Raw genomic sequence first — 57,671 nt, forward strand, 5'->3', positions numbered from 1 at the left:
CATTCCAACTTTGCAGAAACAGGACATTCCAACTTTGCGGCTACATCCGAGCATCAGATAAGATAGATTATGGAACAGAAGGCGACGACGGAAACGAGCGTCTAGAGATCCAGTTCGACCTCATAGGTCATGCCATCGAATGCCGGCTCCACATGCGCAGGCGTTTCGGCCATTACCGTGTCGTAGTCCAGCGGAATGTGCATATGCGTCAGCACGGCACGTTTGGGCTTGAACTGCTCGATCCAGTTCAGTGACTGCTCAAGCGACAGATGGCTCGGGTGGAACCGGTACTGCAGCGTGTCGATAATCAGCAGATCGAGGCCCTGGAGCTTCGGGATGGTCTCAGCCGGAAAATCGCTGACGTCGCTGCAATAAGCCACGTCCCCGATCCTGAAGCCGAGCGAATGAATCTCGCCATGCACCTGGTCATGCGGCAGGAATTCGATCGAGCCGCCGGGCCCATCCACCGTGATCGTCGCATCCATGTCCTCGATGAGAAACGGCCGCGCGATTGGCGGATAGTTGCCGCCGGGCGGCGTCTCGAGGCAATAGCCGAAGCCCTGGCGGATTCGCTCCATGGTCACCGGATCGGCATAAACCGGGATCCGATGGCGCTGCAGGATGAAATAGGTCCGCAGGTCATCGATGCCGTGCAGGTGGTCCGCATGGGCATGGGTGTAAAGTACTGCGTCGACGCGCCGGACATTGTTGGCGACCATCTGCTGCCGAAAATCCGGTCCCGTATCGACGATGACCACCGTGCTTTCGCCATCCGGGCCGATCTGCTCGACCATGAATGCCGCGCGCGTTCGCTGGTTCTTCGGGTTTTGCGGGTCGCAGGCACCCCAGTCACCGTTGGGGCGCGGAACGCCGGGTGACGACGCGCATCCAAGGATCGTGAATCGCCGCAGGTACCGCGCCACGGTTCAGAGCCTCGGCATCTTGGAAAAGCAGCGGAACGCGTTTTCGGTGGTGATTTCCGCCATCTCAGAGTAGCTCAAGCCCTTGCACTCCGCCAGAACCTCCGCCGTATTTACCACATAGGACGGTTCGTTGCGCTTACCGCGCCAGCGTTTCGGCGCAAGATATGGCGCATCCGTTTCCACCAGCAGCCGATCCAGCGGCACGTTTTTGGCGATCTCGCGAAGCTCTTGCGACTTCGGAAATGTCAGGATGCCGGAGAAGGAGATGTAGCCGCCCAGTTCCACGCCAACTCGGGCCAGTTCTGCACCTGAGGAGAAGCAGTGCAGGATGAAAGGGAAGGCCCCCTTCCCGCTTTCCGTCTGCAGGATCTCGATCATGTCCTCGTCGGCGCTGCGGCTGTGGATCACAAGCGGCAGCTTGGTTTCACGCGCTGCGGCAATGTGGCGGATCAGCCCCGTCTTCTGGTCGTCAGGCTTCTGGGTGTCATAGAAGTAGTCCAGCCCCGCCTCGCCGATCGCCACGATTTTCTCATGCGCATTCGCCAGCCGGACAAGATCCTCGGCCTGGATGTCGAGTTCGTCGCCGGCATTGTTGGGATGCGTGCCAACCGAGCAAAAGACCGACGGATAACGCTCCGTGATCGCGAGCAGGCCCTCGATCTTGCGAACCCGTGTCGAGATGGTCACCATCTGTTTGACGCCGGCCTCATGAGCGCGCGCGATGATATCGTCGCGCTCCTCGTCGAAGTCGCCAAAGTCGAGGTGGCAATGGGTGTCGATCAACATGACGAAGCCTTACGCTTCCGGAGCCACGTAGCGTGGGAACACGGGGGTCGGCGCCTCCAGCACGATGCCCGGCTTCAGCCGACCGGCTTCGCCGAGCGCCGTGAAGTCGCGCGCATCGGCCGGAGCCTTGACGAGATCCAGCAGCTTGGCCGACGACTGCGGCATGAACGGCTGCAGCAGGATGGCGATTTGCCGAACCACTTCCGCCGTCACGTAAAGCACGGTGCCCATGCGAGCCGGATCCGTCTTTTTCAGCACCCATGGCGCCTGCGCGGCAAAATATCGGTCGGTTTCAGAGACCACGGCGATCACTGCAGCGAGTGCCTTATGGATCGCCTGGCGGTCCATTTCCTCGCGGCAGGTTGCCAGCATCGTGTCGGCCTGTGCCAGTAGTGCCTTATCTTCCTCGGTCAGTTCGCCCGGCTGGGGGACAACGCCGTCGCAGTTCTTGACGATCATCGACAGCGAGCGGCTGGCTAGGTTGCCGATGCCGTTGGCGAGGTCGGCATTCACGCGCGTCGCGATCAGCTGCTCATTGCAGTTGCCGTCCTGGCCGAAGGAGATCTCGCGGCACAGGTAGTAGCGCACGTAGTCCAGCCCAAACGTCTCGATGATATCGAAGGGATCGACCACGTTGCCGAGAGACTTCGACATCTTCTCGCCGTTGTTGAGCACGAAGCCATGCGCGAAAACGCGCTTCGGGAGCGGCAGGCCTGCCGACATCAGGAAGGCCGGCCAGTAGACCGCGTGGAAGCGGATGATGTCCTTGCCGATAATGTGCACATCCGCGGGCCAGTATTTGGCGCGAGGTCCGTTCTGGTCGCTGAGGTATCCTGTCGCGGTGATGTAGTTGGTCAGCGCGTCTACCCAGACATACATCACGTGATCCGGATCATCCGGCACCTTGATACCCCAGTCGAAGGTCGTGCGGGAAACCGACAGGTCGCGCAGGCCCGACTTCACGAAGGAGATGACTTCGTTGCGGCGCTCATTCGGCCCGATGAAGTCCGGATTTTCCTCGTAGTGTTTCAGCAGTTTGTCGCCATAGGCCGAGAGCTTGAAGAAGTAGCTGGACTCCTCCACCCACTCGACCGGCGTGCCCTGGGGTCCGTAGCGAACGCCGTCGCGGACCTGCGTCTCGTCTTCGGCATAATACGCTTCGTCGCGAACCGAGTACCAACCGGCGTAGCTGTCCTTGTAGATGTCGCCATTGGCCTCCATCCGCTTCCAGATGGCCTGCGAGGCCTCATGATGCCGCTGCTCGGTGGTGCGGATAAAATCGTCGTTGGAGGCGTTGAGCAGCTTGCCCATCGCCAGGAACTCGCCGGAGTTGCGCTCCGCCAGCGCTTCCGGCTTGATGCCTTCGGCGCGCGCCGTCTGCTGCATCTTCTGTCCGTGCTCGTCCGTGCCGGTCAGGAAGAATACGTCCTTCCCGTCGAGGCGCTGGAAGCGCGCCATGGCGTCCGTCGCAATCAGTTCGTAGGCATGGCCGATATGCGGCTTGCCGTTCGGATAGGAGATTGCGGTCGTGATGTAATATGGCGTCTTGTTGGACATGTCGCACTCGGTACTTGCAGGGAGGTCTTCCGCACAGAAATGTGCTGTGCGCTCTTAGCGCATGTTTGGAAGATGCGAAACCCAAACTTCCTCGTGATGTTCCCATGGCACCCGCGCGACGACCAAAGTCAGGCGCGCGCAGCTTCCAGGATCGACAGGATCGTCTGCTTGCGGTCGAGGTTATAGGCCTGGGAAACCGTGATCTTCTCGTTGATGTCTGTGACGAGCTTTGCCTGCCGGTCGGCCGTTGCGATATCACCTGCCAAGGCTGCCGCCCTCGCCCGCGCCACCAGATGGTCGCTCAGGTGTTGCATGAAGAACCCGAAGATCACCTCACTATCCTTGCCGGACAGCACGTCGGCCAGCCGATGCATGGCCTTGCGCGCCTTTGGTCCTTCGGAGGACAGGATCTCGTCAAACGCGGCGATGATCTCGGTGCCGCCGTAGTTCAACAGCTTCAGCGCCTGCGCCACACTGCCCTTCGACATCGACAGGACCATCTCCTCGGTCTTGCCGCCGTCGAGCGCGAGCCCGAGTGCTCCCAGCGCTTGTGTAAGGTCCCTGTCATTGAGCGGTGACAGGCGCAGCGGCTGGCAGCGAGAGCGGATCGTCGGCAGCAGCTTTCCCGGCGCATGCGACAACACGAGGAACATCGCCTGTTTCGGCGGCTCCTCCAATATCTTCAGGATCGCATTGGCGGCGTTGCGGTTGAGGTCGTCAGCCGGATCGATGATGACGATACGCCAGCTTCCCGTGCCGGAGGTTTGTGAGAAGAAATGCCCGGCGCGCCGCACCTCATCCACCGTAATGGCGCTTTTCACCCTGCCCGTCTTGTCATCGACCGGGCGCGAAAGGTGCAGCAGGTTATGGGAGGCACCCGAGGCGATTTGCCGGCTCACCGCCGAATCTGGATCCGGTTCCGTCAGGTATGGCGGTGCCGCAGCAGGATCGGGATGCGACAAGACATGGTTGGCGAAGCGGAACGCGAGCGTTGCCTTGCCGATACCCTCAGGACCTTCGATCAGGATCGCATGATGCGCCTTGCCGGAACGGTAGGCGCGAGCCAGGAATTCTTCGGCAGCCTGATGCCCGAACAGGTTCGTATTGCGTGCTGGCGGCTGTGCGCCGTCGAGCAGGCCTGCGACGTCTTCGCTCATTCGGCATTTTCCGTCTCGGTCGGTTCCGGCGCGCCCGACCGATTGATCAGCGGTTCGATGATCGCATAGACCTCGTCTGCGATCTCGTCTTCGGCGCGTTCGGCATTGACCACGCGGCAGCGCTGCGGCTCTGCCTCGGCAATCTCCAGGTATGCTTCCCGACGCTTTTCATGCGTCTCGATCTCTTCGCGCTCGAACCGGTCCGGCGCAGCATCGGCTGCTCTCCGGCGCGCACGCCCGAGGCCCGTCTCCGCAGGCAGATCGAGGATCAGCGTACAGTCAGGCACGACGCGATCGATCGCCACGCGCTGCAGAGCCTCGATGAAATCCGTCTCCAGGTTGCCCGTCACGCCTTGGTAGACCCGCGAGGAATCGATAAACCGGTCGCAGAGCACGATCGCGCCACTTTCCAGTGCCGGGCGAATGACTTCCTCGACATGATCGTTGCGGGCGGCGGCAAACAACATGGCCTCCATGCGTACGCCAAATTCCTCGGCGGCTCCTGACAGCAGCACATGGCGCACTGCCTCTGCGCCCGGGGATCCGCCTGGCTCCCGCGTCACGAGAACATCATGGCCGGCCCGGCGCAATCGATCCGCAAGACGGCGAATCTGGGTGGATTTGCCTGCCCCCTCGCCCCCTTCGAATGTCACAAACAATCCGGGATGTTCTGCCACGCGTATTTCCGCACTTCCTGTTTTATCGGCTTATAGCGCAGATGGATGCGCTGCGAAACCGCGCATCAGAGCCAGAAGAACATCAGTTCCAGAAGTGCGTCGGTCGCCCGGCTTGCAAGCGTGCCGGTACCGATTGCCTGGTTCGCCACCAGCGGCACTTCCCGAATCACGCGATCCCCGGCGGAAATTCGTAGCACGCCAACATCCTGCCCTGCCGACACCGGTGCTCTGAGCGGCCAGCGATAGACGATACGGGCCGACAGGCGGTCGGGATTGTTGGTCGGCAGGTAGATGTCGACAGGCTCCTTGGCGACGAGATCCACATAACGCGACGTACCACCGTAGACGCTCGCCTGGCCGATCACCTCGTCCTGTTTGAACAAAACCTTGGTCTGGAAGGCAGAAAGCCCCCATTCAAGAACCTTGCGTGCTTCCTCCAGTCGCTCCTTGTCGCTGGCGAGACCGCCCATGGCGAGGAACAGCCGCGTGCCGTTGCGTTCGACGGACGCTGCAAGGGCAAAGCCCGCGCCTTCCGCATAACCGGCGCCTAGGCCATCGACGCCGAGGTTGAGCGACATCAGCGGGTTCTTGTTGCGCTGGAAGATCTTGTTCCACTCAAAATCCGGCTGCGAGTAGATCGGGTAATATTCCGGGTACTCGCGATGGATATGACGCGACAGCTCGACAAGATCGCGCACCGTCGTATGGCTTTCAGCACTCGGCAGGCCCGTGGCGTTACCGAATGTTGAACGACCGAGACCTAAGTCCTTTGCGCGTGCCGTCATGCGGGCGGCGAATTCGCTCTCCGAGCCCGATATACCTTCAGCGAGGATGATGCATGCGTCATTGCCGTTCTGGACGATCACGCCTTTGACCAAGTCCTCGACCCGAACCTGGGAATTCAGCGCCGCAAACATAGTCGTCGTGCCGGATGGCGCCCCACCGGTGCGCCAGGCATTCTGGGAGACAGTATAGGTCGTGTCAGAGGTGATCTCGCCGCGCTTCAGGGCGCTGAAAACGACCTCCATCGTCATCAGCTTGGCGAGCGACGCCGGTGGCAAATCCTGGTTCTCGTTGATTGCGAGAAGAACGGTTCCGGTCTTGGATTCGACCAGATATGCCTGCTTTGCCTTGGTGGCAAAGGGCGGTTGGGTTTCCTGTGCGTCCGCGGTTGAACATGATGCCGACGTTCCAAGGAACGTCAGCAAGAGTAGAAGCAAGACACGCCGCATCATCACCCTCGTGAGCCAGTCACGTCTGGCCTAGCAGTGGCCAGTTGCGCATGCAACCGCAAGTGCGCTTAACGCACGGGCTTTTGACCGGGCGCGGGGTTCTGGAGGATCATGTTGCCGAACATGACGATTGGTTCCTTCGCCCGCGGCTCACCGGCGTAAGCGGTCGCCGACGTCTGAGGCTGGCGCACCACCTGCTCTGCCGGGCGAGCATTGGAGGCGACCTGTACCGGCTGGGGCGCTGGAGCCTGCTTCACCTGTCGCTGCTGCTTTTCGGCTGGATTTGGTGCCACCTTAGCCGTCTGCCGAGCTTCGGCGACAAGCGGACGCGGTGCAGGAACGGCGCGAACTGCAACATCGACCGGAGCCGGCCGCGCTGCGGGCGCCGCCGAACGCTCAACAGGAGCGGCCGTACGACGTTCGGAAGAACCGTAACTCTGAAGTTGGTCGCCCAGCGACTGATTGGAGGCGACCATTACGCCAGTCGCAATCTGGCCTTCCGGCTGGATCGACGGCAGTCGGTCACCCTTGCGGGTATAGGACGCCATCAGCATCGGCATGTCGTTCCCGTCCATCTGGGCTCGGCCGACATATTGCACATTGACGCGGCCGGTGCCGGAGCGCTTGAAATCAAGAAGTTCCGCGGTCTTTTCCGACACATCGAGGATGCGGCCGGGATGGTAGGGGCCGCGATCGTTCACACGCACGATGACTGAGGAGCCGGTATCGACATTGGTCACCCGCGCATAACTCGGAAGCGGGAATGTCGGGTGGGCCGCAGACAGGTGGTCGCTGTCGTAGACTTCGCCATTCGCGGTCAGCCGGCCGTGGAACGCCGAGCCGTACCAGGACGCAAGCCCTGTCTTGTTATAGTTCGGGTCTTCCTTGGGAACGTAGGTCTTGCCTTTGACCTGATATGGCTGGCCGACCATGAACCGGCCGCCGCCCTTCGGCACGGCCTGCCCCTCGCCCACCACGCGCGGGCTTGCCTTCACGCCATACTCCTTCTCGGAGAAGTATTCCTTGCTCCGAGGCTTCGGCTTGCTCTTCGGTGTCTCGGTCGTTGCGCAGGACGCCATTCCCGCACAAATCAATGTGATCCCAATCCACTTCGCGCCGCGCGATAGCTTGCCGCCACTCAAACTCAACGTGTTCGTCCCATGCCGCCGCGGCAGAACAGGCAAGCGGCGACGCCGCAAGCTTGCACTGCCATTGAACCAGTTCGGCACATACCCCTATGCGCCGAATGTATAGCAGTGAACTTTTGCCGCCAAAGTGGCTAAAATGCGAACACAATTGGACCGATGCGGAGCGTTTTACTTTCTATGGTTAATGAATTGTTAACGCACTGGCGCGTGATCTGCTCGCCAATTACAGGCTTTTGCTTCATGGACCTGTCGGCGACGGATCGCCTGCGGACAATTGCTTGTCCGTCAGTTCCCGTTGCGCCTGGTGCCAATGGGCGTCATGAGATCCCTCCGGACGGCCCTGCTCTTCCCATATGGCGTAAGCCCGCTCCCGGATACTACCCTCGTCCGCGCCGCCTTGCGTTCCCGCCTCGATGCCCTCGCGAACCGGATCGCCGATCCGCGTTGCAGCTTCGACATTCTCTTTTATCGCCATGATGATCCTCCTTGGTCGTGAGGATCTAACCGGGGGGGCACAAGCAAGGTTCCGGTGGGGCTGGATTGGAAATCGCCAGCCGCTCGCGGGCGACGCGCAGGCGATCAACATCATCTATTTGTTAGAGAATGGCGGAAGAGGTGGGATTCGAACCCACGGTACGGTTTCCCGCACGCCGGTTTTCAAGACCGGTTCCTTAAACCACTCGGACACTCTTCCACGCGCATCGCTTTAGCGCCTTCAACTGGCAAACGTCAACCGCACGGACATGTCTCTTTTTGGCACATACGGCTGAACCATTTGCTGCTATTGGCGTTCCCTTCGCGACGAAGGGGTGGCGGGCACAAGGCTCAAGCTTTGCGCAAGCATCGCGCCCTAGCGTCGCCCTCACCCGGAATGAGTCCGGTCAAGCCTGGGGACAATGACATGTCGAACGAACACAGCAACTTCAACCAGCCGTCGGAACAGGCGATCGCACTCTTCCTGCAGGAAAACGACGGCGACAAGCTCACGGATATACTGGTCGAAGCGCTCTACGAAGCCTTCCGCATCATGGAAGATGACCTGAACCCGGGCACGCTGCACTAGGCAGTGCCATCATTTGCTCTGCGGCTCTCCATGGAATTGGCCGTAATAGCCGGCGAGCGCCGGCAAGGCCTCTGCAAGCTCTCTTGAAAGTACTCGTTGGGCGTTCACATCGCCCGCATATTTCGCCGTCAGGAACTGCTCGTGACGCTCGATCACCGCAGTATCCGGCTTCTGGCGAAGCACGGCAAACACCGGCGATTGTTCGGTCTTTCCCTTCACCGTGATCCGATCCAGCTCAAGTACCATGAATGATCCCAAGGCGGCGCGCGCCGTCGCCTCGCCAACCAGCAGCGAGACGTTGTAGGGCTTCGACGCCCCCTCCAGGCGCGCCGCGAGATTAACCGCGTCACCGAGCGCCGAATAATCGAACCGGCTGCTGGACCCCATATTGCCCACCACGCATTCGCCGGTATTGATGCCGACGCCGATCTTCAGCGGATAGTGGATGCGTCCGGACGCTTCCGCTTCTGCCTTGAGTTCGGCGTTCAGCCCGTCCATCGAATCAAGCATGTCGAGTGCCGCTGAAACGGCATGTCTGGCGTGGTTGGGATCATCCAGCGGCGCATTCCAGAAGGCCATCAGGCAATCGCCGATATACTTGTCGATCGTCCCGCCGTGTGACAGCACGATCTCCGAGAGCGGCGTCAGCAACCGGTTGATCAGGGTCGTCAGTTGTTGCGGGTCATTCTTCAACTGCTCGGAAATGGTGGTGAAACCGCGCACATCGCAGAACAGGATCGATAGTTCCCGCTTTTCGCCGCCAAGCTTCAGTTTGGACGGGTCGCGCGCGAGCTCCTCCACGAGGGCCGGCGCCAGATATTGAGAGAAGGCGCGGGTGATCTGGCGGCGGTTCTTGCGTTCCTGCGCATAATCAAGCCCTGCCTGCGCCACGGCAATGCCGATGAAAGCGAGAGACGGAGCCATGGGCGAGGCAAACACCCGGCCGAATCGCAGCGTCAGATAGCTTCCGGCCAAGAGCATGAAAAGCGCCGCTGCGCCAAGGACAACCGTCTTCCAGCCGGTGCCTCGCCAGACCAGCAAGGCTGCGAAGACAACGGCGACCAGAAGCACAACTTGGCGGATGGGCAGGTTCGCCTCTGTCACATATCGGCTAAGCCTCAGATTATCGAGGATCGTCGCCTGGATCTCTGCGCCGGCGGTGAGCTTTCCTGTATGGACAGTAGAGGAGGTGGCAAAGGCATCCGCGCCGCCGGTTTCGATCGACGGGGCATTCTGGAGGCTCAAACCCACGATCACCATGCGATCCTTGAACAACCCGGGCGGCAGGAAGTTTTCGGGATCCAGCGCCTGGTAATAGGAAACGGTCGGGTAGGTTCGCGGGCCACCAAAGGTCTGGATCAGGCTGCCTGGTGGCGGACCTCCTGCCGCCACCCCTGCTCCGGCAGCAATCATCGCGGCAAAACCGTCGCTGTAGACCGGCATCTCTCGTAATACGCCGTCCCGGTGAAGCCCGACCGAGGCAATCCCCGTCATGGCCATCTTCTCGGTGAAGATCTGCAGCGGCGTCACCCGAATGAACTGGTCGGCTTGTGCTGATGTCACCAGCGTCTCGTCGCCTGCGAGCACGACATCCGGGCCAAGGGACGCCGCCAGGGCTTCGTCTTCACCGGGCAGTGACGGTTCGGAAAAAATGATGTCGATGCCGATCACCTTGGTGCCCGCGGCACGCAAGGCAGAAATTAACCGAGCATGCAGGCTGCGCGGCCATGGCCACTGGACATTGATCTCAGCGAGCGACGGCTCGTCGATCGCCACGATGATCGGCCCGTCATCCGGTAACGGCTCCGCGCCGATTGTCGAAAGATAATCGAACGCGCGGTAGTCGATGAGCGGCCATGCCGGCAGGCGGGAGACGAGCGCGACTGCGGCAAAGATGAACAGGCTCAAGGTCAGGACCTGCACGCGCCGCGAAGCAAACGGCCGCCGCCTTGTAATGGAACTGAATGCCGGCCCGAACATCAGAAGCGGACTTTGAGCGTGCCCTTAAAGGACCGACCCCAGCCGGGCGTGCCGGTATCCACCTGGAAGTCTTCGTCGAGCAGGTTATAGGCCGCCAGGTTCAACTCCACCCGGTCGTCAAACGGCTCCCAGGTCAGCGTTGCGTCAAGGGTCCAGTAGTCACCCAGCCGCGTGCTGTCATCGCTAATCCGCTCGCCGACATAATTCGCCGCGAGCGTACCGCGGATGTTGGCCTCGTTCACCCATGTCAGAGCCACCTGCCCGGCCCATTCCGGGATGAACGGCAGGGGACCGTTGTAACGCGGAGAGGTCGGGTCCTCATCCTCCGAGTCGGTGTAAACGACTGTCGACGAAAGGCCAAAACCATGACCCAGAAGAAGGTTCGCGGTCAGGCTGCCACGGTCGATGCGGCCGCGACCGGTCGAAAATGGCGTGACCGAAAGCGCGATCGGGATCGTCGGGTCGTGGAGCTCCTGGTGCTGGAACTCTCCCGACGTGAAGAAGTCTGGCGTCCATTCCGCATCCCAGCGCAGCGCGTAGGTATCAACGTAACCTTCGGCGCCAACCGATATCTGGTTCGGCTGGAGGCCGACGATCCCCACGGGCGACAGGGTGGGCGTTGAGACGTCAATGCTGCTGCGCATGAAGCCGGCACGGAACAACTGCCCGTTCATCGGCGTCCAGGCCAAACCGACACGTGGTTCCAGACGTGATACGTCGCCGTTGTCGCTATCGACATAACTTCCAAACAGCGCGTACTCGGCTTTCAAGCTCGGAGAAATTTCATGAAGCAGATCGACATAGGCCCTGCCAACCGTGCTGGTGTCAGAGGTGGTAACATCGAACGATGGGCCAGACGGTAGGAGGTCGAAGAACGGCGCGAATAGAGTAATCGGCACCCGGTCTTCGTAGCTGATCCCCGTTTCCTCCCGGCTCCAACCACCTTCGATCCCATAACGCCAGGTCAGATCGCCTGAAGCGATCGTATGGTTCAAGGCGAGGATATAGGTCTCCTCATCCAGTGACGAGGAGGTTACGCCAACTGGAATCGGCAGGCCGAAAAAGTCGAACTCGAGGTAGGAGCGTGTACGCGATTCTGTCCTGCTGTAGAGGAACGCCGCGTTGACGTTGTTCTTGTAGCCAATCGTATGGCTCCACCCGAGGCCGCCGTTGACGGCCCTCGTGGATATGTCGCGTTCTCTCAGGAGAGGCACTTCGCCAACGACGGGGAAGGGAAAGAGTGCCGCCGGACTGTGTTCCGTTATCACGTCCTGCGAGAAATCAGCGCTGGCATCGTTGTAGTAGAGGATCAGCCGATCATAGGGGGTAACGTCTGCGCTCAAGAAAACGCTTCCGCCCACGACCTCACTCTCGCTATTGAGGTCGCTCAAGGCGCCGATATCCCGGCTATCCGGCGTCTGCTGCCATTGCAGCGTGCCACTGAAGCTGATCGGGATCGGCAGGTTGGTATACCCCTGCACGCTGGCTTCCGCTTCATACCCCACCTCGCCGCCGGCGGTATTGAAACCACCTTCCAATGATGTCTCGAAAAAGGGCGTGGTGAAGAGGTGGGTGCCGATCGATTGCGACGCGATCAGGTGCGGTTCAAGCAGCAGGCCCTGGAAGAGCGAAGAGAATGCCTGGCTGTTGCCGGTATTGTTGATGATATCCGTGCCGTAGGTGTAGCTGTTGGCGAACGGGTTCGCGCTGCCCCGGATCGCCTGGTCGATATAGGCCGTGCCGGCAAACGGATCGAACACGGCGTCGCTATAGTATTCGGCCCAGGAGTTCAGGCCCTGGAAACGGAAGGCAGAGTTCAGAGTCGAGCCTGCCTGCTGGTTGGCGCCGAGCGTGCTGTAGTCGCCGCCCCGCGCCAGTGACCGCTTCACATAATCCTGCGCGTGCCGGATCGCGCCTTCGGAATCATAGTCTTCAATGGCAAGCGCGGTGCGCGCGGCGGCGATGACCGGATCATTGTCATCAAGACGATCGGCGTTATCGAGCGCCTGTTCTGCCGCGACACGATCGCCCTTTTCCAGATGCGCTGCCGCCAGCACCGTCTGGCCCGCAGAATAGGCGGGGTTGGCAACCGTGCCCGCCAGCACATCCTCAAGCCCCTCGTCGACCTGCCCCGCCTGGATCTTGTAGCGGCCGCGGAAGATCAGGGCGAGATCAAAGCCTGGATCCAGTTCCAGGGCCTTGTCGATCAGCGCCCTCGCCTCTTCCACGCGGTTCTGGTCCATGTAGATGTTGGCGAGGTTGGCGTAGCCGAGTGGATCGAGCGGATCGAGGTCGATCGACTTCTTCAGCGCCGCTTCTGCCGCGCGTTCGTCACCGCGCTCATATTGCAGGTTTCCGAGGGCGTTCCAGATCGTGGTGGAGCCCGGTGCCACCTTCAGCGCGGCCTGCAGATCCGCAAGCGCGCCATCCAGGTCGCTCTTGAAGTCGGCGCGATAATTGGCGCGTGCTTCCAAGGCCGTCGGCTCGTTCGGGTCAAGCGCCAGCGACCGTGCAATCGCCTCCTCGATCTGCGGCCGGTCGTTGACCAGGATTGCCAGTTGGGCGCGTGCGGCGGGCAGCATCGGATCCTGCGGGAACTTGCGTTCCGCATCGCGTATGACTTCGATGGCCGCAGGAATGTCCTTGAGGAAGCCCGTGGCATAGGCTTTCAGGAGAGCGCTGTAAGCGCTGTTGACGGAGGATGGCGGCTGCACGACCCGGTTCGGATCGCCGAGCGAACGGGCGTAATAGCTGCCGTACTCCGCAACGTTGCGTCGTTTTGCATCAAGGCCGGGGGTTGCAAGCTTGAACAGCTTGACGGCCTCGTCGTAGCGCCTGTCGCTCGCCGCCGTGATGGCCTTGACGAGGTTCAGCCTGGCGCGCTGTGCCGGTGACAGCTTTCGCGCCTCCAGAAGCGCGAGTGTTTCCAGCATCGTCTGCCGGCCCTCAAGCGAAAGCTGGGTTTCCGCCAGGACCAGAAGGTCTTCCGTGCTGCGGCTGCCGGGCGGGATAGCGGAGATGCGATCGACCTCGCGGCGCATGTTGGCGACCGGCAGCGGCGAAGCGGCCATGAAGCCAAAGGCGTTGCGGGGCGCGAGGAAATACAGCATCTGCTCGCGGTCGTCGGAATCAACGATGACGATCTTGCGAGGCGCCTGGCCGATCGAAGCCACCGCCCCCTCGCCCTGGCGGACGTCAACGCTGCCCTGCGGATTGCTGAACTGCACCAGCCCTTCAAGCACGGTCAGCGAAGTCTGGCTGCCCTTCACGGTCATCGTCCAGTCCGTGCCGCGGATGGCGGCGGCAGCGGCCGGCGTCTGCACCTGCACGCCCGGACCACCGCGTTCTGCACGCGCCCAGATCGTTCCGGATTGCAGTTGCAGCACGGTGTCGGCATTGGTGCCGGCAGTAATCTGCTTCACGACAAGCGTCGAATTGCGCCCAAGCCGCACCTGGGTGCGGTCGGAGAACAGGATCGCCAACTGCCCCGTTTCATTGGTGCGCAGCACGTCGCCGGTCAGGAGATCCTGCTTCAGATCCACAAAACGCCAGTTCGAGACGTCAATGAAGCGGACTTCCTCGCCAGCCTTGCGCGCGATGACGGCACCGGCCGAAGGTCCGCTCCGCGCCACCGGCTCCGCGAATGCAGCCACGGAAAGCCCGGCGACGACCGCCGGCAACGCAACGGCCGCAAGTAATAATCGATTGAATGTCCCCAGCATGCGCAACCAGTGGCTACTTACTTGCGAACTGTCAAGATAGCCTGAACCGCCGCTACTTGCTTTCTAAGTAGACTGTATTAACAGAGCTACAGTGAGATAAAGGGGAATATTCACGTGAGTGACTTTGAAAATGCACCGACCGAAATGCTCGAAATGCCGATGGCGACGGGCGAAATCACCGAGGAATACATCAACCATATCCGTAAGATAAACGACGTCTATTACGATCAGATCAAGATATCTGACCAGAAGGCAGCCTACATCTTTACTTTTATGCTAGCCTTTCTGGTGTCGTCGTCGGAAGGTCGCGGCGTCTTTAGCTGGATCCGGTACACACAAGGTGAATGGCCGCAGATTTTCGTCTCGGCCGCGCTCGCGCTTGCTTCTGTCGCCTCGATCCTGTGCGCCATCCTGGTGGTCCTGCCGCGCCGCGTCGACAAGTCCACGTCGCTGTTCTGGGGCACCTGGCCGATGCACCGGCCACTGTTCGAACAGGCCGCGCGGCACAGCGACGTCAGCTATCTGTTCAACCAGTACCTCGACAATGCCGACGTGCTCTCGCTCATCGCGCGGCAGAAATACAAGTTCGTCTCCTATGCCTTCCGCGGCCTGATGTTGACGGTCATGGCCTATGTGCTGCTTTTGATTGTCACGCAGGGGCAGTGAGCGCTAGAGGATCACATCCTGCCCAGTCGGTTGGCGCAGGCATCACAGTCCCTGGGATTATCCGTCATGTCTTTGTCTTCCGTCCCCTTCGTCACGATTGGGCTCCTGATCCTGTCCAACGTCTTCATGACCTTTGCCTGGTATGGGCACCTGAAGTTCGAGAACAAGCCGCTCTACCTGGTGATCCTGGTTAGCTGGGGTATCGCGTTGTTTGAGTATTGTGCGCAGGTTCCGGCGAACCGGATCGGCTATGGCTATTTCAACGCCGCACAACTGAAGACCATCCAGGAAATCATCACCCTGTCGGTCTTCGTCATCTTCTCGGTCTTTTATCTCGGCGAAGCGATCAGCTGGAAGCAGATCATCGGGTTTGCGTTCATCGCGCTTGGGGCCTTCTTCATCTTCACAAAGTAGGCCGACGGAACTTCATCTGCTCCATCCTGTTCACCCGGCAATGGAGGTGCAGGATGAAGCAGCGTATCGGTGATGTCCGCATCGGGATCTCCGGCTGGACCTACAAGCCGTGGCGTGGTGTCTTTTATCCAAAGGGTCTGCCGCAAAGGCAGGAACTGAGCTTTGCGGCCAACAGCTTCCGCTCCATCGAGATCAACGGCACCTTCTACGGCCTGCAGCGTCCGGAGAGCTTCGCTGCCTGGCATGCCGCTACGCCGGATGATTTTATCTTCGCCATCAAAGGCCCGCGCTTCATCACCCATATGAAGCGCCTCATCGATGTGGAAACGCCGTTAGCGAATTTCCTCGCCTCCGGCGTTCTGCGCCTCGAACAGAAGCTTGGCCCCATCTTGTGGCAGTTTCCGCCGCAGATGAAGTTTGACCCGGCACGGTTTGAAACCTTTCTGCAGTTACTCCCGCGCGACACGGAGCAGGCACTGCAGTTGGCTTCTCAGCACGATGCTCGGCTGAACGGCCGCTCCCACCTCGAGATCGACAGGCAGCGTCCGATGCGTCACGCCTTCGAGATCCGCCATGACAGTTTCCGTTCGCAGGCGTTCATCGACCTTCTGCGCCAGTACCACGTCGGCCTGGTAGTGGCCGATACGGTCGACTGGCCGCTGCTCATGGATATCACCGCCGACTTCATCTACTGCCGACTGCACGGGTCCGAGCAACTGTATGTCAGCGGCTACGATGATGCCGCGCTCGATCACTGGGCGCAACTGATCGGCGAATGGCGGCGCGGCAAGGATCCACAGTCCGCGCCAAGGGTGGGACCGCCGTCGCCGCCGCAGATGCGCGGGCTGGATGTCTATGTGTACTTCGACAACGACGCGAAGGTGCGGGCACCGTTCGATGCAGCAGCCCTTGCCGCAAAGCTAGGCGAGATAGCCGAACCGCAGGTCGAACGAGCATAAGCCAGATGTGAACGCGCCCCGGCGGTTTTCATTGCACCCACCTTCATTTCCGCGTCGCTTTGATTTAGAGACAGTGCTCAATCCGCCTCGTTGGCGGCTATCGCTGTTTGCAAGGTAATTGAACGATGCTTGATTCCCTCCGAAATGCCGCCCGCTCTTGGGTCGCGAAGGCTCTGCTCCTCCTTCTGGTTGCCTCCTTCGCCATTTGGGGCATTTCAAGCACCGTCTTTACCTCCGGTGGTAACACCGTCATGACGGTCGGCGACCAGCAGGTCTCGCCGGAAGAGTTCCGTCTCGCCTACCAGCGCCAGATCGCTAGCCTCAGCCGCCAGTTCGGCACCCAGCTGACGCCGGACCAGGCCCGTGCCTTCGGGCTGCAGAACCAGGTGTTCGCGCAGCTCGCTGCCGGCGCCGCGCTCGATCAGCTTGCTGACGATATGAACCTCGGTCTCTCGGAAGATCGCCTGGCCAGTCTCATCGCAGAAGACCCGGCCTTCAAGTCCATCAACGGCCAGTTTGACCGCAACCTCTTCACCGCGCGTCTTCGCAATGCCGGCATCCGCGAAGACGACTATATCAAGGAACGCAGCAAGGTCGCGGTCCGTAGCCAGATCGTCGAGGCCGTTTCGGATGGCTTCAAGCCGCCGCAGGCGCTTGTTGATGCGCTGAAGCAGTACCGCGACGAAGTGCGCAACGTCGACTACGTCCTCCTGACGAACGCCACCATCGATCCGGTCAAGGCGCCGGCTGACGACGTGCTCGCCGCCTGGTTCGAAGGCGTCAGGGGCCGCTACCGCGCACCCGAATACCGCACCTTCGCCTATGTGAAGATGCAGCCTGCCGATATCGCTGATGTATCGTCTGTATCGGATGACGAGGTTCGCGCCGAGTACGAAAAGCGCAAGGACAGCTACAAGACCCACGAGACCCGGACGATCGAACAGCTCCCCTTCCCGAACAAGGAAATGGCGGAGGCTGCTGCGACACAGCTGAAGGAAGGCAATGTGACCTTCGATCAGCTCGTCAAGGACCAGGGCAAGTCGCCGGAAGACGTGCTGCTTGGCGCCTTCACGCGCGAAACCATGCCTGATCCCACTTTTGTCGATCCCACCTTCAAGGTTGCTGCCGCCGGCGGCACGACGTCGGTCGTGGATGGCACCTTTGGCCCGGTCATCCTCCGTGTGACCAACATCCAGCCGGAAACCACCCGTTCCTTTGAGGACGTGAAGGAAGAGCTGCGCAAGCAGATGTCGCTGGCGTCGGCTTCCCAGGAAGTGCAGGCCGCGCATGACCGCTTCGAGGACCTTCGTAGCAGCGGCACGCCGCTCGAAGACGCAGCCAAGGAAATGAACCTCAAGGCCGTGACCGTCACCAGCGACGGTTCAGGCCGCGACCAGCAGGAACAGCGGATCGCCGACCTGCCCGCAGCGACCAATCTGGTTGCCGAAGTCTTCCGGACCGAACCCGGCGCCGACACCCTTCCCGTCAGCCTCGGCAACGATGGTTATGTCTGGTTCGAAGTCCGCAACATCGTCCCGGAACGTGAACGCCCGCTGACGGAAGTGCGCGAAAAGGTCGTTGCCGACTGGACGGCAGACCAGCAGCGCCAGGCACTTGCCGCCAAGGCGACTGAGCTGAAGGGTCGCATCGACGGCGGTGAAGAACTGTCCGCCATCGCAGCCGAATTTGGTCTTGCTGTCGAAACGAAGCAGGGCCTGCGCCGTGGCGCGGAAGACGCCATCTTCGGCAACGAAGCGATCACGGCGGCCTTCAGCGGTCCGGTCAACACCACCGCAAGCGCGCTGGGCGCCGATGGCGAAAGCCGGCTTCTCCTGAAGGTCACGGCCGTGGATCAGGCGACCTCCGACGCCCTGTCCAGCGACCAGCAGCTTCAGCAGATGGCGGAATCGGCCGGCGACGACATGCTGGACCAGATGGTCAACAGTCTGAAGGATAGCTACGGCGTGTCGGTCAACCAGAGTGTGGCCGATCAGGTCGTGCTTCAGTAGCGGGAGCGGCGAATGGCAGACCTGAAACCGCTCATAGCCAGGGTCGCGAACGGCGAAAGCCTGTCGCGTGAAGAGGCACAAGCCGCCTTCGATATCCTGATGTCGGGCGAAGCAACGCCATCGCAGATCGGTGGCTTCCTGATGGCCCTGCGGGTACGCGGCGAAACAGTCGCGGAACTGACCGGCGCTGTCGCCACCATGCGCGCCAAGATGTTGCCCGTTGAAGCGCCGGCCGATGCCATCGACATCGTCGGAACCGGCGGCGACGGGCTCGGCACCTACAATATCTCGACGCTCGCTTCGTTGATCGTTGCAGGCTGCAAGGTTCCGGTTGCCAAGCATGGCAACCGGGCGCTGAGCTCCAAATCCGGGACCGCGGACACGCTGTCCGTGCTCGGCGTCAACCTGGAGATCGGCCCGCAACTGATCTCGCGCTGCATTCGCCAAGCCGGCATCGGCTTCATGTTTGCCTCCATGCACCATGCCGCCATGCGCCATGTCGGCCCGAGCCGCGTTGAACTCGGCACGCGCACGATCTTCAACCTGCTCGGCCCTCTTTCGAACCCGGCGGGCGCCAAGCGACAGTTGCTCGGTGTCTTCTCGCCACGGTGGCTGGAGCCGATCGCCGAGGTGTTGCGCGATCTTGGTTCGGAGAACGTCTGGGTCGTGCATGGCGACGGCATGGATGAAATCACCACGACCGGTATCACCCAGGTGACGGCGCTCGAGAACGGCCGCATCCGCTCCTTCGAGCTGACGCCGATGGATTTTGGCGTACAGGCTGCGTCGATGGATGAACTCAAGGGTGGCGACGGAACGGCCAATGCCGCCGCGCTGCGGGCTGTCCTCGCTGGTGCCCGCAATGCCTATCGCGACATTTCGCTTTGCAACGCCGCGGCTTCGCTCGTGGTCGCCGGCAAGGCGGAAACCATCATGGACGGAATGACGCTCGCAGCACAGTCCCTCGACAGCGGCCAGGCGGCCGCTGCGCTGGATCGCCTCGTAGCCGTCTCCAATGACAGGGACTGAGCGGATGGCGGACATCCTCAAGAAGATCGAAGCCTACAAGCGCGAAGAGATCGCAGCCGCCAAGGCAAGTGTGCCGCTCGCGGAGCTCAAGGCACGCATCGCCGATCAGTCGGCACCGCGCGGCTTTCGCCGTGCGCTGGAAGCCAGGAAACAGGTCGGCAAGTTTGGCCTGATCGCCGAAATCAAGAAGGCGAGCCCATCCAAGGGCCTGATCCGTCCGGATTTCGATCCGCCGGCGCTGGCGGCGGCTTATGAAGCGGGCGGTGCCGCATGTCTGTCGGTGCTCACCGACACTCCGAGCTTCCAGGGCGCGCCAGAATTCCTGACAGCCGCCCGTGCCGCCTGTGCGCTACCGGCGCTGCGCAAGGACTTCATGTTCGAGTCGTACCAGGTTTACGAAGCACGCGCCTGGGGCGCTGATTGCATCCTGGTCATCATGGCATCCCTGTCAGACGACGAGGCGCGTCGCCTCATCGAATCCACGGCGGAACTCGGCATGGACGCGCTCATCGAAGTCCATGACGAAGAAGAGACTGAACGCGCGTTGAAGCTGCCTAACTCGATGATCGGCATCAACAACCGCAACCTGCGCACCTTCGAACTCAACCTCGAAACCAGCGAGCGTCTGGCCCCCATGGTGCCCGCCGACCGTCTCCTTGTCGGTGAAAGCGGCATCTTCACGCATGCAGATTGCCTGCGGCTGAAGAAGGTCGGCATCGAAACCTTCCTCGTTGGTGAAAGCCTGATGCGCCAGGACGACGTGGCCGCTGCCACGCGCCTGCTGCTGGAAGGTGCTCCCGCGAGCGCGGCGGCGGAATAGATGGCGGAGCTCTCCCATCTCGGCGCTTCGGGCGAGGCGAACATGGTCGATGTCGGCGACAAGGCTGAAACCAGTCGTTCGGCAACGGCCGAAGGTTTCGTGCGGATGCGGCCAGAGACGCTCGCGCTGATCCGCGAGGGGAATGCCAAGAAAGGCGACGTGATCGGCACGGCGCGGCTTGCCGGTATCATGGCAGCCAAGAAGACGTCGGATCTCATCCCGCTCTGCCATCCGTTGATGTTGACCAAAGTCGCTGTCGAGATCGCCGAGGATGAGGCGCTTCCGGGCCTGCGTGTGACCGCCACCGCAAAACTTTCCGGCAAGACAGGCGTTGAGATGGAAGCACTGACCGCCGTCTCCGTCGCCTGCCTGACGATCTACGACATGGCGAAAGCCGCGGACAAGGCCATGGAGATCGGCGGCATCCGCCTGCGTGAAAAGACCGGCGGCAAATCCGGTACCTACCGGCTCAAGGACTGAACCATGGCACTCCTCCCCGTTCCAGACGCGAAGGTTCGGCTGCTTGATCGGGCGCGGCCCCTGGAGCGGGCAGAGGTCATCCCTCTCGCCGAGGCCAATGGTCGCGTTCTTGCCGTCGATCTTGCAGCTAGGCTCACCCAACCGCCATTTCATGCGTCCGCCATGGATGGCTACGCCTTGCGTGCCACCGACGCCCCAGAGATCGGTTCCGAACTGACGGTTATCGGCACGGCCTCGGCCGGACACGCCTTTGATGGCGTGGTTGCAGAGAAACAGGCCGTAAGGATTTTCACCGGCGCACCGCTGCCGGTGGGCGCGGACTCGATCCTCATTCAGGAAGATGCCGAGGTGCTCGACGGCGGCCGCATCCGCACCAGGTTCGAGGTGACCATTGGCCGCCACGTGCGGCCGCGTGGCCAGGATTTTGCCGAGGGCGAAGTCGTCCTGCCGGCGGGGACCGTAATGGACTTTTCGCACATGACGGTTGCCGCCGCCATGAACCACCCGACGCTTTCCGTCTATTGTCGCCCGCGCGTCGCTGTTCTCGCCACTGGCGACGAACTCCTGCCGCCGGGAGCCAACCCCGGCCCGTCGCAGATCATTGCCTCCAACACTTTCGGCATCTCCGCGCTTGTTCGCGACAATGGCGGCGAGATTGTCGACCTCGGAATTGTGAAGGATCGGCAGGAAGACATCGCGGCCGCAATCGACAAGGCGCGTGCCGCCGGTGTCGACGTACTCGTCACGCTGGGCGGAGCCTCGGTTGGTGACCACGATCTGGTGCAAGCAACGTTGAAAGCAGCCGGTATGGAACTCGATTTCTGGCGCATCGCAATGCGCCCCGGCAAGCCGCTGATGGTTGGTTCCTTAGGCGACATGCATGTGCTGGGCCTGCCCGGCAATCCGGTCGCAAGCCTCGTGACGGGCATGCTGTTCCTGGAGCCGCTGGTGCGCCAGCTCGCCCGCCTGCCAGAGCGGCAGAGGCTCGTCTCCGGCCGCACTGCCAATCCGCTCTCCGCCAACGACCAGCGGCAGGATTACCTGCGAGCCAAACTTCGGCGCGATGAAGCTGGCGCTCTTGTCGCAGAAGCCTTCACCAAGCAGGATTCGTCGATGATGAAGATCTTTTCGCAGGCTGATGCGTTGATCGTCCGGCCGCCGCATGCACCGGAGCTGCCGGCCGGTGCGCCCTGCGAGCTGCTGCTGATTCGGCCCATCATTCAAATCTGACCGCACCGGACAGCGATCCAGTCCACCAGTGGAGTTGCCGCTTGAACGCCCGTCCCGCAATTCTCTGGTTCCGGAAAGACCTGCGCATTGACGACAATGCCGCGCTTCAGGCCGCACTGGAGGCCGGCGGGCCGGTCGTCCCGATTTACATCCGCGAGCCGGCGCATGTGAACGTCGGGCCACTGGGTGCCGCTCAGTCCTGGTGGCTCCATCACTCGCTCATCTCCCTCCGCACCTCCCTCAAGTCGCTTGGTGGTGACCTTCTCCTGCATGCGGGGCCGGCGGAGGACGTACTGCTGGAGCTTGCGCGGCAGACGGGGGCCACTACCGTCTTCGTCAACCGCGCCTATGAGCGAAATGATCTTGATCGGGAGATCGCGGTTGCCCTGAAGGCCGGCGGCATCGCCATCCAGGCGTTCCACGGACAGTTGCTCCATGAGCCTGGCTCCATCCGCACCGGATCGGGCAGCGCCTTCAAGGTCTTCACGCCCTTCTGGAACGCGATGCAAAAGCGCGGGGAACCCCACGAACCGGTTCCAGCGCCGCGCGCCATACCGTCGCCAGCCTCGCTCCCCAAGTCGGACAATCTTGAGGACTGGGACCTTCTGCCCAAAGCGCCGAACTGGGCGGCCACCTTCTGCGAACTCTGGACGCCCGGGGAGGCTGGAGCCCATGCGAAGCTGGAAGAGTTTACCGGGCGCGAGTTGCATGACTACAAAAGAGGCCGCGATTTTCCCGCGGAAACGGTAACTTCTCTCCTGTCAGCACATCTCACTCACGGCGAGATATCCCCGGCGCGGCTCTGGCACGCCACGCGCGATCTGCCGCAGACAGCATCCACGGAGATCATGCATTTCCGCAGGGAGCTTGCCTGGCGCGACTTCTGCTACAGCCTGCTGCGTGAGCTTCCGGCGCTCCACGAAGAGAACTGGGACAGCAAGTTCGACCGCTTTCCGTGGCAATATGACGAAGCCGACTTCGCCAGTTGGACGAAGGGCGAGACGGGCTACCCGATCGTTGATGCCGGCATGCGCCAGCTCTGGCGCCACGGCTTCATGCACAACCGCGTACGGATGATCACCGCGTCTTTCCTGATCAAGGACCTGATGATCGACTGGCGCAAGGGCGAGCGCTGGTTCCGCGACACGCTCGTCGATGCCGATCCGGCCAACAACAGCGCCAACTGGCAGTGGGTCGCCGGTTCTGGCGCCGATGCGTCACCCTTCTTCCGGATCTTCAATCCTTTCCTGCAGGGCGAAAAGTTCGATCCGTATGGCGATTACGTCCGCGCGCATGTGCCGGAACTCGCAAAGCTCGGCCGCAAATACATCCACAGACCGTTCGAGGCGCCGGAATCTGTCCTGCAAGAAGCCGGCATCGAACTCGGCAAGAACTACCCGAGGCCGATGATCGACCATGGCTTTGCGCGCGACCGGGCTCTCACTGCCTATCGAAGCATCCGGTGACGCTTAAGCCGCGCTCCCATTCCTCGGCTCTGCTTCAATCAACACCCACGCATGACCGGCAGGATCAAAGATCGTTGCCACCTGCCGGCCCTGCAGGTCAGTCTGGATGTTGTCGCGCAACATGCCGCCTGCGTCGAAAGCCGCATCCACCACCGCCTCCACATCCGGCACCGTCAACTGAAACATGGCGCTGACCGCTCCGTCCGTTTTTGGGTGGAACGGCCCTTGGTATGACGGCGCTCTTTCACGTTTCGGGTCAGATCCACAGACCACGAGGCCAATCGGCCCAAGCTGCAGCTCGATCATCATCAGGTGCAGCATCTCGTAGGAATTCGTTTCTTCAGCCCCGAACACCGACTTGTAGAAATCGGCGGTCTGGCGCTCGCGTCCCTGCGCCACGAACAGGCTGAGGCTCAGGCTGAAATCATTTCCGAACATGCGTCTTGTCCATTCTCAACGTGCGGCGGAAGATAGGCGAGAATGGGCCGAAGAGCTACGCCGTGAGCCCGCGGTTTCAACATCTTGTTCGTCCACGCCGGCATATCGGGCTCGCGGCCGGATCAGTTCCCCGCTTTCCACCTGCTCCATGGCATGGGCAAGCCACCCCGTGGTGCGCGCCATCGCAAAAATCACCAGCGGCGCCTCAGGCGGCAGTTCGAAAGCGACCGCCAAGCTCGCCAGCGCGAAATCGATATTGATCGGCTCACCCAGAAGCTCCTCGCCCGCCTCCGCAAGATCGCGGTAAAGCTTTGGCGCCTCGAACTCCGCCATCAACGCCTTGGCACGGAGATCTCCTTGCGGATAAAGCCGATGCCCGAAGGCACGCAGCAACCCTTCCGACGACAGACCGGTCGAGATTGCCTCACGCACCCCATGGGCCTTCGCCTGCGCCGCCAGCATCGTGACATCACGCCATGCGCCGCCATGGCGGGGGCCCGTCAACGTCGCGAGCCCGGACAGCACTGCGGCCGACAGGGCAGCACCCGATGACGCCGTCACGCGCGCCGCGAAGGCGGACACATTCAGCTCATGCTCGGCCGTCAGGACCAGTGCCTTGCGAATCGGCTCGGCGGCCTCCGGCCTTTCCCAACCGTCCGCGAGGCGCTGGTGCAACGGCCTTGGCCTGTCACCTCCTGGTGCCAGCGCTCCCGCAACAGTTGACAGTATCTTGGCCGCTTCGGATCGAAGCACCGCCGGACGACGCCCAAGCGCCGGCAGATCGGTGGCCGCCCGTTTGGCCAGGGCGACAAGCGCGCCCGTCACGCGCGATGCGTTTCCGCTTGCCCCTGAAGCACCCTCTGCCAGTTTTGCTGGCGCCGTGTCCCACAACAGACCCGCCGTCTCTTCCAGTGTCAGATGTTGCGCAAGTTCCAGCGCGTCGCGGCCGCGGTAATAAAGCCGACCGTCCTCGATGGCGGAGATCGTCGTCGGCAGCAGCGGTTCGCCCCAGCGGATCGTTTCCGTGGCCACGGCAGCCGATGCGCGCTGACCGGAATGCCGTTCCGCAAGCCGCGCCACGTCTTCCGCCTGATACAGGCTGCGGCGCGATTCCGCCGGATCGGCTTTGGCGCGAATGCGACCGCGGCTGACATTGGCGTAAAGCGTTTGCGGCTTGGTGCCGAGCCGCTTCAAAGCTTCCTCTGCGGTGATCCACCCACTCTTCATATTGATCTATCTCATCAAGATTGACGTCAACATTGATAGCCTTGATCATGTTCACGGTAAAGGAGAACGTGATGATGAAGAATGGTTTGGAAGATGTCGTTGCTGCCGAAACGGTGCTCTCGGATGTTGATGGTGAGGCCGGTCAGCTGATCATCCGCGGCGCCTCGCTGGATGACCTCGCGGGATCTGCAACCTTTGAAGATACGGTCTTGCGCTTATGGGATGGGTTCTTTGAAGAACCCATGTCTGCCGCAATGGTCAACACGGCACTGGGTCGAGCGCGTGCCGAAGTCTTTGCGCATATCGGCGCTGTGGACGAGGCAATGCTGAGCATGCCACCGGTGGACGCTCTGCGAGCACTCCTCGCAAGACTGCCGGATGGCGATGATCTGCCAACGGCCGTACGTCTTGCCGCGGCAACCGCGGTGTTCCTCCCCGCACTCTTGAGGCTTCAGCAGGACCTGCTGCCTATCGCACCGGATGCGACGCTTTCACAAGCTGCCGATACGCTGAGGATGCTGACGGGCACCACGCCCTGCCCGGCACAGGTCGCCGCGCTTGATGCCTATCTCGTGACGATCTGCGACCACGGGCTGAATGCCTCCACCTTCACGTCGCGCGTCGTCGCATCCACCGGAGCCGGGCTTGCTTCGGCCGTATTGGCTGCCCTCAGCGCGCTCAAGGGACCACTTCACGGCGGAGCACCCGGACCTGTACTTGATATGCTCGATGAGATCGGGACGGAGTCGAATGCAGAAACCTGGCTGCGCGAGACGCTCGGTCGCGGCGAGCGGCTGATGGGTTTCGGTCATCGGATCTACAAGGTGCGCGACCCACGCGCCGATGCGCTGAAAGCCGCGCTGCAGCGACTGGCAGAAGAAGGGACAGTCAGTCTTTCGCGGGTGAAGCTGGCAGAGGTCGTGGAACGGGTGGCCGTCGCGATCCTCAGGGAGCGCAAGCCGGATCGGCGCCTCGACGTCAATGTCGAGTTCTACACGGCGCTGCTTCTCGATGCGCTCGGCTTCCCGCGCGAAAGCTTCACCGGAGTGTTTGCGCTTGGCCGCACGGTCGGCTGGATTGCGCACGCCCGCGAGCAGGCAATGAACGGTCGGCTGATCCGCCCCCGCTCGGTCTATGTCGGCCCGCGGCCCGACCAGCAACACTCGCTCCAGCGAGCAGTCTAGAGCCGCCTCGGCCTGGAGCACGAACTGCAGGATAAAAGAAAGGCACGGTTTCCCGTGCCTTGAAACTCATGCCATGCTGGGACGATCACTCGTCCCGGTAAACCTTCTCGCGCCGTTCATGACGCTCCTGCGCCTCGATCGACAGGGTTGCGATCGGACGGGCATCCAGGCGCTTGAGGCCGATGGGTTCGCCCGTTTCTTCGCAGTAACCGTAGGTACCTTCCTCGATACGCTGTAGCGCGGCATCGATTTTCGAAATCAGTTTCCGCTGTCTGTCGCGGGCGCGAAGTTCGATAGCCCTGTCTGTTTCGGAGGAGGCCCGGTCGGCGAGATCGGGATGGTTAGCGCTTTCTTCAGCCAGATGGTCCAGCGTTTCGCGCGCTTCTCTCAGTATGTCATTCTTCCAAGCAATCAGCTTCGCCCGAAAGTACGCCTTCTGATTTGCATTCATGAACTCTTCGTCTTCCGAGAGCACATAATTGCTAAGATCGATCTTCTCACTCAACGCGATTCTCCTGAAGAACATCTCATGCGGCGCCTCTATATCGCATTCGGCCATCGCGATTCAAGCCGTGCACAAACTATTGAGCACAATTTAAAACTGTCACAAAAATGGGCTAAATGGTGAATTTTTCAGCTTTATTCTTAACGCCTGAACTATAGCACGGCCGGCCGCGCCGATCCGCGTCCACTGCCGGTTGACGCCGGGTGGGGCCATAGCTACCTCTGCCTCAGACATTCCTTCCGACTTGGCGCATCACCCATGACCTCCCCTTCTCCGTCCCGTCTCTACCTGTTACGCCACGCCAAATCCGGGTGGGCGGAGCCCGGACAGAAGGATTTCGACCGCCAGCTCGACGCCCAGGGTTTTGCTGAAGCCGAGCTTGTTGCGGACAAGGCAGCCGACCTCGGTTACCGACCAGACCGGGTGCTCTGCTCCACCGCCACGCGCTGCCGCCAAACGGCAGATGCCATCCGCCGTGCAACGGACGAGACGATTGAGCCGAACTTTGTCGATGAACTCTACAACGGCTCGTTGCCCACCTATCTGTCGCTGATCGAAAGCCAGCAGGACGCAGGCTCGGTCATGATCATCGGCCATAACCCGACGATGGAAGAACTGCTCGAGGCGCTTGTGGGTCCGACCCAGATGCTGGCGGCAGTTCCCTCGAGTTATCCCCCTGCTGGACTGGTGGTCCTGGACCGGAATACGCAAGCATCGGGCGCAGGCGCGGACTGGATCCTCACCGATTTCCTCACCCCTTGAGGCATACGGCGTCTTTGCCTCCGGCTCCGGCGATACCTATATTGCCCCGAACACGGAAACCGGAACCTCACCTTGCCGCCTTCGCTCACCAGCTTCACCGACGACGCCCGCATAGCGCTTGACAACCTCACCGATCGTGCAAGCGGGCTGATCCACCCGACGATCAGGCTCGGCGTGACCGGCCTGTCGCGTGCCGGCAAGACCGTCTTCATCTCCTCCCTCGTCCACAATCTGCTAAACGCCGGGCGCCTGCCGCTGCTCGAAGCTTATCGATCGGGCCGCGTGTCCAACGTGAGGCTGGAGCCGCAGCCGGATGATGCGATCCCGCGCTTCCAGTACGAGGATCACATCAACGCGCTGGTCAACGACCGCATCTGGCCGGATTCCACCCGCGCCATCTCTGAGCTGCGCATCACGCTGGACTACGAAAGCGCCAGCGGCTGGGGCCGGATGTTTTCGCGCGGAAAGCTGTCGATCGACATTGTTGATTATCCCGGAGAGTGGCTGCTCGACCTGCCACTGCTTGCGCAGGATTTTCGCCAGTTCAGTGAAAGCACCGTCTCGCTCGCCCAGACCGGCATCCGACAGGAACTGTCGCGAGATTGGGTGCAACTGGCGCAGAGCATCGACCAGGACGCGCCGGCCGACGAGATGACGGCGCGGGGACTTGCGGAAACTTTCGCCGCCTATCTGAAAGCCTGCAAATCGGACGAGCGCTCGCTCTCCACCCTGCCGCCCGGACGTTTCCTGATGCCAGGTGATCTGGAAGGCTCGCCGGCACTGACTTTCGCGCCGCTGCCGAACATGCCTGAAACGAAGGCGCCAAAGGGCTCGTTGCGGGCAATGATGGAGCGCCGATACGACGCCTACAAGAACATCGTCGTGAAGCCGTTCTTCCGCGAGCACTTTGCACGGCTGGACCGTCAGATCGTGTTAATCGATGCGCTGCAGGCGATCAACCGAGGCCCGGAAGCGGTGCAGGACCTCGAGCGCGCACTGACGGACGTTCTCGCGTGCTTCCGTCCCGGCAGCAACAGCATCCTGTCCGCACTCCTCGGCCGCCGCATCGACAAGGTGCTGGTCGCCGCAACCAAGGCCGACCATCTTCACCACGAAAGCCACGACCGGCTGGAAAAGCTTGCTGGAAGGCTGGTGGATCGCGCTATCGAGCGGATCGGCATGGCCGGAGCCGGTATCGAAGTGATGGCGATCGCTTCGGTACGTGCCACCCGCGAGGCGACGGTGAAGGAGGACGGCCAACTGCTCCCCGTCATCGTCGGCACGCCGATGGCTGGCGAGACGATCAACGGCGAGCGCTTCGACGGAGAGAGGAAGACGGCCGTCTTTCCGGGAGACCTGCCGGAAGATCCCGAAACGCTGTTCCGCGGCATGGACGCGGCGAGCAATGACCTGCCGGAGGTCAACATCGTGCGCTTCAGGCCGCCGCTCCTGGAGAGAACGGCAACCGGAGCCAAGCTGTCGATCCCGCATATCCGCCTCGATCGCGCCCTGCAGTTCCTTCTGGGAGACCGGCTGGCATGAGACCTCCTGAGTCGCAGAACAACAGGCGGCGCCCCGCGTCATTCGCCGTCGAGGAAGAAGCAGCCGCCACTGGCGCGGTTAATGTCCCGGCAAGCCGCAGCCCTCGCAGCTTCGATGACGGCATGGTCGCGGTGACGCCGGACGAAGAGGATCCGTTCCTTTCCCCGCCGGAACTGGATACGGACGCCATACCGGTCGCCGAGCCTCGCCGACGCAGGAAGTTTTCCTTCGTCAATCTCGCGCTGGCCGCTTTCGGCACCTTCCTGTCGCTGGCATTCGGCCTGTGGGCAGACAGCGTCATCCGTGACCTCTTCGCCCGCGCGGACTGGCTGGGTTACGCAGCACTCGCAGCGCTTGGTATCGGCTTGGTTGCCGTGTTCGTCCTGGTGGCGCGCGAAGTGCTTGGCATCATGCGGCTTTCCGCCGTGCAGACATTGAAGACACAGGCTGAAGATGCCTTGCTGTCGCCTCGCCCCGCAGCAGCCCGTTCGGTCGTTTCGAGCCTTTATACGATCCTCAGTCACCGCCCGGAGACAGCAAAGGGACGCGCCACGCTCGACGCGACCAAGGACGACATCATTGACGCCCCGCAACTGATCGATCTGGCAGAGCGGGAACTGCTCTCACCGCTCGACCGCAAGGCACGGGCCCTCATCCTGGCATCCTCCAAGCGCGTCTCCATCGTCACTGCCGTCAGCCCGCGCGCCATCGTGGATCTCGCTTATGTGCTGTTTGAAGTCACGCGGCTGGTTCGCGCCATGGCGGAGCTTTACGGCGGCCGTCCCGGCACGCTAGGCCTGATGCGACTGCTGCGCGACGTGGTGGCGCATCTGGCCGTGACCGGCTCAATTGCGGTTGGCGACGGGCTTGCCCAGCAGGTGCTCGGCCACGGGCTTGCATCGAAACTTTCGAAGCGACTCGGCGAGGGCGTAATCAATGGATTGTTGACCGCCCGGATCGGGATTGCCGCCATGGATCTTTGCCGTCCGCTGCCGTTCCGTGCCGTAAAAAGGCCCGGCATCGGCGATTTTCTGTCCGACATTGCCTCCGTTGGCGGACGCTCCGACGAACGATAATTCACTCCGCATTAACCATTCGCGCGTAAATTTAGCGGCAGTTAAAGTTGCCGCTCGTCTGAGGAAAGTTCATGTTTACGCGCTTCTTTTCGCTTCTCGGCGGTATCGCCGTTCTTACCGCTGCGGCACCTTCGGCCATCACCTCACAGGCTGAGGCCGCACCGCGCGACAAGGCGTTTTTCCAGTCCGTAGCGGGTGTCTGGAAGGGTCCGGGCGAGATCGTTGCCGGCAAATACAAGGGCACGAAATTCAGCTGCAACCTCATCGGTGCTCCGCCGGTCGCTGGCGACGTTGGAATCAAGCTCGACGGCACCTGCCGGGTCGGCGTGTTCCAGCAGCCGATGTCGGCCACGATCACCCAGAGCGGCAAGGGTTACACCGGCAAGTTCCTCGATGGCGCCGAAGGCAAGGGTCTCGACATCATCTCCGGCTCCGTCAATGGCGACAAGGTCGTCATGGGCATCAACCGCAAGCAGTTGAATGGAGCCATGGTCGCTAGCCTCCGCGGCGAGAACAAGATGAACATCACCATCTCGGTGAAGGTCGACGAGCAGATGATCCCCGTCATCGGCCTGTCGCTCGACCGCGACATGGACTCGATCGCCGTCGGCTCGATCAAGCCTTGAGCTTAAAGAGGAGCGTTAAGCGCTCCTCCACCAGTCGGGATCGTCGTCGGCGACCCTGATTCCCGTCACGTCAACCTGTTCCAGCCAGGCGTCGACCGACCGGCCGTTCAACACCATCTCCGGCGCGATATCAGCGAGAGGCTTGATCACGAAACCGCGCTCCGTCATCCGCGGATGCGGCAGTTCAAGCGTTTGCGTCTTCTGCTCCCGGTTGCGATAGGTCAGGACATCGATATCGATCGTGCGCGGGCCCCAGCGCTCCACGCGTACCCGTTTCATGTTTCTCTCGATGGAAAGGCAAAGCTGCAGCAGCGCCTCCGGCTCCAGCACCGTTTCCACCAGTGCGCAGCAATTGAAGAAGTCGGCCTGGTCAAGCTTGCCCCATGGCGGCGTTGAATACAGCTTGGAAACCCTGACCACCCGGCAATCGTCGCTACGGTCGATCTGCCGCAGGGCCTCGGCCATGGCCGTTGGCGGGTCGCCAATATTGCCTCCGAGACCGAGCGCCGCGACTTCCCAGGTCCGGTCAGGCAACGTGCTCAACCCGAACCTCCGCATAATCGAGGATGCCGGCGATCGGCACGCTGGGCTTGCGCACCGCAACTTCGACCCGCCTGATCTGCGGCGACCAGACACACAGCGCCTTGCCGATGTCCTTCGCCAAGGTCTCGATCAGGTTTCGGCGCGTCCCTGTGACAATCTGCTCAACGATGGCATAAGCCTCGCCATAGTGGACCGTGCTTTCGACGCTGTCATTGGTGAGCGCGTCTTCGGCCTCGACCATCATGACCACATCGATTAAAAACCGCTGACCGAGCCGCGCCTCTTCGTCCAGCACACCGTGACGCCCGAAGAAGGCACAGTTCTTGAGGGTGATCGTGTAAGTGCCCATCAGTTGCCGTCCCCTTCCCCAGTCAATGCGCCTGCCGCAAGCACGGCATCGGCCATCCGCAGCGCGTCGCGGCTTGATGCAACGTCATGAACGCGGAAGATCGCCGCACCCGCGAGCCGCAAGATCGCCGTGGTTGCCGCCGTGCCGATATCCCGCTCGTCCGCTTTCTCCCGCCCGGTGACCGCGCCGATGAAGCGCTTCCGCGAAGTCCCGGCCACCATCGGGAAACCGAGCTCGTGCAATTCGGCAAACCGCGCCATCAGGACCAGGTCGTCATGGCCGTCCTTGGCAAAGCCAAAGCCGGGATCGAGAATGATCGCTTCTTCTTCGATGCCGGCGCCCCGCGCGATCTCGAGCGATTGCCGCAGGAAGAAGTGTTGGTCTTCGATGTGATCAGCGAGTTTTTCGCGACCGCGACCGGTATGCATGATGCAAACCCCTGCCCCTGCCTTGGCTGCCACATCAGCAATCTCCGGCTCGCGCTGCAAACCATGGACGTCATTGACGATGTGAGCACCGGCGGCGACCGCAAGCCGGGCAGTCTCGGCACGATAGGTGTCGATCGAGATCAAGGCGTCCGTCTCGGCGACGAGCTTTTCGATCACGGGGAGAACACGGTCTTGCTCCTCGACAGCCGAAACCTCGATAGCGCCCGGCCGGGTCGATTCACCGCCTATATCGAGAATGGCAGCGCCTTCGCGCGCGCAATAGAGCGCATGCGCGACCGCCGTATCGCGTCCGGCATGGCGTCCGCCATCGGAAAACGAGTCTGGCGTGACGTTGATGATGGCCATGAGATGCCCCACCGGCCCAAGCTCCAGGCTGCGCCCGTGCGCGAGCTTCCAGAGCCGCGGATGCAAGGGGCTGTTGCTTCCGGATACCACAGGCAGACCATCTTTCATTAGGTAACGCAAAATTTGACGCTTTCGAGTTGCGCTCTGGCTGGCTATGCCCCAAGGTCATCCCAAGTTCAACGTCGCAGGCATTAGAATGTTCTTCAGCCGTAAGGTTTGCCGAGTTTTCGGCACGGTTCTTTTTTCCTGCTTCGTATCCTCAACGGCCCTTGCAGCTCCCGTCATCACCAAGACCTATTCCTACTTCAATGTCGGCGGCCTGACCGCTGACGACCTGGACAAGGAACTGGAAAAGCGCGGGCCCTTGACACGGTCGACCGGCCACCGGCATCCCGGCGCCACCGAGATCAAGTTCGGCGGCGATGTCACCTATGTCGAGAAGAACGGACGCTGCACCGTCGGCGGCACACGCGTGACGCTTCGCACTCACATCATCCTGCCGCGCTGGACGAACCGCAAGAAGTCACCTGCCGATCTGGGCTTCATCTGGGATACGCTGTCGTCCGATATCAAGCGCCATGAAGAACGCCACGCGGAGATAGCCCGCACCTACGCCCGCCGCCTTGAGCGTGAATTGCTCGGCCTCAAGCCGACACGAACCTGCAACGCTCTGGAAACTGACGTCGCAGACGTCACGCGCCGCGTTCTCGCCAATCACGACCGCGACCAGCAGCGTTTCGACCAGGTCGAGTCGGCCAACTTCGACGAGCGCATGATGCGGCTGCTGCAATACCGCCTGAAGAGCAAACGTCGCTAACCGCCGCCAGCCCGTTTACCGCCAATACCGTCGAAGCTTGTGCCAGGCTGACCTGCAGCCTCGTGAATGATGGGTAATATATGGTGATGGGCTAATTCACGGTTTTCAGATACAAGCTGAGGCATGGGAAGCGCCCCGGACCGCAGATATGGCGAAGGCGCAAGTGGTGAGTTCGCGCGCAAGCGCTGGAGCTTCCAGGCCCTGACGAGATCGGTAGCGTAGCATACGCGTAAGAACTTCAGTTTGCCGTGTTCTCCCGGCGTGTCCTTGAACCGCAGGTGCCTCCTCCCTTGGCCTGTGGTGATGCGCCCGACTTGCCTCGCTAGCAGCTTAAGCGCAGCGAGGCTTTTTTTTGGACAATCACATCAGACGCAAGAGCCGATCAGGCCTGGCGCTCCGGCACATGCACCACGAGCCCATCGAGCTCCGGCTTCACCTTGATCTGGCAGGACAGCCGCGACGTCGGCTTCACCTCGAATGCGAAGTCGAGCATGTCTTCTTCCATCGGCGCCGGCGGGCCAACCTGTTCGGTCCAGGCGTCATCGACGTAAACATGACAGGTTGCACAAGCGCAGGCCCCGCCGCATTCGGCTTCGATGCCCGGCACGGAGTTGCGCACGGCGTTCTCCATCACGGTGGTGCCAGGCTCTGCCTCGAGTTCGAAGCGCGTTCCGTCGAAGGCAACGATTGTCAGTTTCGTCATGTTTCACATCCGGGATATTGAAGATTGCGACCAGAAAATCCGGCGCTGTCTTCCGATATATGCCCGGTGCAGTCAATCATCGAAGGCGTCTTCTGCTATTCCGCTGACGCCGTTGTTATCGACCCTAGCGATAAAGCTTCTTGATGAAGTTTTCGGCCTCCACCACGGCAGCACTTACGGCAGCCCGCCGTGCGGCGTCGGACGCATCGAACTCCACGCCTTGCGCCGCCGCTGAAACGCGAAAGGCACCGACCGCATTCGCGGCACCCTTCAGGCGATGCGCGGCCGCAACGACGGCGTCGGGATCAGGTGTTGCCATGTCGTGCAGCGCGCGACGCGCCTGGCGCGCAAACATATGGAGGACCTCTATCTCGAGTGCCCGGTCACCCATGGTTTGAGTCGCGAGATGCACGAGATCGATCGGGCGCGTCTGCGAGGGACAGGCGCCTCGCCCGTGCTCGGATGCTGATTGTGATGCTTCGAACGCGATACCTGCGGCTGCCATTGCCATAACCCTCTTCCCCGTTGTTATTGTTGGCGTTGTGCAGATTATGCGCAACGGGGCAGTTATCCCGTTAAATTCCGGCACAACCGGGTCTGCAATCTTTCCATATGGTTAATTTTTGTTAAGTTGCGGGGAAGTTACGGCTTTTGTGTCTCAGCTTGGTTTAAATCCTGTTAACAAAGCGCGCGCAGGCCGGGCGCCTTAATGAGTGTTAATTGTACGAGATGGCCGAATGTGCCACTACAGTACGACTACGGTGGCGGCAAATCACGTGCTTCCGTCACCCAGGACAGGCCGGTAAGCTTTCATTATCATCCGTTTGAAAGAACGGCCGTCCGAACTGAAAGTAAATGGAAATCCCAAACCGCCAGTGTCGGCGGCGGATTTCCGGCAGGCAGTTTTCCACCTTCGGTCTGCGGGCGGCAGAGCGTCTCGTGGAGCGGCCGGGCGAGTATGTAGCGAGGCGTAACCGCATGGCGAAGAATCCCAGCAGCGAGTCGATCGACGAAACGGCTTTCCAGGCTCTGGAAGATGCGTTGAAGATCAACTTCAACGACGATCAATCCCGCAACAGCAAGCCATCGCCGCAGCCCTCCGACCAGAGAGCACGCGAAACGGCAAGCTCGCGCGCATCCGCCTATCAGGAGGATGCGGCGGAGACCTATCGTCCGTCAGCCCAGGAAACTGCACCGAAAGCACCCGCCTTCCAGCCAGCCAACGACTCCGGCCGCCGCAGCAGCGCCGCCATCATGCGCACGCTTGAAAGCGGCGCGATGCGCTCCTCGGTTCGCAACGCCGTCATCCTGTCTGTCATCTGGGCCGTCGCCGGCTTCGCCCTCGGTTACCTGATCTACGGCAACCAGCTGTGGCAGGTCACTTCCGTTGAAGGCGTGCTTGCAGCGCCGGGCATCGTGGCGCTCGCCATCGGCATCGTCGTGCCGATCATGCTCTTCTTCGCCTTCGCCGTGATGATGGCCCGCGCGCAGGACCTGCGCAACGCCGCCCGTTCCATGGCCGAAGTTGCGCTGCGCCTGTCGGAGCCGGAAACAGTCGCTTCCGACCGCATCATGAGCGTCGGCCAGGCTGTTCGCCGCGAAGTTTCTGCCATGAACGAGGGCATCGAGCGTACCATCGCCCGTGCCGCGGAACTCGAAACGCTCGTCCATTCGGAAGTGAACGCGCTGGAGCGCAGCTTCACCGATAACGAATTGCGCGTTCGTGGCCTCGTCCATGAACTGGGTGCCGAGCGCGACGCGATCGTCAACCATGCAGAACGCATCCGTTCCTCGATTATCGGTGCGCATGACCAGTTGAAGGAAGAGCTTTCGCTCGCAACCGAAGAAATCTCGATCCGCCTTGCCACCTCCGGCGAGGCTTTTGCTTCGTTGATCGAGACCCGCGGCGCGGCGCTGATGGAGAAATCCGACGCTGCCGGCGACGCGCTCGCGACCCTGCTCACGACCAAGACCGAAAACCTGCTCGAAGCGCTGAATTCCTCTGGCTTTGCGCTGGCCCATGACTTCGACAACCGTATCGAAGAAATCCAGTCGGTTCTGTCGACCCGCGGACAGGCGCTACTTGCCGAATTCGAGACCCGCGCTTCGTCGCTTGATGCCAATACCGAGAAGCTGAATGCGGCGCTCGCCGATCGCACGCGCCAGCTGAACGAGACCCTGCTTGCCCGCACGCGTGAAATCACCGAAGGCCTGAGCGAAGGCGAAAGAAGCATCACGACCTCGCTTGACGCGGTGCTTTCGTCCCTCAACAGTTCGCTTGCCGAAAAGAGTGCCGCCTTCCGCGACACGCTGCAGAACACCGTCGAAGACGTGGTCATGGATCTCGACATGCGCTCCGGCTTCTTCGAGGAGCGCCTGCAGGCGACCGTTGGCCAGCTCAGCACGACTTTCGACGAAAGCGTTGCACAGTTCACCTCCGCTTTCGACCAGCGCGCCGGCTCGCTTGACAGCAAGCTGATGGACAGCCTCGCCCGCATTAACGAGACGGTCTCGTCTGGCTCGGAAGCAATGGAAAACATCCTGAGCTCCAGCATCGAGCGCATCAGCTCGTCGTTGACGGATCAGTCGCTGGCGCTCGCGACCACCCTTGGCACAGGCCAGGAAGTGCTCGACTCGATGCTGGAAGGTCGCGCCAACGATATCGCCGAAGTCATTTCCAGCCGTGGCAGCGCGCTGCAGGACGCACTTGCCGCGCGTACCGGCGAGTTCCAGGACGCCCTCACCGCCCGCACCACCGAATTCCAGGAAGCCTTTGCTGCCCGCAGCGGTGAGATCCAGGAAACGCTCGCGAGCCGTACCTCCGAGCTGGAAGGCACGCTGGCCAGCCGCACGACCGAAATCCAGGACGTTCTGGCCGCTCGCACGAACGAAATTCAGGATGTGCTGGCAACGCGTTCGGCCGAAATCCAGCAGAACCTGTCGTCCGCTCGCGAAGATCTCGACGGCACGCTTTCGTCGCGCAGCATCGAGATCGGCGATCTCCTTGCCTCCCGTGGCGCCGAAATCCGCGGCGGCCTTGCCGATGCGCACCAGCAGCTCTCCGACACGCTGGCCACCGGCAGCAGCACGCTCTTGAGCGGCTTGTCCGAGAACCAGACGCGCTTCGAGCAGGGCCTTGCGATCCGCTCCGGCGCGATCATTGCCGCCCTCTCGAGCAGCCATGACCACCTGACGGACGTCCTGACCCAGAAGACGAGCTCCATCGAGAACCTGATGGCCAGCGCGCCCGAGCGCCTGTCCGGCATGTTCGACGAGAAGGCGGAGCACATCGCCCGCACCATGTCGGAAAGCGAACAGCGCATCAGCGACGACCTCGGCCGCCATGCCACGAGCATGCAGTCCTCCCTCGAGGCTAACCGCGAGCGCATCTCCGAGATCCTCGAAGACAAGTCGATGGAAATTGCGACGTCCTTCGCGCTCGGCGAAGATCGCCTCACCGGAATGCTCGACGAGAAGTCGGAGGCGATTGCCAAGGCCCTGTCCGAAACGGAAGCCAGGGTGTCGAGCGATCTCGGCCGCCGCACCACCGAGATCCACGAAGCGCTGAGCACCAACCGCGATCGTTTGGCCGGCATCCTCGACGACAAGTCGATGGAAATCGCCACCTCCTTCGCGCTCGGCGAAGATCGCCTTGCTGGCATGCTCGACGAGCGGACAACGGCGCTGAGCACGGTCCTTACCGAGGCAGACATGCGCATCGAGCAGTCTTTCGCCGAACGCGCCGAAGCGATCCGCAATGCTTACCTCACAAGCCAGCTCAACCTCGAAACCACGCTCGACACCCGCACCGAGGAACTGACCCGCGCTCTCGAAAGTGGCAGCGAGCGTGTGGCCCAGGTGGTCGACGGCGTGACGGAAAAGGTCGAGACGACGCTCTCCACCGGTTCGCAGCGCCTGCATGACAGCCTGTCGGAAGGTCTGGACCAGTTCGGCAACCTGCTTGGCTCCAATCAGGAGCGGATCGCGGCTACCATCGGTTTTGGTCACCAGCAGATGGCGGAAACGCTCGGCTCCGGTCAGCAGCAGCTGTCCGAGACCCTGAGCACCAGCCACGAACAGATCGCTGCGACGCTGAGCGACAACCATCTCCAGCTGGCAACGACCTTGTCTTCGAGCCACGACATGATGGCCGATACGCTGGGCTCCAGCCAGCGCCGCATGGCCGAAACCCTTGAAGCCGGTCAGCACGGGATGCGCGACACGCTCGACCAGTCGACCGGGCAGCTGTCCTCTACCCTTACCCAGGCCGAACAGAGCATTGGCGACCTGCTGCGCGACGGCACGACCTCGCTCGGCACCACCGTTGCTGCAAGCGCGGGCATGCTGGAAATGTCGCTCGAAAGCCAGCAGGGAGCGCTCCGCGAAGCAATCGACACCGCAAGCCAGTCGCTTGAAGAGCGCCTGCGCGAGAATGTCGGCACGCTCGCTGTGCGTCTCTCCGACGCCGCCGGCGAGATCGGCCGCTCGGCCGACGCCTTCTCCAACCGCATCCGCCACACGGTTGGCGGCGTGCAGACGGCGCTCGAAGAAACGGGCACCCGCATCGAGACGACCTTCGGGGGCCTGGAAGGCCGTATCCGCGGCGAGATCCTTGAAGCCGCGCAGCTCATGGACGAAGCAGGCAACAACCTGTCTGCAACGCTGGTGAACCGCACCGCTGACCTTGAGCGGACTGCATCGGAAGCAACCGATCGCATCACCGAAACCATGGACGGCCGCACGGCACGTATCGAAGAACGCCTCGGCACGATCGACCGCGCCCTCACCGTCGGCCTCGACAACGTTACCAAGACCATCGAAAGCAAGGCTGTTGGTCTCGCTTCGACGCTGCGTGAGGCTGTCAGTGCAGCTGCCCAGAGCATGGACAGCGAAGCCAGCCGTTCGGCGGAAGTGCTTGCTCGTGCCGGCGCCGAGTTCACGGAAGAACTCAATGCTCGCAACGAGGAGTTCACCAAGGCGATCGAAGAGCGCTCGACGCAGATCGTTGGCCGCATTTCCGAGACGCAGAACCGCCTCGCAGGTCAGGCAGCGACCGTTGCTCACGCTTTCTCGGAAGCCGGCAACGCGATCGTCCACAAGGTGGCGGAAGCCGACAACCTGGTGAAGCGCCAGGTGACTGCGATCTCTGAGGCGCTGGACGAGGCCCAGAAGGCACTTGGCGAACGTGGCAGCGATATCCGCTCGACGCTGGCCGAAACCGCAAGCCAGCTCGACGACGCGATGGATGCGGTCGACCAGGCACTTGCCGCGCGCGGCGACGCGATCCGCGACGCGCTCGACAACCGTGCCCGTGACCTCAACTCGATGCTCGCAAGCCGCTCTGCGGAATTGGCTCGCCTCATCGACGAGCGCGCCCGGCCGATGGTCGAGCAGTATGCCGATGCCGGCCGCCTCGCTGCCGAGCAGATCGCCGTTGCGGCAGAACAGAGCGCCGAGCGCCTTACGAATACGGCGGAAGAAACCACCTCGCGTATCCGCACCGAGAACTCCGCGCTGATCGATGCAATCGCCGCACGCACCAACGACACGCTTTCGGCGATCAGCCAGCGGACGGAAAATGCAGCCGGTACGCTGCGTTACGTCGAGCAGGGCCTGTCCTCGAGCGTCAACGCGCTCATCGACCGCCTCGCGGAAAGCAACTCGAACATCGCGGCAACCGTCGAACAGGCCGGCGCCCAGATCAGCAGCACGGCCGAAAACGTCGCTCAGCAGATGTCGGAAGCTGATCGCCGCCTCGGCTCCACCGCCGGTCGCTTCGCGCAGTCGGCGTCGCAGGTTGCCGAAGTCGTTGCCGGCTCGACCCGCCAGCTCGAAAGCAATATCGCGCAGATGACCGAAGCCTTCGGCCAGACGCTCGAGCAGGTTGGCGGCATTGTCGGTCGCTTCGACGAGCACTCCCGCGTCCTGGCGGAGGCGTCCGATCTCCTCAACGCCGCTCAGTCGAGCCTCATGACGACGTTGGAAGATCGCCAGCATGCCCTGCGGACGCTGGCAAGCGGCCTCGTTGCCCGCTCGGAGGAAATCCAGTCCACCATGCAGGGCCTCGCCGGCCTCGTCGACAGCGCCTTCGAACGCGCCGAGGAGCGTTCGCTCCAGGTGGGTACGCATCTGCGCGAAAGCCTGCATGCCTCGTTCGCCGATATCGGACGGACGCTGGGTGAAACCCAGCACCGCGCCGAAGTCACCGCCGATGCGATGCGCCACGCGTTGGTCAATGCCGGCGCGGAAGCAAACCAGGCAATCGAGACAACGCTTTCGGAAGCCGAGAAGCGCACCCGCGAACTGTCCGATCGCATGCGCGGAAGCATGTCGCAGTCACTCACCGAAGTGGAACGTCTGCTCAGCGATGCCACGACGCGCTCCGGTACGGCAGCAGAGCAGCTTCGCGAGACGCTGCGTGAGTCGGTCGAAGAAGCGATCTCGCGCTTCTCCGGTGCGACCCAGGAAATCCGCCAGTCGGCGCAGGACATCCGCCGCGAACTCGATACCACCCGCTCGGAACTGAAGCGTGGTGCGTTCGACCTGCCGGAAGAAGCCAAGGAAAGCGCTGCCGCCATGCGTCGCGCCGTTGCCGAGCAGATCCGCGCCCTGCAGGACATCTCTGCCTTGGTCGGCCGGTCCACGCAGAACCTCGAAGTTTCCGAGGCACCGTCCAACCTGCGTCCGGCTCCGCAGCCTGCCGCACCGCGCCCACAGGCACCGATCGCGGCCGCCATGGCGCCGCAGCAGTCGGCACAGCTTCCGCCGGCTCCTCGCGAAGCCCCTGCCGCCGCAGGCCTTCGTGGCAGCCTGCCGCTTGACCGTCCCGCGCCCGCTCCCCGCGCGCCGGAACCGACACGTGGCGGCAATAGCGACGACGGCTGGATCAGCAACCTGCTCCGTGGTGCATCACGTGACGAATATGCGCAGCCCGCAGCGCAGCGCCAGCCGCAGCCGGTCCGTCCGCCCGAGCCGGCTCCGGCGCCCCGCGCCGCTGGCGACAACCGCAATCCGCGCCACATGGTCGAATCGCTGAACTCGCTCTCCGTGGATATCGCCCGCGCCATCGACCACGATGCGTCGGTCGAGCTCTGGCGCCGTTACCAGCGCGGCGAGCGCGACGTCTTTACCCGTCGCCTCTACACGCTGAAGGGCCAGCAGACCTTTGACGAGATCCAGCGCAAGTATGAGCGGGAGCCGGAATTCCGCACCGCTGTCGACCGCTATATCGCCGACTTCGAGAAGCTGCTGGCGGATGTTGCTCGCACCGACCGCGACAAGACGGTGACGCAGAGCTACCTCACCTCCGATACCGGCAAGGTCTATACGATGCTCGCCCATGCGGCGGGACGCTTCAACTAAGCCTCGCTCAAACAACGGAAAGGCCGCCATCGAGGCGGCCTTTTTTGTGTCTGGTGTTTGGTGATAGCGTGAACGACGGGTGCAAGCGGCCTCTACGGGCAAGGAGGTCCCCCCATATCAGAAGAGGCCCCGTAGGACCTCTTCACAACGCTTCCAGAGCAACTTTGGTGGTGACGCCAGAAGCAGCGCGTCGCACCCGCTACATGGCTTTCAGCGACCACTCTACGATTTCAGAACCGACCTTGGCAAAGGCACGGTCGAGCGCCTCGATGAACTTGCGGTTCTCGGCGCCGGAGATCGGTGACGAGGCCTTGAACACGTTCTGGGCGCGCACCGTACCGTTACGGTCGTTGAGGATCTTTACGGAGATCTCGACCGTCGCGATCCGCGGGCTGCCGGCGCTCACTTCGAAGGCACGGATATCGGTGACGATCTGGTAGTCGATCGCCAGTCCCTGCCCCGGCTTGCCGACGCCGCCAAGCCGCCCGGAGTTCTCGAACGCCTCCACGAGCTGGGACTGCACCAGCACCGGCAGTCGGTCGCTCCAGCGCGAGTCGGCCAGATACTGGATCTCCGACTGCGATACGCGCACGACCACCTGCTCGCTGTTGAGCGACTTGATGGCGGTCGGCTCCGGCACGAGGATCTGGCGGCTGCGGGCAGACGCACCATCGCTTGCGGGCGTGATCGAGAGGTCGAACGTATCGTTGTTCGCCTTGCTGCCGCAGCCCGCCACAAGGGCTGCGATCATGGGCAGAGCAAGCAGGATCGGGCGGCTGGTTACGCGTCGCATCGTCTCATACGAACCGGTCATTAAATTTCTCATCTCCGCCGCTTATCGCCGTGTCCGGCCGTCATATTCCTTGACCGTCTCGCCGCCGAAAATCAAACGCTGCGGGTTCTGGTCGAAATTGTTGATCGTCTGGTCGAGCGACTGCACGGTGCGCCGCGCGTCGTTGACCAGCACCTGGATGTCCCGCAATCCGGTTGCGGAAAAGCGCGTCAGGTTGTCCGCGATCGGACCCACCCGCGCGTTGATATTGTCCGCCACGTTGCGGATGGAAAGAAGCGTCTTCTGTGCTTCGGCAAACAGACCGTCCGAGTCGGCGCCGGAGACCATTCCGTCCACCTTGGCGAGGATGCCGTCGACCCGGTTTGATGCCTGGTTCAGCTTGCTGGCGAGTTCGGTGAAGTCGCGTACCGCATTGTCGATGTCCTGGCGGCGGTTCGCGAAACTGTCGACGACACTGCGGGCAGAACTCAGCGTCTGGCGGGCATCTTCCGAGGCCGCGGCGACATTGCCGATCGTGGTACGGATCTGGTCGGGGCTTACCGACGCCATGACGCTGTCGATCCGCCGCAGCACGCTCTGCGCCTGCGTCCCCGCCTGCTCGAAGTTGGCGGCAGCGTTGCGCACGTTGACGATGAGATCGGGGAAGTTGTCCGACGCGTTGGCGATGTTGCGCGACGCGCGTTCGGTATTGGCCACCACGGCATTGATGCGGTCGGCGTCGATCGCGCTCACCAGCCGTTCGGCGGCCTGCAGCGTGGAATTGAGCGTGCCGGAAACGCGGTCGATGGTGCCCGAAAGTGTCGAGAGGCTGTTCAGGAACTTGTCGATGCTGTCGGAATTCTGGGCGAGTGCCGAGGTGAAGGTCTCGACGTTACGGATCGTCTGGGTCAGTGGTCCGCGCGCATCGGCCACGAAGCCCTGGATGTCACCGATCGCCGAGTCGGCGCGATCAAGGATCTTGTCGGCTGTCGCCAAGAGGTTGGTGACGCTCGACTGCTCAGCGATCAGGACCGCCGGACGGTCCTCCTCCATCGCCTTCTGCAGGATGTTCTCTTCGCCCTTGGCGCCGCCGGAAAGCTCGATATAGGCCGCACCCGTGAGGCCCTGCACTTCGAGGGCTGCCTTGGTGGACTGATAAACTGGCGCATCCGCCCGAACTTCCGTCAGTGCAATGGAATAGCGCGGATCGTCGGGGTCGATCGAAAGCCTGCGGACCGAACCAACCGCGATACCGTTGAAGCGCACGGGAGAGCCCACCGAAAGGCCGTTCGCAGACCCGGGAATTCGGATCGCAAGCTCGGCGGAAGGACCGCCGCGGCCCGATTGCGCCATCCAATAGACGAAGCCGAAGGCAGCCGCGATGACCAACAGCGTGAAGAAGCCAACGAGTGCGTAATTCGCTCTGGTTTCCATGATTTCAGGTCTTCTCTACTTCTGCAGCCAACGGCTCTTCTTGGATTACGACTGACCGTGCCCGCTTGCCGCGGAAATAGGACTGAACCCATGGATCGTCATGCGCAAACATATCTTCCAAGGTACCTTCAACCAATACCCGTTTCTGGCCAAGCACGGCAATACGATCACAGACCGAAAACAGGCTGTCGAGGTCATGAGTGACCATGTAGACGGTCAAGCCAAGCGTGTCGCGGAGCTTGGCGATCAGGGCGTCAAAGTCGGCAGCACCGATTGGATCGAGGCCTGAGGTGGGCTCGTCGAGGAACACCAGGTCCGGATCGAGCGCCAGCGCGCGCGCCAGTGCCGCGCGCTTGATCATGCCGCCCGAAAGCTCGGATGGATATTTGTCGGCCGCATCCGGCGGCAGGCCCACCATCTCGATCTTGAGATAGGCAAGCTCGTCCATCAACTCCTGCGGAAGATCGAGATATTCCCGCATCGGCAACTGGATGTTTTCCTTCACCGTCAGCGCCGAGAACAGCGCTCCATGCTGGAAAAGCACGCCGAGCCGCATGTCGACCGTCATCCGCTCTTCTTCAGACGCGTTGTCATAGTCGACGCCGAGTATCTTGATCGTTCCGGAGCGATGCTGCAGCAGCCCGAGAACGGTTCGCATCAGCACCGACTTGCCGGTACCGGATGCACCGACGAAGCCAAGGATTTCGCCGCGGTAGATGTCGAGGTTCAGCTTGTCGAGGACGATCTTGTTGCCGAAACCGACCGTCACGTCGCGCACGGACAGCACAACCTGCCGGTCGTCCGATTTCTCCGTGGCCATGTCCGCCTGCCTCGTTTCCACATCCCCCTCCATCAGAAATCGATCGCGGAATAGAAGATGGCAAACAACGCATCCATGAGGATGACGACGAAGATCGCTTTGACCACCGAAGCCGTCACGTGCTGGCCAAGTGACTCGGCGCTTCCGCCGACCTTCATGCCTTCGACCGCCGCAACGATGCCGATGCAGAGTGCCATGAACGGCGCCTTGATCATGCCCGATGCGACGGAAGTGTGATCCACGGCCTCATGCAGGCGGGAAAGGTAGGTGTCGAGTGTTATGCCGGAATAAGCCCAGGCAACAACGGCCGCACCTGTCAGTGCCGCGAAGTTCGCCACGATCGTCAGCAGGGGAAGAGCCACCGTCAGCGCCACGAGGCGGGGGAAAATCAGCACGCCGACCGGGTTGAGGCCGATGACCGTCAGCGCGTCGATCTCCTCGCGCATCTTCATCGAGCCGATTTCGGCGGTGATCGCACTTCCCGATCGACCGGCGATCATGATTGCCGTCAGGAGCACGCCGATCTCGCGAAGCTGCAGGATGCCGACCAGATCGACCACGAAGATTTCCGCTCCGAAATAACGCAGCTGGAACGCACCCTGCTGCGCGATGATCGCGCCGATCAGGAAGGACATCAGCACGATGATCGGAACCGCGCGAACACCCATCCGGTCGATATGCGTCACCACGGACGCCGGTGACACACCCGCTCCTCGGCCAAACTTCATTTGCGCACCGCGCACGGCCGAACCGAGGATATGCATGGCCGCGTAGAAATCCGCACCCAGTGCGACCATCACCTCGCCGACGGGTTCAAACGTGCGCTGGAACAGGTTGCCTTGTCGGCCCTGGTCGCGCGGTGGTGCTGGTGCCTTCTCAGGTAGAACGCCCACCAGTTCCTGGATCGGGCCTTCGCCACCAACGAGAACCGCCTCGCGCCCCTGCTCCGACTTCGCCGTGAGGAGCCGCCGGATCAGCCAGGCGCCGGCTGTGTCGATTCCTTCCACGCTGGTGAGGTCGATTTCGACTCGACCTTGTCCGCCCTGTTTTTCAAGCCGCTCGAAGTCGCTCAGGACTGAAGAAATTGTCGTGCCGCGCCATTCGCCGGCCAGCACATATCGCTCCCCGCCGCCGCCTGACATATCCTCGGCGTTGATTTGAGCTGCCTTCGACGTCACTGAGTTCTTTCACCAACGATTCAAGGAAACGGATGCGACAGGTTGATCGCATTTTCGGTAGGCGCAATATAGCCGCCTCGCCAGCTTTTACCATAACAGGACGCGTCGAAAACCATGGGCCGTAACCTCGAAGCCACAATCGAAACCTTCCCGATCGCAGGCACGTTCACGATCTCGCGAGGGTCGAAGACGGAAGCCGAAGTTATCGTTTGCACCATCACGGACGGCGCGCACTCCGGGTGCGGCGAATGCGTGCCCTACAAGCGTTATGGCGAAAGTCTCGAAGGTGTGCTTGCCGATATCCAGGCGATAGCTCGGAAGATCGAAGACGGCCTTTCCCGCGAGGACCTTCAGCGTGCGATGAAGCCGGGCGCTGCCCGCAACGCCGTCGACTGTGCGCTTTGGGATCTGGAGGCGAAACGCTCCGGCCTCTCGGTCAGCGAGTCGATTGGCGTGACCGGCGCCAGACCGCTTGCCACCGCCTTCACGCTCTCCCTCGGTGAGCCCGAAACCATGGCGGCGGAAGCGGCAAAGAATGCCCATCGCCCGCTCCTGAAGGTCAAGCTCGGCACCGACAATGACGAGGCACGGCTGCGCGCGATCCGCCATGCGGCGCCCAACGCAAAGCTTATCGTCGACGCCAACGAAGGCTGGACCGAAGAAAACCTCGCGCACCACATGGCGGTTGCGGCGGAGCTCGGGGTGTCTCTCATCGAACAGCCTTTACCCGCGAACCGGGATGAAGCGCTCGCCGGCATCGCCCGCCCCGTCAGCATCTGTGCCGATGAAAGCGTCCACGCAACAAAGGATCTTGCGGCCCTGCGCGACCGTTATGATGCGGTCAACATCAAGCTCGACAAGACCGGCGGCCTGACCGAGGCATTGGCGATGAAGGCGGAAGCGAAACGACTCCGCTTCCAGATCATGGTTGGCTGCATGGTTGGCTCGTCGCTTGCCATGGCGCCCGCGGTGCTGCTGGCGCATGACGCCGACTACGTCGATCTCGATGGCCCGTTGCTCCTGGCGCGCGATCGGATGCCCGCGCTGCGCTACGAAGGTTCGCTCGTTTACCCGCCGGAGGCTGCGCTCTGGGGCTGAATGCGCGCGGCGAGCGCTATGATGCCCAGTCCGATCAGCGCCAGCAGCGCCATCGCGACATAACTCCCCGCACCGAACTGGTGGTAGAGCACGCCGGACAGCAAGGTCGAGAGCGCCAGGAACACGCCGTTGTAGAACACGTAGGCGCCCTGCACGGATGATTCCTGGTCCTCCCGCACCGAGTCGACCAGCCTGTTCTGCATGCCGATATGGATGAAGGCGAAGGTGAAAGCGTGAAGCGCCTGCAGCGCCGCAAAACCCCAGACGCCGAAATCGAGCGGGAACAGCGTCCAGCGGATCAACGCCACGGCGCAGCCGACCCGCATCAGCGTCCATGACGAGACGCGCCTCACGAGCCATCCGGAGATGAAGAAAACCACGATCTCGCAGATCACGGAGATGCTCCACAAGATCCCGATCGTCCCGCTTGAGAACCCCATCGCCTGCCACTGGATCGCGCCGAAAGTGTAGAACATGCCATGACCGGCCTGCGCCACCGAGGCCCCGATCATCAACAGGTGCAGGTCCTTGCGTTTCAGCGAGCTTGGTTTCAGCACGCCACTGGCGTCCGGCTGGACGATCGATCGCCCAAGCCGCGGCGCCGCAAAGGCAACCAGGATCGTGAACAGGAAGCCGAGGGCCATGATGGCGGGAATGGCGTTAAGGCCCCAAAGCCCGCGCGCCTCCCCGGCAAGCAGCGTTACCGTCACAAAACCGATGGAGCCCCAGACCCGCATCGAACCATAGTGGAAACCCCACCGGCGCACGCCGGAGACCGCAATCGACTCGACGATCGGCGCATAGGGCGCAAAGACCGTGGCCTGCACTGCAATCACCAGCAGCACGGCGAGGAAGTTATCCGTGAAGAACATGGCGAGCGCGGTAACGAAGGAAAGCCCGCCCGACCACGCGAGCATGGTGGTCTTTTCGTCCAGCCGGTCGGCCAGCAGGCCAGCCACGGGTGCCGCCAGCAGGCGCAGCACAAGCTGCATCGCCAGCACCAGGCCGATCTGGTAATCGGAGAACGCCAGCCCAGAAAGCCAGACGGGAAGGAAGGGCAATACGACGCCGTTCACTCCCAACGGCGCAGCATAGGCGAGCGAGCAGCGGAGCTGGAAGAACGGCGGCGCGGCAGGCGCCTGTGCTTGGGGAATCACGGGTGACACGCGACAGTTGGAGAGACTTTGCAGGTCGTACCACAGCCCCTGAACGCCGCCTATGCCAAGTTGTGGCAGAGCGGTACGCTCGTGCGTGGCTTCGGCGTTCCTCGAGCGCGACGATACGCCCTTTGCAATGTTCCAATTTCCGCCATCACTGCAAATTACCGGCTGTCGTGGCGGGTTGATTGATGTAATGAGGAGGCCTCCCGCCCAATCAGAAAAGACGAACGAAAAGCCCAGGAGCGAACAATGAACGCGCAGGACAAACCGAAGTCGCCCGCAACCGCGGTCAGCGGTGATCTCGACGAACAGGCGCTGTTCTTCCACCGCTATCCGCGCCCGGGCAAGCTTGAGATCCACCCGACCAAGCCCCTCGGCAACCAGCGCGACCTCGCGCTCGCCTATTCCCCGGGCGTTGCAGCGCCGTGCCTCGCAATCCGCGACAACCCGGAAATGGCGGCCGATTACACGGCACGCTCCAATCTCGTCGCCGTTATCTCCAACGGCACCGCCGTGCTCGGCCTTGGCAACATCGGCCCGCTGGCCTCCAAGCCGGTGATGGAGGGCAAGGCGGTCCTCTTCAAGAAGTTCGCAGGCATCGACGTCTTCGACATCGAGATTGATGCAGCCAGCATCGACTCCATGGTCTCCACCATTTCGGCGCTTGAGCCGACCTTCGGCGGCATCAACCTGGAAGACATCAAGTCTCCGGAATGTTTCGAGGTCGAGCGTCGCCTGCGCGAAAAGATGAACATTCCGGTCTTCCACGACGACCAGCATGGCACGGCCATCATCGTCGCGGCCGCGATCCTCAACGGCCTTGAACTCGCCGGCAAGAAGATCTCCGACGTCAAGATCGTAACCTCCGGCGCCGGTGCCGCAGCGCTCGCCTGCCTTCACCTCCTCGTTTCGCTCGGCGCCAGGAAGGAGAACATCTGGGTCCACGACATCGAGGGCCTGGTTTATGACGGCCGCAACACGCTCATGGACGAGTGGAAGGAAGTGTACGCCCACAAGTCCGACAAGCGCGTGCTCGCCGAAAGCATCGACGATGCCGACGTCTTCCTCGGCCTGTCTGCCGCCGGTGTTCTGAAGCCGGAACTTCTGGCCCGCATGGCGCCCAACCCGCTGATCATGGCGCTCGCCAACCCGACGCCTGAAATCATGCCGGAGCTTGCCCGGGCGGCGCGCCCGGATGCGATGATCTGCACCGGCCGGTCGGACTTCCCCAACCAGGTCAACAACGTCCTCTGTTTCCCGTATATCTTCCGCGGCGCGCTCGATTGCGGCGCGACGACGATTAACGAGGAAATGAAGATGGCGGCCGTGAAGGCAATTGCCGCCCTGGCCCGCGAAGAAGTCTCCGACGTCGCCGCGCGTGCTTATTCCGGCGAAACACCGATCTTCGGTCCGGATTACCTCATTCCCTCGCCGTTTGACCCGCGTCTCATCCTGCGCATCGCGCCCGCCGTTGCCCGCGCCGCAGCCGAGACCGGCGTCGCATCGCGTCCGATCCAGGATTTCGACGCTTACCTCGACCAGTTGAACCGCTTTGTCTGGCGTTCCGGCTTCGTGATGAAGCCGATCTTTGCCGCAGCCAAGGACGCCGAAAAGAAGCGGGTGATCTTCGCCGAAGGCGAAGACGAGCGCGTTCTCCGTGCCGCACAGGTTCTGCTCGAAGAAACGACTGCGACGCCGATCCTCATCGGCCGTCCTTCGGTCATCGAGGCGCGGCTGAAGCGCTTCGGCATTCGCATCCGCCCGGAAACCGATTTCGCCGTCGTCAATCCGGAAGATGATCCGCGTTACCGAGAATATGTCGACGAGTATTTCTCGCTCGTCGGCCGCAACGGCATCAACCCGGAGGCTGCACGCACCATCGTGCGCACCAACACCACCGTCATCGGTGCACTTGCGGTGAAGCGCGGCGATGCCGATGCGCTGATCTGCGGCGTCGAAGGCCGCTACGACAAACATCTCGCCGATGTCCGCCAGATCATCGGCCGGCGCGACGGTGTCTGCGCCTTCTCGGGCCTCAGCCTCATCATCTCACAGCGCGGGGCGATCTTCTTCACGGACACCTTCGTGAACTACAACCCGTCCGCCCAGGAGATCGCCGAAATCACGGTTCTTGCGGCCGAGGAAATTCGCCGCTTCGGCATCACGCCAAAGGCAGCACTCATCTGCCATTCCAACTTCGGATCGCGCGATTCGGAAAGCGCCCAGAAGATGCGCGCAGCCTTGAAGCTCGTGCGCCAGCGTGCGCCGGATCTCGAAGTCGACGGTGAAATGCAGGGTGGCTCGGCGCTGTCCGAAACGCTGCGCAAGCGCGCCATGCCGAACAGCACGCTGACGGGCGAAGCCAACCTCCTGGTGTTCCCGAACCTCGACGCTGCCAATATCTCGCTCGGCATCGTTCGCAACATGACGGACGCCCTGCATGTCGGGCCGATCCTGCTCGGCGCAGCCATGCCGGCCCACATCCTGTCGCCGTCGGTCACGTCGCGTGGCGTCGTCAACATGGCAGCACTTGCCGTGGTCGAAGCCTCACCGCCGGTCGGCCGCGTCGTGCCCTAACTCCATCACGCGGCCGCGGCACCAGTGCCGCGGTCGCGCGTTAGAGTATTATCAACCGGCGCAGGCCATGCTGCCGGTGCCCTGAACATCCTGCCGGACATCCCAATGCCCGCTCGCGCCATGCTCGCCGCTCTTCTTCTCCTCGCGCCCGGTGCGGCGTCTGCGAGGGACATCGCGACCTGCGCGGCGCTCTACAAGCAGTTGAACAACACCCGGCAAGTCATTGGCAATACCGCTGAACGACGCCGGTATGCCCAGGAGCTTTCGTTGCTCGGCAGCCAGATCCGCACGCTGCGCATCGAGATGCGACGTACGCATTGCGCCGGCGGCAGCATCGTCGTGATTGGTGGAAATCGCGCGGCCGACTGCAAGGACAAGGAAGACCAGCTTCGGGCACTGGAAGCAGAACGCCAACGGATCACCACCGAGCGGGACGAGGCGCGGCTGAAACCACCGTCTGAGCGTGAAGCGCTGCTGGTATCGATCCGCGAAAACGCCTGTATTCCATCCGATCTGGAAGCGGTGGAGCGGGAGCGGCGCAAGCTGCAGGGCATCGCGCTTCCGAAGGAAGATGCATATTCGGCGATCACCGATCTCCGCACGACCCCGGTCGAAGCCGTCTCGGCTGCCGAGACAGTCAATCTTCCCAGCCCGGAGCGGCCGTATGATCCCAGCAAGAAGGTGCGCATGGTCGGGCCGATCTTCCTGCCCGAACAACAGATAGACCTCGCTAATCCTCGCCTTGGCGGCCCGCAGCCGCTGCAATAACCCTTGTTGTAGGTCAGACGGGGAAGTAACGGACGTAGGCAAACTGGTCGCCAGTCGGTGACCAGTTCGGCGAGTTCATCGTGCCCTGCCCGCCAAACAGCTCGAACAGCGTCTCGACATTGGCGCCGTCCATGTCCATCAGCCGGACCTCGATCTGCTGGTCCCGCGGATGGTCGAAGACGTCCGGCTTGTAGGAGATGAAGACCACCTTGTCGCCCTTCGGTGACGGATGCGGAAACCAGTCGCCACTATTGCTGTTGGTGATCCGCTCGGCGCCACCACCTTCTGCCGGAACGCGCCAGATCTGCATCAAGCCCATCCTGCTCGAGTTGAAATAGATCCACCTGCCGTCCGGCGAATAGTCCGGTCCGTCATTGCGGCCCTCGCCAAAGGTCAGCCGCTTTTCCGCGCCACCGTTGATGCCGATCGTGTAGATATCGAATTCGTCATTGCGAATGCCGCAATAGGCGAAGCTTCGGCCATCCGGCGACCAGCCATGCCAGTAGGAGGGCAGGTTCTCGGTCACCAGTTTCGGCGCACCACCAATGGACGGCAACACATAGATCGCCGACTTTCCGAACTCGACCTTGTCGGAGATGGCGATGAGGCTTCCATCCGGCGAAATGCCATGGTCGTTGTTGCATTGGGTGGCAAAGCCCGTCTCGACCTTGGTGGGCACCGGATCACCCGAAAGCGCCAACCGGTAAATCAGCCCCTCGCTGTTCAGCATCAGGTACTGGCCATCCGGCGACCAGTTCGGTGCCTCGAACAGCGCCTCCGTCTGCCAGACCACCCGCTGCTCGCGCGTGCGGATGTTGAAGATCTCGATCGAGCTGCGGAGCGCGGCCATGCCTCTACCTGTCGCGGAAGCGGTTGGTGATCGGGTAACGGCGGTCACGCCCGAAATTCTTGCGAGTGATCTTCACACCCGGCGCCGATTGCCGCCGCTTGTATTCGGCAAGGTAAAGCAGATGCTCGATCCGTTGCACGGTCGCTACGTCATGCCCGCGTGCCACGATCTCCTCCGTACTCATCTCAAGCTCCACCAGGCATTCCAGAATGTCATCAAGCACAGGATATGGCGGCAGCGAATCCTGGTCCGTCTGGTTGGGACGAAGCTCGGCGGAGGGTGCCTTGCTGAGGATGTTCTTCGGGATCACCTCGCCCGACGGCCCCAGCGCCGTCGGCGGCACGTGCTCGTTGCGCCAGGCCGCCAAGGCATAGACCTGCATCTTGTAGAGGTCCTTGATCGGATTGAAGCCGCCGTTCATGTCGCCATAAAGCGTGGCGTAGCCCACCGACATCTCGGACTTGTTCCCGGTGGTAACCACCATCGAGCCGAACTTGTTCGAGATCGCCATCAGGATGGTGCCGCGGGCGCGGCTCTGGAGGTTCTCCTCGGTAATGCCTTCCTCGGTCCCTTCGAAGAGGTCCGCAAGCGACGAGGAGAAGCCGTCGACCGGCTCGGCGATCTGAACGATATCGTAGCGGCAGCCGAGTGCCTTTGCGCAGTCGGCCGCGTCCTTCAGCGACTCCTGGGAGGTGTAGCGGTACGGCAGCATCACAGTACGTACCCGCTCCTCGCCGAGGGCATCGACGGCAATCGCCGCGCAAATGGCGGAATCGATTCCGCCCGAGAGACCGAGCACCACGCTCTTGAAGCCGTTCTTGTTGACATAGTCCCGAAAACCGAGCAGGCAGGCGCGATAATCCGCCTCTTCCTTCTCCGGGATGCGTGACATCGGCCCGCGGGCGCACTGCCAGCTGTCACCGGAGCGGCGCCATTCCGTCACCGCCACAGCAGGCTCGAACTGGCTCATCTGGAAAGCCAGCGTCTTGTCGGCGTTGAAGGCAAAGCTCGCACCGTCGAAAACCAGCTCATCCTGGCCGCCGAGCTGCGCCGCATAGATCAGCGGCAGGCCGGTCTCGATCACCTGCTTCAGCACCACCTGATGCCGGATATCGACCTTACCCCGGTAATAGGGCGAGCCGTTCGGCACCAGGAGGATTTCGGCGCCACTTTCCGAGAGCGTTTCGCATACGCCGAGGTCACCCCAAATGTCCTCGCAGATCGGGATGCCGAGCCGCACGCCGCGGTAGTTCACCGGCCCCGGCATGTCACCGGCAATGAACACGCGCTTCTCATCAAACTCGCCATAGTTCGGAAGATCGACCTTGTCGCGGATCGCGATGATCTTGCCACCGTCGAGCACCGCGACAGAATTGAAGCGGCCCTTCTCGTCCTGGCGGGGAAAACCGATGATGACGCCCGGACCGCCGTCCGCCGTGTCCGCAGCCAGCGCCTGCACCGCATCAAAGCACCGCTTGATGAAGGCCGGTTTCAGCACCAGGTCTTCCGGCGGATAGCCAGAAATAAACAACTCGGTGAAGAGAACGATATCGGCCCCTTCCCGTGCCGCATCGCGCCGGGCTTCGCGCGCGAGTGCCAGATTGCCGGCGATATCGCCGACCGTCGGGTTGAGTTGAGCTATGGCGATACGGAAGGTCTGGGCGATGTCCTGAGTCATGCTTCCGGTGTAGCGCCCTCATAAAAAACGGGCAATGTGGTCGCGCAGATTCTTCGCGTCACCGAATGGAGACCTGAGCAGGAGGCATGAAAAAAGGCCGGCGTTTCCGCCAGCCTTTGTGTTGTCGTTGATGCGTCGGGCCTTAGCCGTTGACGACCATCCGCTTTTCATCGCGGCCGCTCTTCATCCGCTCGGCGAGCAGGAAGGCCAGTTCAAGCGCCTGATCGGCGTTGAGGCGCGGGTCGCAATGCGTATGGTAGCGGTCGTGCAGGTCGTCGGCGCTGACGGCGCGTGCGCCACCGGTGCATTCCGTCACGTCCTTGCCGGTCATCTCGATATGGATGCCGCCCGGATGCGTGCCTTCAGCGCGGTGGATCTGGAAGAAGCTTTCGACTTCCGACAGCACCCGCTCGAACGGACGCGTCTTGTAGCTGTTGAGCGTGATCGTGTTGCCGTGCATCGGGTCGCAGGACCAGACCACCTTCTTGCCCTCGCGCTCGACGGCGCGGATCAGCTTCGGCAGGTTGTCGGCCACCTTGTCGTAACCGAAACGGCAAATCAGCGTCAGGCGCCCGGCTTCGTTGGTCGGGTTCAGCGTGTCGATCAACTCGATCAGGTTGTCCGGCTGCAGCGACGGGCCGCACTTCAGGCCGACCGGGTTCTTGATGCCGCGGAAATATTCGACATGCGCATGATCGAGCTGGCGGGTACGGTCGCCGATCCAGATCATGTGGCCCGAGGTCGCGTACCAGTCGCCCGAGGTCGAGTCGACGCGGGTCAGCGCCTCTTCATAACCCAGCAGCAGCGCTTCGTGGCTGGTGAAGAAGTCGGTCTCGCGCAGGCTCGGCTGGTTTTCCGCCGTGATGCCGATCGCATGCATGAAGTCCATCGTCTCGCTGATGCGATCAGCGAGCTTACGGTAGCGTTCAGCCTGCGGGCTATCCTTCACGAAGCCGAGCATCCACTTGTGGACGTTCTCAAGGTTCGCGTAGCCACCCATCGCAAAGGCGCGCAGCAGGTTGAGCGTTGCCGCAGACTGGCGGTAGGCCATCATCTGCCGCTCGGGATCCGGAATGCGCGACTCCGGCGTGAAGTCGATGCCGTTGATGATGTCACCACGGTAGGACGGCAGTTCCACGCCGCCCTGCACTTCGACATTCGACGAGCGCGGCTTGGCGAACTGTCCGGCAATGCGGCCGACCTTCACGACAGGAAGCTGCGCACCATAGGTCAGCACGACCGCCATCTGCAGGAAGGAGCGGAAGAAGTCGCGGATATTGTCCGCGCCGTGCTCGGCAAAGCTCTCGGCGCAGTCACCGCCCTGCAGAAGGAAGGCATTGCCTTCCGCGACATTGGCAAGCTGCTTCTTCAGGCGGCGGGCTTCACCGGCAAAAACCAGCGGAGGAAACGTTGCGAGTTGCGCTTCCGTCGCGGCCAGCGCCGCTGCATCCGGATATTCCGGGACCTGCTCGATCGGCTTCTGCCGCCAACTGCTTGGGGTCCAGTTCTGTGCCATCTCACTCACCTAGTTCCGCCACGGCATAAAGCGCCGAGGTCGCCTTCCTCGAAATTGAGGCGGCTTATAAACCTTAACGACTCGTTTGCCTAGACGCTGCGGACCGTCAGTGCGTGCTGGGTAAACGTTAGACGCGCTCGCCGTTCTTCACCCGATAGGACGGGTTATACATGGTGACGAATTCCTCCGCCGCCGTCGGGTGAACGGCCATTGTGCGGTCGAAATCATCCTTGGTGACGCCGGCCTTCAACGAGATACCGAGCAACTGCGCCATCTCGCCAGCGTCGTGGCCGAGCACATGGGCGCCGAGTACCTTCCGGCTTGCGGCATCCACGACCAGCTTCATGATCATCTTTTCCGCACGGCCCGAAAGCGTCGCCTTCATCGGCCGGAACTCGGCGCGGTAGATCTCAAGCTCCTCGTAACGCTTGGCCGCCTCTTCCTCGGAAAGCCCAACTGTGCCGATTTCCGGCTGCGAGAAAACCGCTGTTGCGATGAGGTCGTGGTCGGGTGCCGTCGGATTGCCGCGGTACTCGGTTTCGATGAAGCACATCGCCTCATGGATTGCGACCGGCGTCAGCTGTACCCGATCGGTGACATCGCCGAGCGCGTAGATATGCGGCACGCTGGTGCGGGAATATTTGTCGACGACGATCGCGCCGCGTTCGTTCACCTCGACCCCTGCCGCCTCAAGGCCCAGCCCTTGTGTGTTGGGATCGCGACCAAGCGCCAGCATCACGACATCCGCATTGATCGTCGCGCCACACAAGGTGCGCGCGCTCAGACCGCCTTCAGGCGCCTTGGAAACCTCTTCGATGACATCGGTGAGCACAATCTTGATGCCCTTCTCCACCATCGCCTTGTGCAGTCCCTGGCGCATGTCCTGATCGAAACGCGAGAGGATTTCCTTGCCGCGATAGATCAGCGTCGTGTCGACCCCGAGCCCGTGGAAGATATTGGCGAATTCTACGGCGATATAACCGCCGCCGGCGATCAGGATCGAGCGCGGCAGTTCCGGCAGATGGAAGGCTTCGTTGGAGGAGATGCAAAGCTCGTGGCCCGGCAGCGCCGCATGCGGATTGGGGGTGCCGCCTGTCGCAATCACGATCCTGTCGGCAGTCACCGTCTGGCCGGTACCGACGATGCGGATGGTATGCGCATCCACGAGTTCGGCGCGGCTCTCGAAGATTTCCGCCTTGTTGTTCTCCAGCCCCTTGCGGTAGAGGCCTTCTAGCCGCGTGATCTCCTTGTCCTTGGCCTCGATCAGCTTCTTCCAGTCGAAGCTGCTCTCGCCCACCTGCCAGCCATAACCGGCGGCATCTTCAAAATGCTCGTGATACTGCGAGGCATAAACGAAAAGCTTCTTCGGCACGCAGCCGCGGATGACGCATGTGCCGCCGAAGCGATATTCTTCGGCGATCGCAACCCGCTTGCCGAGCGAAGCGGCCACGCGGCCTGCCCGCACCCCTCCGGACCCGCCCCCAATCACAAAGAGATCGTAGTCATAGGCGGTCATCGGATTCTCCTTCAACGGCGCACGGAACGGCGGAGCCCATATAGCGATCCACCGGCAAAAAGCAAAATGGCTGGTCAGTTGCGGGCGAGTTCGCTCTCGTCGTATCGCTGCCGCGCGGCCTTGACCGAGGCGTGATTTTGTTCAGCCCACAGAAGGACCTGGGCGAGCGGCTGAAACAGCGAATGCCCCAGCTCGGTCATCCTGTATTCGACACTCGGCGGCTTTGTCGGAAACACCTGCCGGTCGATATATCCATCGCGCTGCAGGTCGCGAAGCGTCTGCGTCAGCATGCGCTGGGAAATATCCGGCACGAGACGCCGCAGTTCGCCGAAGCGATAAGGCCGCTGCGCCAGCGCCTCCAGAAGCAGTGTTGACCACTTGCCGGCAATCCGGTCCATCACGTCCCGAACCGGGCAATTGCTCATGTCGGACGCGCTGTTGCCGCACGCCCGACCAGTTTGTGACTCCGCCTGAAGTAGCTTGCTGGACAAGGCAGGTGGTTCCTTTGAGGTAACGATCTGCCGGAAACCTGCCTCCTTTACGGAAGTCGGTCAATCACTATTGTAGTGCTGGTCTCTTTCTGAGAGCATCTTAAAGGTTCAATCCTTCCACCAGAGGAATTCACATGCCCAAGCTTCTCGTCACCGGCGCCGCTGGCCATCTTGGCCGCGCAGTCATTCACCACCTGCTGGAAACGGAACAGGTTGCGCCTGCCGATCTGATTGCCGGCAGCCGCGATCTGTCCAAGCTTTCAGACCTTGCGGCAAAGGGTGTCGAGACACGCAGGGTGGACTTCAACGATGCCGAGGGTCTCGCCTCGGCTTTTGCTGGCGTGGAGCGCGTGCTGCTGATTTCAACCGATGATCTTGCAACGCCTGGCGGGCGCCTGAAGCAGCACCAGGCCGCAGTATCCGCCGCCACCAGCGCGGGCGTCAGGCACCTTGTCTACACCTCGATGCCGAACCCCGACCGATCGCTCGTCAGTTTCGCACCCGATCATCTTGGCACGGAAAAGGCGATCCAGCAGAGCGGCCTTGCCTATACTATCCTGCGTAACG

Annotated in this window: 49 protein-coding genes and 1 tRNA gene (1 of these 50 running past the window's edge); 21 read left to right on the top strand and 29 right to left on the bottom strand. The window is 62.0% G+C overall.

Annotation, left to right across the window (positions count from 1 at the left end):
- Positions 1-101 precede the first annotated feature (101 nt).
- The 9 genes from M0654_RS20410 to M0654_RS20450 form a co-directional block, all read right to left on the bottom strand.
- Positions 102-923 (bottom strand): MBL fold metallo-hydrolase, encoded by an 822-nt coding sequence (locus M0654_RS20410; RefSeq protein ID WP_248684653.1) that lies wholly within the window; start codon positions 921-923, stop codon positions 102-104.
- Positions 924-926: 3 nt separating this feature from the next.
- The gene (locus tag M0654_RS20415; protein ID WP_248684654.1) at positions 927-1,709 is read right to left on the bottom strand and encodes a TatD family hydrolase; all 783 of its coding nucleotides are present in this window, start codon (positions 1,707-1,709) and stop codon (positions 927-929) included.
- 9 nt (positions 1,710-1,718) lie between these two features.
- Positions 1,719-3,266: a methionine--tRNA ligase gene (gene metG / locus M0654_RS20420; RefSeq protein ID WP_248684655.1), complete on the bottom strand. Its 1,548-nt coding sequence runs from the start codon at positions 3,264-3,266 to the stop codon at positions 1,719-1,721.
- 128 nt (positions 3,267-3,394) lie between these two features.
- Entirely contained in the window at positions 3,395-4,423 is a 1,029-nt protein-coding gene (locus M0654_RS20425) for a DNA polymerase III subunit delta' (protein ID WP_248684656.1), read from the bottom strand.
- Entirely contained in the window at positions 4,420-5,100 is a 681-nt protein-coding gene (tmk, locus tag M0654_RS20430) for a dTMP kinase (protein ID WP_248684657.1), read from the bottom strand. The genes M0654_RS20425 and tmk overlap by 4 nt, the downstream gene beginning before the upstream one ends.
- 65 nt (positions 5,101-5,165) lie before the next feature.
- The gene (locus tag M0654_RS20435; RefSeq protein WP_248684658.1) at positions 5,166-6,332 is read right to left on the bottom strand and encodes a D-alanyl-D-alanine carboxypeptidase family protein; all 1,167 of its coding nucleotides are present in this window, start codon (positions 6,330-6,332) and stop codon (positions 5,166-5,168) included.
- A gap of 68 nt (positions 6,333-6,400) precedes the next feature.
- Positions 6,401-7,411: a septal ring lytic transglycosylase RlpA family protein gene (locus M0654_RS20440; protein WP_390920938.1), complete on the bottom strand. Its 1,011-nt coding sequence runs from the start codon at positions 7,409-7,411 to the stop codon at positions 6,401-6,403.
- A 307-nt stretch (positions 7,412-7,718) separates the two neighbouring features.
- Positions 7,719-7,955, bottom strand: a complete 237-nt coding sequence (locus tag M0654_RS20445; RefSeq protein WP_248684660.1) for a DUF2934 domain-containing protein — start codon at positions 7,953-7,955, stop codon at positions 7,719-7,721.
- Positions 7,956-8,084: 129 nt separating this feature from the next.
- Positions 8,085-8,174: transfer RNA gene (locus M0654_RS20450), tRNA-Ser, on the bottom strand.
- Between the two features lie 207 nt (positions 8,175-8,381).
- Between M0654_RS20450 and M0654_RS20455 the strand changes: the two genes are divergently transcribed.
- Positions 8,382-8,543, top strand: coding sequence for a hypothetical protein (locus M0654_RS20455; protein ID WP_199925245.1), 162 nt, complete (start codon positions 8,382-8,384; stop codon positions 8,541-8,543).
- Between the two features lie 9 nt (positions 8,544-8,552).
- Here the strand turns inward: M0654_RS20455 and M0654_RS20460 are convergent, their stop codons facing one another.
- Positions 8,553-10,523 (bottom strand): adenylate/guanylate cyclase domain-containing protein, encoded by a 1,971-nt coding sequence (locus M0654_RS20460; RefSeq protein ID WP_248684661.1) that lies wholly within the window; start codon positions 10,521-10,523, stop codon positions 8,553-8,555.
- Entirely contained in the window at positions 10,523-14,245 is a 3,723-nt protein-coding gene (locus M0654_RS20465; protein WP_248684662.1) for a FecR domain-containing protein, read from the bottom strand. The genes M0654_RS20460 and M0654_RS20465 overlap by 1 nt, the downstream gene beginning before the upstream one ends.
- Positions 14,246-14,359: 114 nt before the next feature.
- Here M0654_RS20465 and M0654_RS20470 point away from each other — a divergent pair, with 114 nt between their 5' ends.
- The 9 genes from M0654_RS20470 to M0654_RS20510 all read left to right on the top strand — a co-directional run bounded on the left by M0654_RS20470 (position 14,360) and on the right by M0654_RS20510 (position 23,318).
- Complete coding sequence (locus M0654_RS20470; RefSeq protein ID WP_248684663.1) at positions 14,360-14,911, top strand: Pycsar system effector family protein; 552 nt, start codon at positions 14,360-14,362, stop codon at positions 14,909-14,911.
- A 66-nt stretch (positions 14,912-14,977) separates the two neighbouring features.
- The gene (locus M0654_RS20475; protein WP_118849743.1) at positions 14,978-15,325 is read left to right on the top strand and encodes a DMT family protein; all 348 of its coding nucleotides are present in this window, start codon (positions 14,978-14,980) and stop codon (positions 15,323-15,325) included.
- Between the two features lie 53 nt (positions 15,326-15,378).
- Positions 15,379-16,284: a DUF72 domain-containing protein gene (locus M0654_RS20480; protein ID WP_118849744.1), complete on the top strand. Its 906-nt coding sequence runs from the start codon at positions 15,379-15,381 to the stop codon at positions 16,282-16,284.
- A gap of 125 nt (positions 16,285-16,409) precedes the next feature.
- Entirely contained in the window at positions 16,410-18,293 is a 1,884-nt protein-coding gene (locus M0654_RS20485; RefSeq protein WP_248684664.1) for a SurA N-terminal domain-containing protein, read from the top strand.
- Positions 18,294-18,305: 12 nt separating this feature from the next.
- Positions 18,306-19,322 carry an anthranilate phosphoribosyltransferase gene (gene trpD / locus M0654_RS20490; RefSeq protein ID WP_248684665.1) on the top strand — a complete coding sequence of 339 codons (1,017 nt, stop codon included), beginning with the start codon at positions 18,306-18,308 and terminating at the stop codon, positions 19,320-19,322.
- A 4-nt stretch (positions 19,323-19,326) separates the two neighbouring features.
- Positions 19,327-20,142, top strand: a complete 816-nt coding sequence (trpC, locus tag M0654_RS20495) for an indole-3-glycerol phosphate synthase TrpC (protein WP_248684666.1) — start codon at positions 19,327-19,329, stop codon at positions 20,140-20,142.
- Positions 20,143-20,622, top strand: a complete 480-nt coding sequence (moaC, locus tag M0654_RS20500) for a cyclic pyranopterin monophosphate synthase MoaC (RefSeq protein WP_248684667.1) — start codon at positions 20,143-20,145, stop codon at positions 20,620-20,622.
- Positions 20,623-20,625: 3 nt separating this feature from the next.
- Positions 20,626-21,852, top strand: coding sequence for a molybdopterin molybdotransferase MoeA (locus M0654_RS20505; protein ID WP_248684668.1), 1,227 nt, complete (start codon positions 20,626-20,628; stop codon positions 21,850-21,852).
- Positions 21,853-21,893: 41 nt separating this feature from the next.
- Complete coding sequence (locus tag M0654_RS20510; protein ID WP_248684669.1) at positions 21,894-23,318, top strand: cryptochrome/photolyase family protein; 1,425 nt, start codon at positions 21,894-21,896, stop codon at positions 23,316-23,318.
- A 3-nt stretch (positions 23,319-23,321) separates the two neighbouring features.
- Here the strand turns inward: M0654_RS20510 and M0654_RS20515 are convergent, their stop codons facing one another.
- Entirely contained in the window at positions 23,322-23,756 is a 435-nt protein-coding gene (locus M0654_RS20515; protein ID WP_248684670.1) for a VOC family protein, read from the bottom strand.
- Between the two features lie 15 nt (positions 23,757-23,771).
- Positions 23,772-24,983 carry a citrate synthase gene (locus M0654_RS20520; RefSeq protein WP_248684671.1) on the bottom strand — a complete coding sequence of 404 codons (1,212 nt, stop codon included), beginning with the start codon at positions 24,981-24,983 and terminating at the stop codon, positions 23,772-23,774.
- Positions 24,984-25,057: 74 nt separating this feature from the next.
- On the opposite strand from M0654_RS20520, the gene M0654_RS20525 reads away from it, so the two are divergent.
- Positions 25,058-26,167, top strand: coding sequence for a citrate synthase/methylcitrate synthase (locus M0654_RS20525; protein ID WP_248684729.1), 1,110 nt, complete (start codon positions 25,058-25,060; stop codon positions 26,165-26,167).
- 85 nt (positions 26,168-26,252) lie between these two features.
- On the opposite strand, the gene dksA is transcribed toward M0654_RS20525, so the two are convergent.
- Positions 26,253-26,672, bottom strand: a complete 420-nt coding sequence (gene dksA, locus M0654_RS20530; protein WP_118849752.1) for an RNA polymerase-binding protein DksA — start codon at positions 26,670-26,672, stop codon at positions 26,253-26,255.
- A gap of 258 nt (positions 26,673-26,930) precedes the next feature.
- Here dksA and M0654_RS20535 point away from each other — a divergent pair, with 258 nt between their 5' ends.
- The 4 genes from M0654_RS20535 (at position 26,931) to M0654_RS20550 (ending at position 30,678) form a co-directional block, all read left to right on the top strand.
- A complete protein-coding gene (locus M0654_RS20535; RefSeq protein ID WP_248684672.1) occupies positions 26,931-27,434 on the top strand; it encodes a SixA phosphatase family protein in 504 nt (167 codons plus the stop codon).
- 72 nt (positions 27,435-27,506) lie between these two features.
- Positions 27,507-28,976, top strand: coding sequence for a YcjX family GTP-binding protein (locus tag M0654_RS20540; RefSeq protein ID WP_248684673.1), 1,470 nt, complete (start codon positions 27,507-27,509; stop codon positions 28,974-28,976).
- Positions 28,973-30,052 carry a YcjF family protein gene (locus tag M0654_RS20545; protein ID WP_248684674.1) on the top strand — a complete coding sequence of 360 codons (1,080 nt, stop codon included), beginning with the start codon at positions 28,973-28,975 and terminating at the stop codon, positions 30,050-30,052. The genes M0654_RS20540 and M0654_RS20545 overlap by 4 nt, the downstream gene beginning before the upstream one ends.
- A gap of 71 nt (positions 30,053-30,123) precedes the next feature.
- Positions 30,124-30,678: a hypothetical protein gene (locus M0654_RS20550; protein WP_118849756.1), complete on the top strand. Its 555-nt coding sequence runs from the start codon at positions 30,124-30,126 to the stop codon at positions 30,676-30,678.
- Positions 30,679-30,693: 15 nt separating this feature from the next.
- On the opposite strand, the gene folK is transcribed toward M0654_RS20550, so the two are convergent.
- The 3 genes from folK to folP are packed head-to-tail and all read right to left on the bottom strand — an operon-like array spanning position 30,694 to position 32,472.
- Positions 30,694-31,221 carry a 2-amino-4-hydroxy-6-hydroxymethyldihydropteridine diphosphokinase gene (gene folK, locus M0654_RS20555; protein ID WP_390920948.1) on the bottom strand — a complete coding sequence of 176 codons (528 nt, stop codon included), beginning with the start codon at positions 31,219-31,221 and terminating at the stop codon, positions 30,694-30,696.
- Positions 31,205-31,570, bottom strand: a complete 366-nt coding sequence (gene folB / locus M0654_RS20560; RefSeq protein WP_248684675.1) for a dihydroneopterin aldolase — start codon at positions 31,568-31,570, stop codon at positions 31,205-31,207. Before folB ends, folK begins: the two co-directional genes overlap by 17 nt.
- Positions 31,570-32,472, bottom strand: coding sequence for a dihydropteroate synthase (gene folP, locus M0654_RS20565; RefSeq protein WP_248684676.1), 903 nt, complete (start codon positions 32,470-32,472; stop codon positions 31,570-31,572). Before folP ends, folB begins: the two co-directional genes overlap by 1 nt.
- Positions 32,473-32,560: 88 nt before the next feature.
- On the opposite strand from folP, the gene M0654_RS20570 reads away from it, so the two are divergent.
- Positions 32,561-33,181 carry a DUF922 domain-containing Zn-dependent protease gene (locus M0654_RS20570; RefSeq protein ID WP_248684677.1) on the top strand — a complete coding sequence of 207 codons (621 nt, stop codon included), beginning with the start codon at positions 32,561-32,563 and terminating at the stop codon, positions 33,179-33,181.
- Between the two features lie 382 nt (positions 33,182-33,563).
- On the opposite strand, the gene M0654_RS20575 is transcribed toward M0654_RS20570, so the two are convergent.
- Positions 33,564-33,884, bottom strand: coding sequence for a 2Fe-2S iron-sulfur cluster-binding protein (locus M0654_RS20575; protein ID WP_118849760.1), 321 nt, complete (start codon positions 33,882-33,884; stop codon positions 33,564-33,566).
- Positions 33,885-34,008: 124 nt separating this feature from the next.
- Positions 34,009-34,389: an Hpt domain-containing protein gene (locus M0654_RS20580; protein WP_248684731.1), complete on the bottom strand. Its 381-nt coding sequence runs from the start codon at positions 34,387-34,389 to the stop codon at positions 34,009-34,011.
- A 473-nt stretch (positions 34,390-34,862) separates the two neighbouring features.
- On the opposite strand from M0654_RS20580, the gene M0654_RS20585 reads away from it, so the two are divergent.
- Complete coding sequence (locus tag M0654_RS20585; protein WP_248684678.1) at positions 34,863-41,246, top strand: apolipoprotein A-IV repeat region-like domain-containing protein; 6,384 nt, start codon at positions 34,863-34,865, stop codon at positions 41,244-41,246.
- 199 nt (positions 41,247-41,445) lie between these two features.
- On the opposite strand, the gene M0654_RS20590 is transcribed toward M0654_RS20585, so the two are convergent.
- From M0654_RS20590 to M0654_RS20605, 4 genes are read right to left on the bottom strand one after another with little or no spacing between them, the layout of a single operon-like run.
- A complete protein-coding gene (locus M0654_RS20590; protein ID WP_248684679.1) occupies positions 41,446-42,060 on the bottom strand; it encodes an ABC-type transport auxiliary lipoprotein family protein in 615 nt (204 codons plus the stop codon).
- Between the two features lie 21 nt (positions 42,061-42,081).
- The gene (locus M0654_RS20595) at positions 42,082-43,452 is read right to left on the bottom strand and encodes an MlaD family protein (RefSeq protein WP_118849763.1); all 1,371 of its coding nucleotides are present in this window, start codon (positions 43,450-43,452) and stop codon (positions 42,082-42,084) included.
- A gap of 4 nt (positions 43,453-43,456) precedes the next feature.
- The gene (locus M0654_RS20600) at positions 43,457-44,272 is read right to left on the bottom strand and encodes an ABC transporter ATP-binding protein (RefSeq protein ID WP_248684680.1); all 816 of its coding nucleotides are present in this window, start codon (positions 44,270-44,272) and stop codon (positions 43,457-43,459) included.
- A 32-nt stretch (positions 44,273-44,304) separates the two neighbouring features.
- Positions 44,305-45,414, bottom strand: coding sequence for an ABC transporter permease (locus tag M0654_RS20605; RefSeq protein WP_248684732.1), 1,110 nt, complete (start codon positions 45,412-45,414; stop codon positions 44,305-44,307).
- 150 nt (positions 45,415-45,564) lie between these two features.
- Between M0654_RS20605 and dgcA the strand changes: the two genes are divergently transcribed.
- Positions 45,565-46,548, top strand: a complete 984-nt coding sequence (gene dgcA, locus M0654_RS20610) for an N-acetyl-D-Glu racemase DgcA (RefSeq protein WP_248684681.1) — start codon at positions 45,565-45,567, stop codon at positions 46,546-46,548.
- Here the strand turns inward: dgcA and M0654_RS20615 are convergent.
- Positions 46,518-47,705: an MFS transporter gene (locus tag M0654_RS20615; protein ID WP_248684682.1), complete on the bottom strand. Its 1,188-nt coding sequence runs from the start codon at positions 47,703-47,705 to the stop codon at positions 46,518-46,520. The genes dgcA and M0654_RS20615 overlap by 31 nt on opposite strands.
- 252 nt (positions 47,706-47,957) lie before the next feature.
- Between M0654_RS20615 and M0654_RS20620 the strand changes: the two genes are divergently transcribed.
- The gene (locus tag M0654_RS20620) at positions 47,958-50,285 is read left to right on the top strand and encodes an NADP-dependent malic enzyme (RefSeq protein ID WP_248684683.1); all 2,328 of its coding nucleotides are present in this window, start codon (positions 47,958-47,960) and stop codon (positions 50,283-50,285) included.
- 105 nt (positions 50,286-50,390) lie between these two features.
- On the top strand, positions 50,391-51,053 hold the full coding sequence (locus tag M0654_RS20625) for a hypothetical protein (RefSeq protein WP_248684684.1): 663 nt from the start codon (positions 50,391-50,393) through the stop codon (positions 51,051-51,053).
- Between the two features lie 13 nt (positions 51,054-51,066).
- Here M0654_RS20625 and M0654_RS20630 read toward each other — a convergent pair whose 3' ends face one another.
- From M0654_RS20630 to M0654_RS20650, 5 genes are all read right to left on the bottom strand, one after another.
- On the bottom strand, positions 51,067-51,903 hold the full coding sequence (locus tag M0654_RS20630; protein WP_248684685.1) for a TolB family protein: 837 nt from the start codon (positions 51,901-51,903) through the stop codon (positions 51,067-51,069).
- Positions 51,904-51,907: 4 nt separating this feature from the next.
- The gene (locus M0654_RS20635; protein WP_248684686.1) at positions 51,908-53,581 is read right to left on the bottom strand and encodes an NAD+ synthase; all 1,674 of its coding nucleotides are present in this window, start codon (positions 53,579-53,581) and stop codon (positions 51,908-51,910) included.
- 142 nt (positions 53,582-53,723) lie between these two features.
- The gene (locus tag M0654_RS20640; RefSeq protein WP_248684687.1) at positions 53,724-55,097 is read right to left on the bottom strand and encodes a class II 3-deoxy-7-phosphoheptulonate synthase; all 1,374 of its coding nucleotides are present in this window, start codon (positions 55,095-55,097) and stop codon (positions 53,724-53,726) included.
- Between the two features lie 127 nt (positions 55,098-55,224).
- The gene (gene gor, locus M0654_RS20645; RefSeq protein ID WP_248684688.1) at positions 55,225-56,613 is read right to left on the bottom strand and encodes a glutathione-disulfide reductase; all 1,389 of its coding nucleotides are present in this window, start codon (positions 56,611-56,613) and stop codon (positions 55,225-55,227) included.
- Between the two features lie 74 nt (positions 56,614-56,687).
- On the bottom strand, positions 56,688-57,104 hold the full coding sequence (locus M0654_RS20650) for a winged helix-turn-helix transcriptional regulator (RefSeq protein WP_248684689.1): 417 nt from the start codon (positions 57,102-57,104) through the stop codon (positions 56,688-56,690).
- Between the two features lie 134 nt (positions 57,105-57,238).
- Here M0654_RS20650 and M0654_RS20655 point away from each other — a divergent pair, with 134 nt between their 5' ends.
- Positions 57,239-57,671, top strand: partial view of an SDR family oxidoreductase gene (locus M0654_RS20655; RefSeq protein ID WP_248684690.1) — the beginning only. It continues 458 nt past the right edge of the window; the window shows 433 of its 891 coding nt (coding positions 1-433); its start codon is at positions 57,239-57,241; its stop codon lies off the right edge, out of view.

Source organism: Neorhizobium turbinariae (assembly GCF_023223505.1).
Taxonomy (GTDB): Bacteria; Pseudomonadota; Alphaproteobacteria; order Rhizobiales; family Rhizobiaceae; genus Neorhizobium; species Neorhizobium turbinariae.

What these genes read in the sequence shown, in the direction of transcription:
- folP (WP_248684676.1), bottom strand. Translation starts at nt 32,472, where the DNA reads ATGAAAGATGGTCTGCCTGTGGTATCCGGAAGCAACAGCCCCTTGCAT.
- M0654_RS20605 (WP_248684732.1), bottom strand. Translation starts at nt 45,414, where the DNA reads ATGTCAGGCGGCGGCGGGGAGCGATATGTGCTGGCCGGCGAATGGCGC.
- M0654_RS20425 (WP_248684656.1), bottom strand. Translation starts at nt 4,423, where the DNA reads ATGAGCGAAGACGTCGCAGGCCTGCTCGACGGCGCACAGCCGCCAGCA.
- M0654_RS20620 (WP_248684683.1), top strand. Translation starts at nt 47,958, where the DNA reads ATGAACGCGCAGGACAAACCGAAGTCGCCCGCAACCGCGGTCAGCGGT.
- M0654_RS20515 (WP_248684670.1), bottom strand. Translation starts at nt 23,756, where the DNA reads ATGTTCGGAAATGATTTCAGCCTGAGCCTCAGCCTGTTCGTGGCGCAG.
- M0654_RS20455 (WP_199925245.1), top strand. Translation starts at nt 8,382, where the DNA reads ATGTCGAACGAACACAGCAACTTCAACCAGCCGTCGGAACAGGCGATC.
- gor (WP_248684688.1), bottom strand. Translation starts at nt 56,613, where the DNA reads ATGACCGCCTATGACTACGATCTCTTTGTGATTGGGGGCGGGTCCGGA.
- M0654_RS20525 (WP_248684729.1), top strand. Translation starts at nt 25,058, where the DNA reads ATGAAGAATGGTTTGGAAGATGTCGTTGCTGCCGAAACGGTGCTCTCG.
- M0654_RS20545 (WP_248684674.1), top strand. Translation starts at nt 28,973, where the DNA reads ATGAGACCTCCTGAGTCGCAGAACAACAGGCGGCGCCCCGCGTCATTC.
- M0654_RS20440 (WP_390920938.1), bottom strand. Translation starts at nt 7,411, where the DNA reads ATGGCGTCCTGCGCAACGACCGAGACACCGAAGAGCAAGCCGAAGCCT.
- dgcA (WP_248684681.1), top strand. Translation starts at nt 45,565, where the DNA reads ATGGGCCGTAACCTCGAAGCCACAATCGAAACCTTCCCGATCGCAGGC.
- M0654_RS20640 (WP_248684687.1), bottom strand. Translation starts at nt 55,097, where the DNA reads ATGGCACAGAACTGGACCCCAAGCAGTTGGCGGCAGAAGCCGATCGAG.
- M0654_RS20465 (WP_248684662.1), bottom strand. Translation starts at nt 14,245, where the DNA reads ATGCTGGGGACATTCAATCGATTATTACTTGCGGCCGTTGCGTTGCCG.
- M0654_RS20635 (WP_248684686.1), bottom strand. Translation starts at nt 53,581, where the DNA reads ATGACTCAGGACATCGCCCAGACCTTCCGTATCGCCATAGCTCAACTC.
- M0654_RS20570 (WP_248684677.1), top strand. Translation starts at nt 32,561, where the DNA reads ATGTTCTTCAGCCGTAAGGTTTGCCGAGTTTTCGGCACGGTTCTTTTT.
- M0654_RS20580 (WP_248684731.1), bottom strand. Translation starts at nt 34,389, where the DNA reads ATGGCAGCCGCAGGTATCGCGTTCGAAGCATCACAATCAGCATCCGAG.
- moaC (WP_248684667.1), top strand. Translation starts at nt 20,143, where the DNA reads ATGGCGGAGCTCTCCCATCTCGGCGCTTCGGGCGAGGCGAACATGGTC.
- trpD (WP_248684665.1), top strand. Translation starts at nt 18,306, where the DNA reads ATGGCAGACCTGAAACCGCTCATAGCCAGGGTCGCGAACGGCGAAAGC.
- M0654_RS20535 (WP_248684672.1), top strand. Translation starts at nt 26,931, where the DNA reads ATGACCTCCCCTTCTCCGTCCCGTCTCTACCTGTTACGCCACGCCAAA.
- M0654_RS20460 (WP_248684661.1), bottom strand. Translation starts at nt 10,523, where the DNA reads ATGTTCGGGCCGGCATTCAGTTCCATTACAAGGCGGCGGCCGTTTGCT.
- M0654_RS20505 (WP_248684668.1), top strand. Translation starts at nt 20,626, where the DNA reads ATGGCACTCCTCCCCGTTCCAGACGCGAAGGTTCGGCTGCTTGATCGG.
- M0654_RS20600 (WP_248684680.1), bottom strand. Translation starts at nt 44,272, where the DNA reads ATGGCCACGGAGAAATCGGACGACCGGCAGGTTGTGCTGTCCGTGCGC.
- trpC (WP_248684666.1), top strand. Translation starts at nt 19,327, where the DNA reads ATGGCGGACATCCTCAAGAAGATCGAAGCCTACAAGCGCGAAGAGATC.
- M0654_RS20585 (WP_248684678.1), top strand. Translation starts at nt 34,863, where the DNA reads ATGGCGAAGAATCCCAGCAGCGAGTCGATCGACGAAACGGCTTTCCAG.
- M0654_RS20520 (WP_248684671.1), bottom strand. Translation starts at nt 24,983, where the DNA reads ATGAAGAGTGGGTGGATCACCGCAGAGGAAGCTTTGAAGCGGCTCGGC.
- M0654_RS20550 (WP_118849756.1), top strand. Translation starts at nt 30,124, where the DNA reads ATGTTTACGCGCTTCTTTTCGCTTCTCGGCGGTATCGCCGTTCTTACC.
- M0654_RS20590 (WP_248684679.1), bottom strand. Translation starts at nt 42,060, where the DNA reads ATGACCGGTTCGTATGAGACGATGCGACGCGTAACCAGCCGCCCGATC.
- M0654_RS20595 (WP_118849763.1), bottom strand. Translation starts at nt 43,452, where the DNA reads ATGGAAACCAGAGCGAATTACGCACTCGTTGGCTTCTTCACGCTGTTG.
- M0654_RS20445 (WP_248684660.1), bottom strand. Translation starts at nt 7,955, where the DNA reads ATGGCGATAAAAGAGAATGTCGAAGCTGCAACGCGGATCGGCGATCCG.
- M0654_RS20480 (WP_118849744.1), top strand. Translation starts at nt 15,379, where the DNA reads ATGAAGCAGCGTATCGGTGATGTCCGCATCGGGATCTCCGGCTGGACC.
- M0654_RS20625 (WP_248684684.1), top strand. Translation starts at nt 50,391, where the DNA reads ATGCCCGCTCGCGCCATGCTCGCCGCTCTTCTTCTCCTCGCGCCCGGT.
- metG (WP_248684655.1), bottom strand. Translation starts at nt 3,266, where the DNA reads ATGTCCAACAAGACGCCATATTACATCACGACCGCAATCTCCTATCCG.
- M0654_RS20435 (WP_248684658.1), bottom strand. Translation starts at nt 6,332, where the DNA reads ATGCGGCGTGTCTTGCTTCTACTCTTGCTGACGTTCCTTGGAACGTCG.
- M0654_RS20415 (WP_248684654.1), bottom strand. Translation starts at nt 1,709, where the DNA reads ATGTTGATCGACACCCATTGCCACCTCGACTTTGGCGACTTCGACGAG.
- folB (WP_248684675.1), bottom strand. Translation starts at nt 31,570, where the DNA reads ATGGGCACTTACACGATCACCCTCAAGAACTGTGCCTTCTTCGGGCGT.
- M0654_RS20485 (WP_248684664.1), top strand. Translation starts at nt 16,410, where the DNA reads ATGCTTGATTCCCTCCGAAATGCCGCCCGCTCTTGGGTCGCGAAGGCT.
- M0654_RS20575 (WP_118849760.1), bottom strand. Translation starts at nt 33,884, where the DNA reads ATGACGAAACTGACAATCGTTGCCTTCGACGGAACGCGCTTCGAACTC.
- M0654_RS20630 (WP_248684685.1), bottom strand. Translation starts at nt 51,903, where the DNA reads ATGGCCGCGCTCCGCAGCTCGATCGAGATCTTCAACATCCGCACGCGC.
- M0654_RS20475 (WP_118849743.1), top strand. Translation starts at nt 14,978, where the DNA reads ATGTCTTTGTCTTCCGTCCCCTTCGTCACGATTGGGCTCCTGATCCTG.